Below are 56287 nucleotides of genomic sequence, written 5' to 3'. Positions count from 1 at the left end.
CCGACGAGGTCACGAAGAACAGGATGATCAGGATGATCGCGCCGACGATGACGACCGAACCGCCGGGCAGGCCGTCGATCAGGCCGAACAGCGACGCGTTGGTGTCGACCTCGCCGTCCACGATCAGACCGCCTTGGCCCCACAGCTCACGGTAGAGCGCGGTGCCACCGAAGATGGTGAACCACAGGATGGCGACCAACGTCGGCACGAGCAGCACACCGGCGACGAACTGGCGCACCGTGCGACCACGGGAGATCCGCGCGATGAACACACCGACGAAGGGTGCCCACGAGATCCACCAGGCCCAGTAGTACGTCGTCCAGTTGCCCTGCCACTCGGTGCCGTCGGCGCCTTCGTAGGCAGTGGTGTTGACGCTCATCTGCAGCAGGTTCTGCAGGTAGTCGCCCAGGGTGGCGACGACGTCGCGGAAGATGAACAGCGTCGGGCCGGCGATCAGCACGAAGAGCATCAACGCACCGGCGAGGCCGAGGTTGATGTTCGACAGGTACTTGATGCCCTTCTTCAGGCCCGTGACCACCGAGACGACCGCGGCCGTCGTGATCGCGCCGATCAGGATCACCAACGTCATGGCATCCGGCTCGCCGATGACGTCGATGAAGCTCAGACCCGCGGCGACCTGCATGACGCCGAGCCCCAGCGACGTCGCGACACCGAACAGGGTGCCGCAGATCGCCGCGACGTCGATGGCGTCGCCGATCCAGCCGTTGACCCTCTTGCCCAGCACGCCTTCGAGGGCCCACCGGATCGACACCGGACGCTTCTTCCGGTGGATGGCGTACGCGATGGCCACACCGACCACCACGTAGATCGCCCACGGGTGCAGACCCCAGTGCAGCACCGACTGCAAGATCGCGTCATGGGCACCCTCGACGGTGCCCCCCTCGATCCCGGTGGCCCGGTTCGGGACGCCGGCAAAGTGGTTGAGCGGCTCGGCCACACCCCAGAACACCAGGCCGATGCCCATGCCGGCCGCGAACAGCATCGCGAACCACGACGCCAGACCGAATTCCGGCCCTTCGTCGTCCGGGCCCAGTTTGATGTCACCGAAGTGGCTGACGCCGATCCAGATCGCGAAGATCACGAACACCGAGACCAGCAGCAGGTAGTACCAGCTGAAGGTGCCGATCACGGCTTCCTGGATGTCTCCGACAAACTCTCCGACCTGAGTGGGGAAGATGACGGCGACCAGGACAAAGGCAAGGACCAGGACAACCGACGGCCAGAAGACCCTCGGCGCCATGCCAAACTTGCCCGGTTTTCCGTGCTCCGACGATGCGGATGGCGCGGCCTCAGCTTCTGACGTTTCCGCCACGAGGCTCTCCTCCTTCATCGATTCTTTCAACCGCTGCACCCTAGTGGGCCGTTCGGGCGATTTTTTGGTAACCGACCGTTTTCTTGGCGGGATCGTGATGATTCAACTTTCACCCGGACGGCATGGCAACAGCCACGGGACGTTAGCGTGCGACGGTGTCATCGGGTTCACACGAACGCCTGAACCGCTGGCTGCGCAGGTGGTTTGCCCCCGCGTCGCCGGCGATTCCCGAAGCCCTGCCGGACGTCGACGAGCCGCGTCGCCGGCGGATGCTGGTCATCGAGCTCGTGATCGTGTTTACGGTCACACTCGGACTGTCCGGGGCGCGGGCCCTGCTCTCGCTCCTCGACGCACTCCTGCGCTCGGACACCCTCAGTGATCAACAAGTCGCGATCAACACCCCCCAGGCCACCGTCGAGGTAATCGACCTGCTGCGCCAACTCCTCGGCGCGGTGCAGCTCGTGGCATGGGGCGCACTCGGGCTCTACCTGCTCTGGCGCGGCGGGATGAAGCTGGCCGAGATCGGCCTCCCGCGCCGGCCGAGCCGACGCGACCTGCTGCTGTCGGTCGGCCTCACGGCCCTGATCGGCACCCCGGGACTGCTGTTCTACCTGGGCGCGTGGCAAGCCGGCCTGAACCTCGCCGTGCAGCCCTCGACCCTCGAGGACACCTGGTGGCGGCCGATCACGCTGACGCTGTCGGCGTTCGGCAACGGCTTCGCCGAAGAGGTACTCGTGGTTGGTTACTTGATCACCCGATTGAGACAGCTGGGCATCGGCGAGAATACGAGCTTGATCATCTCCGCCGTCCTGCGCGGGTCGTACCACCTCTACCAGGGCTTCGGCGGGTTCCTTGGCAACGTCGTCATGGGTCTGGTCTTCGGCCGCGTGTGGCAGCGGACGGGGCGGCTGTGGCCGCTGATCGCCGCGCACACACTGCTCGACGTCTTCGCATTCGTGGGCTATGCCGCGCTGCGCGATCACGTCTCGTGGCTGCCCTGACCCCGAGGACTTGCACGATGATCGAACATGTGTTCTAGTTGACTCAGTTCAGCCGGGACACGAGCAAGGCAGAACGAACGAGCACGACGACAGTACGACGCGGGTACGACGGTTCCGGGGAAGCTGCGCACGGAGGAGCTCCGGCGAAGGGAACTGCGCACCGGCGAGGGGAAGAAGCAGTGCACACGCAGGGGACGACACAACCGGGCGCGCCCACGGAGGGGATCGACATGGCTTGCAAGATCACGCACAGGTCGTTGCGCGACCAGCAGATCCGGTTCGCGAACAGGGACGCCGCCGAACGCTACGCCGAGATCATGGGCGGCGGCGTGGAGAACTGGGTGTTCACCACGGTGCCGTCGGTGGTCGCCGAGTACGGCTGGGGGCCGTACCCGGAACGCGCACCGCACGTGCTCCAGCACGGCAGCACCGCCCACGTGACCGGCCGGCGACGCAAGGTCGTCCTGGCCGGCTGAGCGAGTCGGCTGAGGAGTCGGACGGGGTCGGCTGAGATCGGCTGGGCCTCGAAACGGTCGGCAGGGTGCCGACGGGTCATTACGCTCACGGTCGTGACCAACACTGCGAACACGATCACCGACCCGGCGGCGGCCACGATCACGCCGGGCGTGGACAGCGAGGTCGGCCCGCTGCGGTCGGTCCTGCTGCACCGGCCGGGCGGCGAGCTCACGAGGCTCACCCCGCGCAACAACGACCAGCTGCTCTTCGACTCGATCCCCTGGGTGGGGCGGGCGCAGGAGGAGCACGACGCCTTCGCCGAGGTGCTCACCGGGCGCGGCGTCGAGGTGCTCCTGCTGGCCGACGTGCTCGGCGAGGCGCTGGCCGACCCGCGGGCGCACGCGGCCGGGGTGCACGCCGCGGTCGACGAACGCCGACTCGGCACCGAGCTCGCGGACGCGCTGCGTTCGCACCTGTCCGGGCTCGGCGCCGGCGCGCTGCGCGAGACGTTGATGTCCGGCATGACGTTCGAGGAGCTGCCCGCATCCGAGGGCGCCTCGCTCGTGCGCAAGATGCACCACGCGCACGACTTCGTCGTCGACCCGCTGCCGAACCTGCTGTTCACGCGCGACTCGTCGGCGTGGATCGGCGACCGGGTGGCGATCTCGTCGCTGGCCATGCCGGCGCGGCGCCGCGAGACGGAACTGCTGGACCTCGCCTACGCCTACCACCCGCGCTTCCGCGCGGCCTCCCGCGCGTACGGGGCGCACTCCGCGCCGGTCGAGGGCGGCGACGTGCTGCTGCTCGCCCCGGGCGTGCTGGCGATCGGCGTCGGCGAGCGCACCACCGCGGCCGGTGCCGAGTCGCTGGCCAGGTCCGTGTTCGCCGACGGCCTCGCCCACACGGTGCTCGCCGTCCCGATCGCGCAGACGCGCGCGACGATGCACCTCGACACGGTGTGCACGATGGTCGGACCGGACGCCGTGGTGATGTACCCGCTGGCCCGCGACTCGCTCGTCGCCTACACGATGCGCGCCGGCGACCCGACCCCCGGAAGTCCGGGCGACCTGCAGGTCACCGGGCCCGTCCCGTTCCTCGACGCGGCGGCCGAGGCGATGGGTATCGAGCGGCTGCACGTCATCGACACGGGCCTCGACCCCGTCACGGCCGAACGCGAGCAGTGGGACGACGGCAACAACACGCTCGCGCTCGCCCCGGGCGTGGTCGTCGGCTACGAGCGCAACGTCGAGACGAACGCCCGCCTCGAGGAGGCCGGCATCGAGGTGCTCGCGATCACCGGATCGGAGCTCGGTTCCGGCCGCGGTGGTCCGCGCTGCATGTCCTGCCCGATCGCGCGAGACCCGCTGCGACGACGGAGTGATTCGGACACACAGGGCCACAACTCGGTCATCGGTCACCTGAATAGGCGACGAACGATCCGGCGAGACATAATTAAGCCTCACCTAAGTGATTCCCCGGAGCTTAGGTGAGGCTTAATTTATTAAGCACAACCTTGGCTAAGGAATTGTAGAGAAATGCGGCCCGAATCACCAGCCCCGGCTGGAAAAACCCGCATCGGTGGGCGTACATTGGAGATATGCCCACGAAGACGAGCCCCCGTTCCAAGTTCTACGAATTGCTGCAGGGTCAGGTCCACAACGAGTTCAACGCCTCGCAGCAGTACACGGCCCTCGCGGTCTGGTTCGACAAGGAGGACCTGCCCGAGCTGGCGAAGTTCTTCTATGCCCAGGCCCTCGAGGAGCGCAACCACGCGATGGCGATCGTCCAGTACATGATGGACACCGACCACCACGTGACGATCCCGAGCACCGGCGAGGTGCGCAACGACTTCTCCTCCGCCAGGGAGCTGGCCGAGCTGGCCCTCGAGCAGGAGAAGGAGGTCACCAGCGACATCAAGACGCTGACGAAGGCCGCCCGCTCCGAGGACGACTTCCTCGGCGAGCAGTTCATGCAGTGGTTCCTCTCCGAGCAGGTCGAGGAGGTCGCGACGATGAGCACGCTGGTGAACGTGTTCGAGCGCGCCGACGGCAACCTGTTCGAGGTCGAGCGCTTCGTGCACAAGCACCTGCAGAGCGACGGCGGTGACGACGACATGCCCGAGGTCGCGGGCGGCAAGATCTGACGTGACACGGGCGTAGCAGCGTTCTGGAACCGAAAAGGGCCGGGATCTCCTCACGGGGAGATGCCGGCCCTTTTCGGTGTCGGAATGAAAGCCAGGAATGCCTAACCTCAGTGACCGGTTCGCCCGCCTTTCGGCGCCGGTGTCAACACGCCGCCGCGGTGTCCAGAACGGTCAGGCGCCACGCCCCGACCCGGTCCCCGTCGAGGGTGAACACATAACGCGAAGAACTGTCGGGATTCCGTTTGATGCGGGTGTTCTCGCCGCTGCTCTCGAGGCTCGAGCCGTACACCTGGTGCAACGATTCGCGCGGTGAGCCGACGGCGATCCCCTCCGGTGTCTGCGCCGATGCGGCCTGGAAGCGCACGATGCCGTGGCCGCCGCGGATCGCGACCCGCGAGATCGCCGGGTCGGACACCGCGAACGTCGAGCACTGGCCGGCCGCGGGTGGTCCGGAGCCCTCGTCGACGGTGCCCGTCTCGACGGCCTCGGCGTAGGTCATGCCCAGCGACAGCGGCGATTTGCCGACCGGTCCGAGGGCGGCGGGTCCGGGCAGGTCGAACGGCTCGGTCTCGAAGCTCTCGTCGGGGCTCGACGGCGCGGGCGAGTCGCCGGACGTCGGCGTCGACGGCGCGGTCGGCCGCGAACCGGGCGCGTCCGGGGCGTCGACGTCGGTGGGGTCGTCGCCGTCCGGGGACGGGGAATCCGCGTCGGACGGGGCGTCGGCGCCGTCGGACGGTGCGGACGTGGGGTCGGCGGGGCCGCTGCCGGTCGGTCCGGGGCCCGTGGGGGTGTCGCTGCGGTCGGCGGCGATGACCTCACGGTCACCCCGGCCGCCCTCCATGCCGCTGACGCCGGACAGCGCAACCCCGGCCGACAGCACTCCGACCACGGCCACGGCCCCGGCCGCCGCGGTGACCGCCGTCCTGCGGCGCCGGCGACGACGGGCGCCCGCGACGATGGTCGCGGTGTCCAGTACGGGGACCGCGGAGGTCGCGGCACCGAACTCGTGGCCGTGGAAGAGGCGGCGGAGTTCGTCGCCGACCACGGAGTCTTCAACCACGGAGTCGTCGCGACCCGCGGGCCCGCTGCCTGCAGGGTCACCGCTGCTGCCGTTGCTGCTGTTGCCGTTGCGGTTGCTGTCGGCACCGTTGTCGTTCATCGCACCGCCCTCCCCTCTGCTCCCGGGCCGCCGGTCTCGGAACCGCCGGTCAGTTTTCCGCGCAGGGTCGCGATCGCCTTGCTGGCCTGGCTCTTCACCGTCCCGGCCGATACCCCCAGCGATTCGGCGATCTCGGCCTCGGACAGCTCTTCGTAGTAACGCAGCACGATGACGGCGCGTTGCCTCGTCGGCAGATCTTTCAACGCCTGCCAGAGCGGTTCGTGCTCGAACGGGTCCGCGGGCGTGGTGGCGCCCGACTCGGGGACGTCGTCGACGAGGTGCTCACGACGTAGTTTCCGCCACCGGCTGATGTGGGTGTTGGCCATGGCCCTGCGCACGTACGCGGCGGGGTCGGCAGCCTTGCGCTGCACGGACGGCCAGCGTGACCCGACCTTCTCCAGCACGGTCTGCACCAGGTCGGCGGCGTCGTGCGGATTCCCGGTCAGCGCGTGCCCGTAGCGCAACAGGCCCGGCAGCTGCGCCTCGACGAACTCGCCGAAACCCCCGAGGTCGCCCCCCACGAACGCCCCCTTCGCTCCCTCGAGCCCCTGCGTGGGCCGGAGTGCTCCGCCGGGCGGAGCCCTGCTCTCCGCCCGCCCGAACCCGGTTCGACTCTAGCGAGCGGCGTCGGCCCGGTTCGGCACCCCGTCCACGGCTCGGCGCGGGAACTCGTGCAGCGGTTCGGGCAGGCGGAACGTGCCGTCGGGCCCGGGAGGGAAGGCGTGCGTGCCGACGACGGCCGAGACGGGAATCGGGCCGTACACGTGCGGGAACCACGGGGCGCCCGGCTCGGGCGGTTCGGCCGGTTCCCAGCGCACGGGCACGTCGAGCCGGGCCGGGTCGACGACCAGCAGCAGCAGGTCGTCGCGGCCGGCGAAGACGCGTTCGGCGGGGAACTGCACCGTGCCGGGATCGGAGCAGTGCACGAATCCGACGTCGTCGAGGGACGGGGGCGTGTACTCGCCGTCGGGAGGCACGGCCGCCCAGTCGGCCTCCGGGCAGATGTGCAGGATCATCAGCGCAGGGTGAACTGCCGGCCGATCAGACCGTCGCGGGCGCGGCGTTCGGTGGCGTCGAGCTGTGTGGCGTCGAGCGAGGCGAAGGCCTCCTCGAGCCGCTTCCCGAGCTGCTGGGCGGGTTCGGCCCATTCGCGGGCATGCGCCTCGGGGTCGAGGTCCCACACGGGGACGAGGATGCCGTGCGCGCGGAACGAACCGGCGAACTTCGTCTCGTCGCCGAGGGTCAACGTGCCGGCCGCCGACAGCCGCGCAAGCGCTTGCATCAGGCGGTTCTCCTCGGCGGGCCACACCCAGCGCAGGTGGGCCTTCTCGCCGGCGAGCACCCAGTAGGCGCCGGGGCTGAGGCGTTCGGTCGGCATGATCGCCTCGTTGGCGCGCTGCAGCGACATGGCGACCTCGCCGGTCGGCTCCTCACCCTCGGGCAGCCACCACGAGAAGTCCTCGTGCACCTCGACGTCGAGGGGCGTGTCGGCCTCGAGCAGGTCCTGGAGCCGCTCCCCCGGCTGCGACGGGCTGGTCGTGTCGGGCACGGACAGCACGGCGCCCGGTTCGGCGTCGAGCGCCCACAGCAGCGCCCGGCCCAGGTCGCGGCTGATGTCGCCGGAGCGGGTCTGCACCTGCAGGCCGATGTAGATCTCGCCGTCGCCGCGCACGAACGCGGCCGCGGCCATCGGCAGCACCGACGCGACGGTCACCTTCCGGTCGGCGTGCTCGCCCGCGAGCGGCAGCCGGGCCGTGCCGGACGGCACGAATTCGCGCATCGCGATGAGCTCCGGCTCCGCGGCGAGGCCCTCGAACGGACGCCCGACGAAGACGTCGCGGACCTTCTGCTTGCGCTCCTTCTTCCGCGCGGCCTTGCCCACAGCGCTGTCCTTCCGGTCGTGATTCGCCTGGCAGAAGACGCTACTCGACCCCGGCGCCGGTTACCGTCGGTGGGTGTTCGATCCCGCTGATCCCGTTTTCCTCGCCGATCCGTACCCCGCCTTCGCGCGCCTGCGCGCGCGTGGGGACGTCCACCACCACGACGACCTGGGGCTCGCGGTCGCCGTGTCGCACCGGGCCTCGTCGGCGGTGCTGCGGCACCGCTCGCTGGGCCGTATCTGGTCGGACGCCACCCCGCTCGAACAGTTCGCCTCGTTCAACATGCTGCACCGCAACTCGCTGCTCGAGAACGAACCGCCCGCGCACACGCGGCTGCGCAGGCTCGTGTCGTCGGCGTTCGCCCGCGGGCACGTCGAACGGCTCCGGCCGACGGTGCGGGCGTTGGCCGGGCGGATGGTCGAGTCGCTGTCCGCCGCGATCGCCGCCGACGGCGAGGCCGACCTGCTGGAGCACCTCGCCCAGCCGCTGCCGGTCGCGGTGATCGCCGAGCTGCTCGGCGTGCCGGAGGAGGCCGGTCCGCAGCTGGTCGAGTGGAGCAACGCGATCGTCAAGATGTACGAGTACGGGCTGCCGGACGAAAAACGGACCGAGGCCGAACAGGCCTCGGAACAGTTCGCCGGATACCTGCGTGAGCTGGTGGACCGGCGGGCCGCCGAACCGGGCGACGACCTGGTCAGCCACCTCGCGGGCAGCGATCTGACCGGCGACGAGGTGGTCGCCACGGCCGTGCTGCTGTTGATGGCAGGCCACGAGGCGACCGTCAACGTCATCGGCAACGGCGTGCGGGCCCTGCTCGACCACCGTGACCAGTGGGACCTGCTGATCGCCGACCCCGCACTGGCCGATTCGGCGACCGAGGAGCTCATCCGGTTCGACTCACCACTGCAGCTCTTCGAGCGCACCGCCACCGAGGACGTCGAGATCGCCGGCCACCCCGTGCCGAAGGGCGCGAAAATCGCCGCCCTGCTCGGCGCCGCCGCCCGCGACCCCGAGGTGTTCGACGACCCCGACGCGCTCGACATCACGCGGGACAAGAATCCGCACCTCGGGTTCGGCGGCGGCATCCACTACTGCCTCGGCGCCCCGTTGGCCCGCATCGAGATCGCCGCGGCCCTCGACGCGCTCGTCACGACCCTGCCCGACCTGCGCTGCGCCCGCGAACCACAGCGCCGCGACGAGTTCGTCATCCGCGGCCTCCGCACCTTCCCCGCCACCACCGCATAAACGCTCCCGAGGCCCCATAGTCGCGCCCACCCGTCTCCCACCGCCACCCAAACGGACACGCTCCGCGCGGCTGCACTCGATTCCACGCAGCCATGGGGCCGTCGGGTGCGTTGAACGCGACGAATGTTCCCTTCGCGTACGCGCGCGGGTCCTAGCGGGCGGAGGTGGTCGGGCGGGGGTGGCGTTCCGGTGGGGGTGCGCCGGTGACCTTGACGACGCGGCGCAGGTGGCCGGCGTCGACCGGGGACAGCAGCCGGGTGATGCGGCGGACGAGCAGGGCCGTGACGATCGCCAGTGCGACGGCGCTGGCGTCGGTGAGTGCGCTGAGCACGACCCCGTCGGCGTCGGCCTGCACGCCGTCGCGCAGTCGCCACACGATGGTGAGCGCGGCGAGCGCGACGTTCCCGGCGAGCGTGGCCCACCAGGCGAGCACGAGCCGCGACGGCCGCGGCCGCTGGTCGACGGGCCTGCGGAGCGCGGCGTGTTCGAGTTCGGCGACGATCGGCCCGGCCAGCACGACGTTCACCCCCGGCACGAGCGTGCCGACGAGCACCTGCCACGCGGGTCGCGGCACGTCCTGGTCGGCCTGTGCGGCGGCGACCGACCTGGCGACGAACAGCCACCACACGGTCATGCCGACGGCCAGCAACGCCAGCAGCGGGGTCATCAGCCCGAACGTCAACACGAACGCGTCCGACGCGCCGACCACGGTCGGGCTCAGCGCCGATGTCCGGCTCTGCAGCAGCAACACGTACCGCCACGCCTCGGACAGCGCCGTGATGCCGGCCAGCGCGGCGAGCGTGATCAGCAGCGCGCCGGCGTTGCGCGCGGTACTGCGGAGTCGTTGCGTCGGCCGCATCCCGCCGGTCGACGTGCCCGGCACGGCCGTCGACGTCCGCCACACCAGGCTCGGGAATCCCCAGCGCGGGATGAACGGGTAGCGCGGCGGGCCGGCGTACGGCCTGCGCCGGGCACGGGGACGCGGCCGGGTCGCACCCGGCGGGACCGTCGCGACCCACCGCATGTGCCGCGCCGGCGGTCTGCCCGGCTGCCGGTCGTCGTACCTGCCCGGATGCATCGCGGTTACAGCACCTCGGGGTCCGCGCCGTCGTGGTCGCAGGCGAGCGGTCGGCCGTGGGTCTGCCACGACTTCATGCCGCCGGCCACGTTCACGGCGTCGACGAGTCCTGCTGCGTTGAGCCACATCGTGGCCTGCGCCGACCGGCCGCCGGTGCGGCAGATGACGTACACGGGTCCGTCGTCGGGCAGTTCGGCGAGCCGCTCCATGCTCGCGGGCAGGTCACCGAGCGGGATGTGCACCGCGTCGGGTGCGTGCCCCGCAGCCCACTCGTCGGCCTCGCGAACGTCGAGCAGCACGGCGCCCTCGGTGGGCAGCTCGGACACGGACGTCGTCGGAATCTCGGCAGGGTTCACCACGTCGCCCATCGTCGCACGAGCGCCGTCACGTCACGGTAGGAGAAGCGAGGAGCGTCATTTCCGATGCCGGCCACGGCCGGGCTGCTGTCCTGAACCCGGCGCGCCCGGCGGACCCGAACCCGGCCCCGGCGCGCCCTGCGAACCCGGTGCCGTCGGATCGGTACGTTCGTCGGCCCGGCCGAACCGCTGGACGGCGCGGTCGCGCATGAAGCCCAACGGGTCGGGGGCGTGGAGACGGAGCATGACGGCGCCGACGTCGTCGGGGACACGGTCGGAGGTCGCGAGGCTGACCACGATCGTCAGCAGGAACGCCACCGGCACCGTGACGAGAGCGGGCTGTTTCAGCAGCCAGGGCGCCCAGTCGCCGGTGTGGACGCTGACGACGTTGGCCGCGACCGCGCCGAGCACCAGACCGCCGCCGGTGCACATGCCGACCATCGCGCCGAGCCACGTCAACCGGCGCCACCACACGCCGAGCACCAGCAACGGCGCGAACGTGGACGCGGCGAGCGCGAACGACATCCCGACGCCCAGGGCCAGGTCCTCGACCGGCAACAGCACGGCCAACAGCACGCCGACGACGGCGACGACGAAACTCGACAGCCGGTAGTCGCGCACCTTGCCCGACATCAGGTCGGTGGCCACAACACCGGACACGCTCGACACGAGGCCCGACGCCGTCGACAGGAAAGCCGCGAACGCGCCGGCCGCGAGCACGGCCGCCAGGATCTGCCCGCCGATGCCCGGCACCATCCCGGTCGGCAACGCGAGCACCGCGGCATCGGTGTTGCCGGTGACGAGCAGTTCGGGCACGAACATCCGCGACAGCATCCCCAGCATCACCGGGAACAGGTAGAACAGCCCGAGCAGCAACAGCACCTGCACGGTGGTGCGCCGCGCGGCCTTGCCGTCGGGGTTGGTGTAGAAGCGGGCGAGCACGTGCGGCAGGCCCATCGTGCCGAGGAACAGCGCCAGCAGCAGCGAGTACGTCGACAGCAGGCCTTCGAGGTCCGGGCTGGGCAACAGCCAGTCGGTGTTGGCCGATTTCGCCGGATCGACGGTCGGCACGGGCGCGCCCTCGGGGAACGTCAACGTGGCCGGCGCCTCCACCGGGTACTCCCTACCGGGCTGCCACGTCGTCCACGTGCCGTCGTCGACCTGGACGCGGGTCGATTCGGCGACCCCGAGCACGACGTCCGTCTCCACCGACACCTGGGTCTGCGCGGAGAACACCGGCGGGGCGGGTTCGCCCAGTCCGCCCGCCGGCCCGGACACGCCCGTCCCCGACAGCGACGAGCCGGCCGCGCCGCCGGTGACGAACACGGCGCACAGCACGAACGTCGGCGCGGCGATGGCGAACAGCTTGAACCAGTACTGGAACGCCTGGACGACGGTGATGGCGCGCATCCCGCCGCCGATGACGTTGTAGGCGATCACCACGGTGACCAGTACCGAACCGGCCCACGCGGGCGCTGGCATGACGTCGGCCATCGCCATCCCGGCGCCCTGCAGCTGCGGCAGCAGGTACAGCAGGCCGATGAACACGACGAACCACGTCGACACGGTGCGCAGCCCCGGCGACGAGAGGCGCGCCTCCATGAAGTCCGGCAGCGTGTACGCCCCCGACCGGCGCAGCGGACCCGCGACGAACAGCATCAACGCGAGGAACCCGGCCGTGAAGCCGATCGGATACCAGAGCGCGTCGGCGCCCTCCTTGAGCACGAGCCCGGCGACACCGAGGAACGACGCGGCGGAGATGTACTCGCCGGCGATGGCGGCGGCGTTGCGCCGTGACCGCACGGTGCGACGGGCGACGAGGAAGTCGTGGGTGCTGCGCGCGAACCGGGACGTGCGGTGCCCGAGGTAGAAGGTCACCACCACGACCAGCGCGACGCTGGCCAGGGCCCACGGGTTCACCTGCACGGACGCCTTCAGCCTTCCTCGGGGGAGCCTCCTGTCGGCTCGTCGGGCTCAGTTCTCGATCATGTTGACGAAGTCCCGCTCATGCCGTTCGGCCAGCCGGTTGTACCACAGTCCCACCAGGAATATGAGCGGGAAAGGTGCGACCCCGAACAGCAACCACGGCAACGGGATACCGGCCGGCCGCAGCTCCGCGACGGTCGGCGCGAAGAAGAACAGGGCGGGCAGCGCGCCGAGGACGACGACCACCAGCAGCGCCAACAGCACGCCCGTGCGCAGCTGCGCCTTGATCAGGTCCTTGATGAGCAGCTCGCCCCAGCTGGTCTGTTCCTCGAGCTCGACCCGCGCGCGCAGGGTGCTCGTCCCACGGCTGGGTTCGGCGAGCACGACACGTTGCCGCCGGATCCGCGGCGGGCGCGGTTCGGACGAACGCGGCTCCGGCGACCGCTGCACCATCGGGGGCCGCGGTGCGGGCCGGGCGGGTTTACCGAGGGTCGGGTCCGGTTCGCGGATGCCGTCCGGCCGGCCCCGGGGGTCGCCTCGTCCCGAGGAGCCGGGTTGGTCGGTGGAATCGCCCACCCCACGTCACCCCGCCCGCGACGAGCCGACCAGCTTGTCCTTGAGGGCTCTGGTGTGCCTGCGGGACACGGGCAGCACCTTCTCGTCGTCACCCAGCACGACCTGGTAGCCGCCCTGGGCCATGCGCAGTTCGGTGATGAGCGGCAACGCGACGAGGTACGAACGGTGGATGCGCACGAAACCGGCCGAACCCCACCGTTCCTCCAGCTGCGCCAGCGGGATGCGCACCAGGTGGCTGCCCTCGGTGGTGTACAGGCGCGCGTAGTCGCCCTGCGCCTCGACCCACCGCACCGACGAACGCGGGATCAGCTTCGTCGTGCCGCCCAGTTCGACGGGGATGACCTCCTCGTCGCCCTGTTCCGGTTCCTCGACGGGCGCCGCTTCGACCCCGCCGCCGCGTCCGGTGGTCTGCGAGTCGAGCTTGTCGAGCACGCGACCGATGGCCTTGTCGATGCGTTCCTGCCGTGCCGGTTTGAGCACGTAGTCGACCGCGCCCAGGTCGAACGCGTCGACGGCCTCGCTGGCGTGTCCGGTGACGAACACCAGCACCGGGGCCGGGTTGAGCGAGGCGAACACGCGCGACATCTCCATGCCGGACAGGCCGGGCATGTTGATGTCGGCGAACACCGCGTCGACGGGCGGCAGTCCGGCGGCCTTGCGCCGGTTGATGTCCTCGTCCGCGGACCCGAGCAGCCGCAGCGCCTCGGACGCGTCGACGGCGGGGATCACCCTGCCGATGACGTCGCTCGACTCGAGGCAGTGCCGAAGCTGGTCAAGACCGGGCAGCTCATCGTCAACCGCCAGGACGAGGAGCTTTCGGTTGTCATCGCGAGCACTCACAGTGACCGCAATCCTGCCGCGCCGACCGCCGGACTGTCTACACCGCGTTGGGCGAAAATCGGCCTCACAGCCCGAAACGTGACCACGCAGCGCGATGTTCGACCGCGCTGGCGACCGCCGACACGGCCCCGCCCAGGCCCAGCCGCGCGGCGAGGGGCTTCTTCGGCTCGGCGACGATCAGCTCGGCGTCGGGGAAGCGCTGCTCGACGACGTCACGCAGGTTGCCCAGCTGGTCGACCAGGCCGAGCTCGACGGCCCTGGCGCCCAGCCAGATGTCCCCGTTGAACAGCTCCTGCGACGTGTCCAGTTTGTCGCCGCGCCGCTCGCGCACCCAGTCGGTGAACAGTCCGTGCAGGTCGGCGTGCACACCCTTGAGCCATTCGACGTCCTCGCGCTTCTCCGGGCTGAACGGGTCGAGCCGCGCCTTGTTCTCCCCCGCCGTGTGCAGCCGCCGCTCGATGCCGAGCCGCGAGATCAGCCCCTCGAACCCGAAGCCGCCACTGATCACGCCGATCGAACCGACCTGCGACGTGCGGTGGGCGATGATCTCGTCGCCCGCGCAGGCCAGCCAGTAGCCGCCCGAGGCCGCGACGTCCTCGCAGAACGCGAGCACGGGCACGTTCTTCTCGTCGGCGAGCTGCCGGACGCGCTCGGCGATGAGCCCCGACTGGGTCGCGCCCCGCCCGGCGAGTTGATCTGCAACGCGACGGCCTTCAGCCGGTCGTGGCCGAACGCCCGCGTCAACGCCGACTCGACGGCCGCCAGGTTGAGCACCCCGCGCGCGATCGGCGAGGCGTGCGGCGTGATCACCCCGTGCAGTTTGACGACCGCGACGACGTCCTTGTCCTTGCGCTCGAAGCGCTCACCGACGACGGGAATCCGGCCCGCCAGACTGGTCCTTGCCATGCACCCCACCGTAACGGTGATCGGCATCGCCCCGCCGGGAGTCGCCACGACCGGCCTGTCCTGCCTGTGGGGCTCCGGACTGTCCTGCCTGCGGGGCGACCCGGCCCGCCGCGGCGGCCTGGGCCGCGTGCGCAGCCTGTTTCGCCTCGGACGCCTGCCTGGCGACGGGTTTGCGCGACGGGTTGGTCGAGTAGCCGTTGCGCACCGGCGGGCGTTGCTGTTCCTGCGGCGGCGGACCCGGCTGGGTCGGTCCGGTTTGGGACGGTCCGGACTGAGGCGGAACGGTCTGAGGCGGCCCGGGCTGGGGCGGTCCGGATTGGGACGGGGGCGGTGCGGCCGGTTGCGCGACCGGGGCCGAGGCTGCGGGGGCCGGTTCGGCGGCCACATCCGAGCCCGGCGGAGACCCCGACGAACCGGGGGCCTCGAGCGCGGGCGCAGCGGGGGTCGCCGTGTCGTCCGAGCCCTCGGCGGCGAACTTGAGCATGTCCGGCCGGACGCCGCGGACGAATTTCGGCACGCGCATCGACACCTTCATGCCGGCGCCGGGCGCGGTCTCGACGATCAGCGAGTAGCGGTTGCCGAAAACCTGGCTCATGCGGCGGTTGATGCCGGTCAGGCCGATGTGCGCGCTGGTGCGCGAGTCGCGCATGCCGTCGAGGAGCTTGGGGTCCATGCCGACGCCGTCGTCCTCGACGCTGATCTCCGCCTCGGTGCCGTAGTCCTGTGCGGTGACCGTGACGGTGCCGCCGCCGGGCTTGTTCGCGATGCCGTGCTTGACGGCGTTCTCGACGAGCGGCTGGATCAACAGGAACGGCACGACGACCGACTGGACCTCGGGGGCGATTTTCAGCCGCACGCCGAGCCGGCCGCCGTAGCGGGCGCTCTCGATGGTCAGGTAGCGGTCGATGTTGCGCAGCTCGTCGGACAGCGTCGTGAACGTGCCCTCGGTGCGGAAGCAGTAGCGCGTGAAGTCGGCGAAGTCCTGCAGCAGCTCGCGCGCCTCCTCCGGATCGGTGCGGATGAGCGACGAGATGGTGTTGAGCGCGTTGTAGACGAAGTGCGGCGAGATCTGCGCGCGCAACGCCTTGATCTCGGCCTGGTGCAGCTGGTGCTTGGTGTCCTCGAGCCGTGCGGCCTCGAGCTGGGTGCCGACGAACCGGGCGACGGCGTCGGCCATCTGCACGATCCGCTTGCCCTTGCTCTTGCCGACGACGATCAGCACCGCCTCGGTCTCGCCCTCCACGATGAGCGGGACGAGCACGGCGGTGCGCATCCGGCAGGTGCCGCGGTGGTTGCACGGCATCTTGTCGTGCGAGACGACCTCACGGCGATGCTTGCGCACGCACGTGCCGATGGTGTCGACGAGGTCGACGTAGTGGTCGTTGGCCTCGCCGTCCCACGACAGGAGCGTGCCCTCACCGTCGGTGATGCCCACGGCGATGCTCTTGAGCAGCTTCAACAGCCGGCTGGTCAGTTTGTCGGCCGCGGCCTGGTCGAGGCCCTCGCGCAGTTCGAGTGGCGCCTTCGACATGACGTAGACGGCCTCGAGAACCGCCTCGTCGATGGCGTTGGTCGGTTTGCGCCGTTTGAGCAGGACGACGACGAGCACGACGAGCAGCACCGCCACGAGTCCCCACGGGACGATCTGCATGGTCAGCTGCTCGGACACGGCGTCAATGCTGGAGGGTCGCGCCGGGCCTGGCAAGGCCCAGCGGCGTACTTCGGGTGTCCGGTTCGACACCGCGAGTCACCGTCGGGTGAGAATGCGGGTGCGCGGCCGGTCCGTTTTTCAGCCCTGCGAAATCCTCGTCTCCACCCCGGTCGCGACAGCTGCCGCGTACTGACATTCCGGCGCAGGGCCGTCGAAGAGCACCATGACCACTTCCTCCGGGTTCATCTCCATGATCACTATGCACCCGAGATCCTGGCCGCTCATGTCGAGTTCCGCCGCCGCACGACCGTGGATGGTGCCGAGCTGCAGACCGTGACGCTGGACGGTGTCGTGCACCGTGTCGCGGGAGAACTCGATGGAGACCTGCGAATCGGTGGACGGCTCGGTGCTCCAGCACGCACCGTTCCGCAGCTCGGGTTCCGAGAACTCGCCCCCGCGCGCCAGCACGTCCATCGGCATCAACGAACACGGGTCGATGTCGGTGGAATCGTCGACCTCCCGGAGATCGTCGGCGCTCGTGACGTCCGGGGGCGCGGGCGAGACCTCCGCGTGGGGTGCAGTGTCCGCGCCGGGCCCACTGTCCGTGGTTGTGGACGGGGGCGCGGTTGCGTCCCCTTGCTGGGGCATCGCCGTTCCCGCCACTCGGTCCCCGCATCCTGCGAGCACGACAACCGCCGCGGCGAACAACGCCACGACGAAACCCCCACGACGCCGCCGCGGTCCGGACATCAGCACCCACCCCTCGTCGCCGGTGCACGTTCTCATTTCACGAGGCGCGACAGCCTCCGGTCGGCGAGCGGTTTGCCGCCCGTCTGACAGGTGGGGCAGTACTGGAACGCCTTGTCGGCGAACGACACCTCGCGCACCGTGTCGCCGCAGACCGGGCACGGCAGTCCCGTGCGCGCGTGCACGCGCAGGCCCGAGCGCTTCTCGCCCTTGAGCCGGGCCGCGTCCTGGCCGACGGACCGCTCGACCGCGGACGTCAGCACGTCGCGGACGGCCTGGAACAACGCGTCGACGTCCTCGGAGGTGAACCGCGCCGGCGTCGCGTACGGGGACAGGCGCGCGGTGTGCATGATCTCGTCCGAGTAGGCGTTGCCGATGCCGGCGATCGTCTTCTGGTCGGTGAGCACCGTCCTGAGCCGACGGTTCTCGCTCGTGAGCAGGTCGCCCAACCGATCCCGGTCGACCTCGAGCGCGTCGGGGCCGAGGGCGGCGACGCCGGGCACGTCGGCGGGGTCGCTGACGATCCACGCGGCGAGTCCTTTTTTCGTACCCGCTTCGGTGAGGTCGAATCCGACGCCGCCGGACAGGTGCGTGCGCAACGCGAGCGGGCTCTTGCCGCCCGGCCGCGGCGGTGTCGGCGACAGCTCGTCCGACCAGCGCAGCCACCCCGCACGTGCCAGGTGCACGACCAGATGCAGCGCGCCGGCCTCGCCCGGGTCGTCCGTGCGGGCCGTGCCGCTGTCGTCCGTTCCGCCGTCGTCCGTTCCGCTGCCGGGGTTGCCGGTGTCGTCCGCGCGGCCGGAGCCGTGCGGGCTGCCGCCGGCGCAGACGACGTCGAGGTACTTGCCGTGTCGGGTCGCGTCGGTCACCGTGCGGCCGTGCAGCTCGGTCCAGGCGGGGGTGACGGTTTTCAGCACGCTCAGTGCCGCGATGTCGACCCGGGTCACCGTGCGGCCGACCGCGTGCTCACGCAGATGGTGAGCCAGCGCCTCGACCTCCGGTAACTCGGGCACGTCCGCTACTCCACCGGGTGCAGCGGACCTTCGAAGTCCGGCAGGTCGTGTCGCGCGATGGACTTGGCGATCTGCTTGAGCTCGCCGTTGACGTTGAACACGCCGCGCACGGTGCCCACCCACCGTTCGGACGGGTACATGCCGGCCGGGTCGCCGTCGGTCTCGGCGACGACGGTCCACGGCCTGCGCAGTACCCAGCGCAGCGGGAAGAACAACGCGATCAGCAGCACACCCAGGGGTACCCAGTCCGGGAAGACCCACCGTTCCGGCGCGGAGATGAACAGGATCAGCGCGAGGATGCCCGCGACGATGGCCATGACGACGCCCGGCGTGTAGTTCGCGGCCGCGTCGTGCTCGAAGTCCTTCGCGGTCGCCGGTTGGCGCCACTCCATCTGGGCGCGGATGATCCATTCCCGGCCGTCACTACCCCGGGCCAGCCGGTCCATCACAGTCCTCCACGGGCGCCGCAGTACCTGTCGGTAGCAGACGTTACCGGGATCGTTACTCTCCGCGGAAGTGGCGGGCATCCGCGGCTCGACCCACGGTGGGGTACTTCCGGTCCGCCGTGCCGGCTCCCGGACGCGGTCCACCGACCGCCGGAGCGGCCGGTTCACCGCCGCGGCTGTTTTCCGGACGCGGCCGGTTCACGCGCACGACGAACTCGCCGCCGCGGCCGATTTACGGACGCAGCTGATTCAGATCGATGCGCAGCAACCCGACGCGGCTGTCGTCGGGCTTACCGGCGCCATCCCTCGCCTCGGGTCCCGACTCGGGGCCGCCTCCCGACTCGGGGCTGCCTTCCGACTCGGGGCCGGATTTCGGCGCGGGGTGGATTGCGGCGCCGGGTCGGACTTCGCGCCGGGGCCGACTCCGGTTCGGGGGCCGGCTCGGCCGGGTTGGCCGATCGAGCCTGCGGCGCGGGAGCCGCCTCCGGTGCGGGCTCGGCCCCAACCTCGGGAGCCTGCTCGACGCCCTGTTCAGGGGCCTTGTCGGGCGCGGGTCGTTTTTCGGACCGCGGCTCGCCCTTGGCTTCGTGTGCGGCATCGGGAGCCGCCTCCGGTGCGGGAGCCGCCTCCGGTGCCGGCGCAGCCTCCGCCTCCGGTGCGGGTGCGGGTGCGGGTGCGGGTGCGGGTGCGGCGGACCGTGCCTGGCCGGGCGGGGTGCCGCCGGCCCCGGCGGCCGGCGGGCAATCAGGGGCGGCCACGTCGGGCTGTCCACACGCCTTGCCGTGGGGAGCCGCGTCGGCCGCCCCGTCTTCGGGCGCGGCTGCGCGGCCGGCCCGCCGCCACCCGGCGCACCCTTGCCGGGCGCGTTGCTGTCCGGTGCGGGACCACCCGATGCGGGACCACCCGGTGCCGGATTGCCGGGTGTCGGCTGGTCGGCCGGGTCGTCGGCGGGCAGGTCTGCGCGGGGCGCCGGCTGCGGGGCGTCCCCACGCTGGTCACCGCCGGTTTCCGGCGCGGGCTGGTGCGGTCGAGCCGGGGCCGCGGGGAGCTCGGTCCGTTTTTCGGCCGCGCCGTCGGCGGGGCCGTGGACCGGCTCGTCGGCGAGCTCGCCGCGCTGCTGCGGCGGCACAACGTACTCCGTGTCGCCCAGCGGCTCACCGGACGACGCACCGTGCGGATCGTCGGCCTCAGCGTCCGGCCCGGACCGGTGATCGGCGTCGCGCCCACCGTCGGACGCACGGTCGCCCCTCGGCACCGCGGGACCCTGCGAGTGGCCCCGCGGTTCGTCGACGATGTCGAGCTGCGCGCCAGGACCGCCGTGCAGCCCGACCACCTGCTGGTCGTCCCCGCCGGTCAGGTGACCGACCGCGACGAGCCCCGCCGCTCCCACGGCGACGGTCGACACCACCGCGAGCCCGACCTTGGCGTGCACACCCAGGGCCGCGGCGCCACCGGTCGACGCCGACGCGACAGCCGCACCACCGCCACCCGAGGACACAGCCCCCGTCACAGCACCGGACGAGACAGCGCCCGACGAGGCTGCACCAGAGGAAGCAGCGCCCGCGGACGCGCCCGAGGTGGCCGCACCGCCGGACGTCGCGAGAAGCCCGCCGGCGGGGACGAGGAGCACGAGGATCCCGGAGTGCGCGCGGAGCGCGGAACACACGTCCATCAGCTCGTCGTGGGTCGCGCGGCACGACGAGCACGCCGACAGGTGCGCGCGCACCTTCCGCGCCTCGGTCCCGGTGACGCTGCCCGCGGTGTAGCCGCCGAGCTTCTCGACGATCGTGCGGCAACCGTTCGCGCTGTGTCCGGTCGCGAGATGTGCCTGCAGGTAGGCGGCGCGCAGGCCGATCCGCGCGCGGCGGGCGAGTGCGGCGGTCGCGTTGGGGCTGAGTCCGAACTCGGGTGCCGCGTTGGCGGGCTGGACGCCCTCGACCTCGGTCTGCCACAGCACCGTGCGCCAGCGTTCGGGCAGGCTGGAAAACGCCCGGGTGATCAACGTGGCCTCTGCGGTGGAGCTCTGGGCGTCCGCGCGCGCGGCGCGGGTGGTCAGTTCGTCGTCGCTGACCGGCACGTCCCTTTTTGCGCCGTGCCATTCCCAGGTGACGCGACGGGCGACCGTCAGGAGGTAGGCGCGGACGTTGTCGCGTGGTCCGTTTCCGCGACGCACGGCCTGGAGCACGCGGAAGAACGTCTCCGCGGTGATGTCGTCGGCCTCGGAGGCGTCCCGCGCGATGCCGCGCGCGAGCCTCCGCACCGATGCGACGTGCAGAGCGAACAGGTCACCGAACGCCTCGTCCTCGCCCCGACGCAACCGTTCGAGGAGCTCGACCTCGTCGATCGCCGTTTCGGACGCGGCGGCGTTCCCGGGTGCAGGAACCCGTCCTACGCGCCGACGCCGGTCGAACTCCGGACCGTTCCCGGCACCGTGTCCGGGCCATCTGTCGTCCGCGGACGCCGTTCGCTCCATTCAGCCAGCCACCCCCTATGGCCTGCGCCTGGCCCCTCGCACCAGCCACAAGCACCAGTTGAATGTTGAACACCATACGGAGACTCCGCCGGTCCGTCACCCCTGTGCCGACTGCCTGACGCCAACGTGTAAACTTCCGTCCCGTACCGCACAACACAGCGGTCAGATCTATACGCGGACGTAGCGCAGCTGGTAGCGCATCACCTTGCCAAGGTGAGGGTCGCGGGTTCGAGTCCCGTCGTCCGCTCCACAGAAGAGGCCTCGCGCATACAGCGCGGGGCCTCTTCTCATATGCCCGGGTTCGGCCGCGGCCGCAACCTCCTCCGCGCGAAACCCGCCTCCTCCCCACATCCAGCCCGCGGTCGATTTTCGCCCCATCGTCCGCCACCCCTTTTCCAACCAACCAAACGCGCCCCACCAGCGATTTATCACGGCTGTGATAAATTCGCTGTATGGCCCATCTCGACGTCGCCGCCGTGAGTTACTCGCTTCCCGACGGCAGGCCGCTACTAAGCGACGCCGCACTGCACGTCGCCCGGGCGCACGGATCGCGCTGATCGGGGCGAACGGGGCGGGTAAGAGCACTCTGCTGAAGATCGTCACCGGTGAACTGGCTCCGGACGCAGGAACGGTCAACCGCGCGGGCCGTCTCGGCATGATGCGCCAGTTCGTCACCGGAACGACCGTGCAGGAGCTGCTGTTGTCCATCGCCCCGCCCGCGATCCGGCGGGCCGCTGAACGACTGGCCCAGGCCGAAACGCGCATGGCCGAGCGGGACACCACCGAGACCCAGCTCGCGTTCGCGTCCGCGCTCACCGCGTGGGGCGACGCGGGCGGTTACGACTATGAGGTGCTGTGGGACGTCTGCACGACGACGGCCCTCGGCCTCTCGTTCGACCGCGCCCGGGGCCGGGCGGTGGCCACACTCTCCGGCGGGGAGCAGAAGCGGCTCGCCCTGGAGGCGTTGCTCCGCGGACCCGACGACTTGCTGCTGCTCGACGAACCCGACAACTCCCTCGACGTACCGGGCAAGCGGTGGCTCGAGAAACGGCTGTCCGAAACCGACAAGGGGGTGCTGTTCGTCAGCCACGACCGCGAACTGCTGGCGCGCACGGCCACCGGCATCGTGACGCTCGAACTCGGCGCCGCGGGCAACACGACTTGGCTGCACACGGGCGGTTTCGCCGACTACTACCAGGCCCGGGCGAAGCGGTTCGAACGACTGGACGAGCTGCGGCGACGCTGGGACGAGGAGCGGGAGAAGCTGCGCTCCCTGGTGCGGATGTACAAACAGAAGGCCGCCTACAACTCGGACATGGCCTCCCGCTACCGGGCCGCACAGACTCGGCTGGAACAGTTCGAGCAGGACGGACCGCCCCAGCAGCAACCGCGCGAGCAACGGCTGGCGATGCGGCTGCGCGGCGGCCGGACCGGAAAACGGACCGTGGTCTGCGAACGACTGGAGCTGACCGGCCTGACGAGCCCGTTCGACATCGAGGTCCGGTACGGAGATCGGGTCGCTGTGCTCGGTTCGAACGGTTCCGGCAAGTCGCATTTCCTCCGGCTGCTCGCCGCAGGCGGCACCGAACCGGAGCCGGAGCAGGCACCGGTCGGTGACCTGACGATCGATCCGGTACGGCACAGCGGCTCGGCACGGCTGGGCTCGCGGGTGCGGCCCGGCTGGTTCGCCCAGAACCGCGGTCGGCCGGATCTCATGGGGCGAACGCTGCTCGACATCCTGCATCGCGGCGACGAACGTCGCCCGGGCAAACCACGCGAGGAAGCGTCCGGGGCGCTCGCCCGGTACGAACTGGCCAGGGCATCGGAGCAACGCTTCGAGGCGCTGTCGGGAGGCCAGCAGGCCCGGTTCCAGATCTTGCTGCTCGAACTGGGTGGGGCGACGATGCTGCTGCTGGACGAGCCGACCGACAACCTCGACCTCGTCTCGGCCGAAGCACTGCAGCAGGCCCTGGACGCGTTTGCGGGCACGGTGATCGCCGTGACCCACGACCGGTGGTTCGCCCGCGACTTCGATCGCTTCCTCGTCTTCGGCGCCGACGGGACGGTCGGCGAGAGCGCCACCGCCGTCTGGGACGAGACGGCAGCCGCACGGAAGGGGAACTGACGATGCCGCCGCGGATCGAGCCCGAACGCCGACGTCGACAGGTGATCGAGGCCGCGTTCCGCGTCGTCGTCACGGCCGGCGTGGAAGGACTGTCGCTGCGCAAGGTCGCCGACGAAGCGGGGCTCAACATCGGGTCGGTGCGCCACTACTTCGACGGGCACCTCGACCTGCTGGCTGCGGCAGCTAAGGAAGCCGGTGACCGGATGGCGCAGCGGCTCGCGCAACATCCGGTCGAGCGGATCCGGCAACTGCGCCGCTCCGAGGCGCTCGATGCGGTGCAGGCGCTGATCGAGGAGGTACTGCCGCTCGACGAGCAGCGGCGCGACGAGGCGATCGTCGTGGTCGAACTCGTCATGGCCTCCCGGACCAGGCCGGTCTTCCACCAGATGTCACAGCGCATGGGCATGGATCTCACCGAGGTGCTGCGGGCGGCCCTTGACGCGCTGGGGGTACGCGGATCGGACACGGCGAGCGCCCGGTTGGCGGCCCTGATCAGCGGTATGACCGTCGAGGCGGTGACCCCGCACGTCGAGTTCGGTCCGGATTTCATCCGCTCGACCCTCCGGGCACAACTGGCCGCCCTGACCGAGGCCGACGACGACATGGCCGGGGTTTCGACGGATCCCACGACGACGCCCACAGCATGAGAAAGAGGCCCCCGTGCGGTGCACGGAGGCCTCTTCCTTCGTTCCCCCTCGATTCCCCTCTGTCCCCCTGTCCCCCTCTGTCCTTCGATCCCCCTGGTCGCCCGTGGCCCGATTCCCCCTCGCAACCGGGCCACGGGACTCAACGGACCGACCGGCGCCGCGCTGTGCGCCGGGATCGCGCCGCACGTTCCGCTGTGACCATGTGTCCACCATGCCGCGCCCGCGGGGGTGCCGGCTTCGGGGAAATCCCGCGCTCGGGGGGAGTGAAAATACTCAGGTTTCGCGCGTGCCCGTTCGCGTGTGCGCGTGCGGGCGCGCGAGGCGGTGCGGCCCTACTGATCGCGCCACGCCATGGACGTCATGGTCGTGGCGACGTCGGCGACGCGGCGGGCCGTGTCGGTGACCAGGCTGCCGCGGGCGCTGGCGATCCACTCGCCGACCCCGGCCACGCCCACGTCGCGGTACTCGACGGCTTGGAGGAGCATCTCGAGCTTGTCGGCGTCACGGGCGCACCTCGCCTCGGGCGTCGCGGCGCCCTCGTACTCGTCGACCGCACCGCGCACGGTGTCGCGGGCGGCGTCCGGCAACACGGACGTCTGGTCGGCGGTGAGGCGCCGCGCGTCGGGTTTGTCGACATAGGGCCTCGCCGAGTGGGGCAGATCGGTCGTGCGCGTCTCCTGCGTGTCGTGCCACAACGCCAGGTACGCGGCGCGCTCGGGGTTCGCGCCCTCCTCGGCGGCCAGAATTCCGGCCAGCTGAGCGACCCGCATCGAGTGTTCGGCCACCGACTCCGGATCGCGCACGCCCGCCTGCCACCAGCCCGCACGTCGGATGCGTTTGAGCACCCCGAGCTCGTAGCCGAACGCCGCGATCGCCTCGCCGGTCATCGGACGTCCTCGCCGGTCGCCCGCTTCGGCCGGTAGATGCGGCCGAAACTGCGCGGGCTGTCGTCGTGGATCTCGACCAGTTCCCAGTCGATGCGCCGGCCCCCGGGCACGGCGAAGATGCGGGTGCCGTCGCCGAGGAACACCGGCGCGACGAACACCTGCAGCTCGTCGACGAGGTCGCGGGCGAGGGCCTGGCGGGCGATGTCGGCGCTGATGATCTGCACGTCGCGTTCGCCGGCGATCTGCTGTGCCCGTCGGATCGCCTCGGTGACGTCGCAGTCCATGGCCGTCACGGTCGGATCGTCGGCGAGTTCCTCCGGTCGATGCGTGAGGACGAATTCCGTACCGGACCACGCGCCGCCGTACGCCTCGGCCGTCAGCGCGTCCCGCTCGTCGCGCTGGGCGCGGGCGGCGTCGTAGCCGGCGCGGCCCGAGATGATCACCGCGACGTCGCCCGCCATGCGTTCGAGCGTCCCCTCGGCCAACGGCTCGGCGGCCGACATCCAGCTCATGTCGTGGTCGGGGCCGGTGATGAACCCGTCGATCGAGCAGGTGAATCCCCAGGCGACCTTGCCCATGTCAGCAGCTCCCGCGGTGAGTGGCCTCTACCCGACCGACCCTAGTGCCCGCGCGGCCGAATTTCGGACCACCGAGCCGGGACCGCCGATTTCGGACCACCGGAATACCACCGAACACCGGACAGAATTCCCGCGCCGCCCACCCCAAGCTCCGTCCCCGGGCTCACCCCGGCACCACCCCGGTCACGTCACCCAACCGCGAAGGAGAACACCATGACCGCCGCACCGGGCCTGGCTCGGATGATGAACGCGAAGCTGATCAAGGAGCGGGTTCAGGCCGTCGTCTGCGCGATCGTCGGCGTCGGCATGATCGTGCTGGGCGTGTTCGCGTTCGCCGACGACGAGGTGCGCTGCGGTTCGCGCGCCATGGAGGCCGGCGAGACGTGCACGGAGATGTGGAAGGGCGACGTCACCGCCGAACGGGACTACTCCTCCCAGGCCGACGACAACACGTTCACCGCGTGGCTGATCGCCGGCGGTGGGGTCGCGATGTTCGTCGGGTCCGGCTGGTGGGCGGTCCACGGGTTCGTCCGCAAGAAGCGCGTGACCCCGGAGGAGGCCGCGGCGGGCCTCACTCCGGGGACCGTGCAGCAGGCACGGAACGCACCACGTCCGGCGCTGTGACCGACGGCGCGCCGACCGACTCAACGGCCGACTCACCGGCTACCGACTCATCCGCTGCCGCTCACGCGTGGCACCGGCCTCATCGCGCGCCCGCGCCCGCGCGTTGCGTACGCGCGCGCACGAGCTTGACCGTGGGCGGGACGATCAGCGCGACGACGAGCAGGCCGTACAGCACCAACGCGATCGGGCTGGCGAACAGCAGTCCGATGTCGCCCTGGCCGATCGCCATCGCGCGGCGCAGTTCGGTCTCGGCCAGCGGGCCGAGGATGACGCCGATCAGCACTGGCGCGATGGGGAAGCCGTGGCGCCGTAGCAGGAACCCGAGCGCGCCGACGGCGTACAGCAGCACGACGTCGACGATCGAACTCTTGGCCGTGTACACGCCGAGCGTGGCGAACACGAGGATGCCGGCGTACAGGTAGTTGCGCGGGATGCGCAGCAGCCTGGCCCAGATGGGCGCGAACGGCAGGTTGATCAGCAGCAGGATCACGCTGCCGATGAACAGGCTCGCCAGCAGCGCCCAGATGAGGTCGGCCTCCTCGGTGAACAGCAACGGTCCGGGCTGCATGCCGTACTGCTGGAACGCGCCGAGCATGATCGCCGCGGTCGCCGACGTGGGCAGGCCGAGGCCGAGCAGCGGCACGAGAGAGGTGGCGGTCGTGGCGTTGTTCGCCGCCTCCGGTCCGGCGACACCTTCGATGGCGCCCTTGCCGAACTGGCTGTTGCCGCGACGCCTGGCCAGGCTGCGTTCGGCGCCGTAGGACAGGAAGGTCGGAATTTCGGACCCACCCGCCGGGATGATGCCGAACGGCATGCCGAGGGTCGTGCCGCGCAGCCACGGACGCCACGACCGGCCCCAGTCGCGCCGCGACATCCACGGCCGGCCCGGCTTGATCGTCTGCGTGGCCGGCGTCCTGCCCGCGGTCGACGCGACGTACAGCACCTCGCCGACGGCGAGCAGTCCGACGGTCACCACGACGATGCTGATGCCGTCGAGCAGCTGCGGCGATCCGAACGTGAACCGCACCGCGCCGGACTGTTCGTCGATGCCGACCAGCGCGATCGTCAGCCCCAGGCACAGCGACGTGAGTCCGCGGAGTTTGTTTCCGGACACGATCGCGGCCGTGGCCACGAACGCGAAGATCGCGAGCGCGAAGAAGTCCGCGGGGCCGAAGCTGACGGCCAGGTCGACCATCATCGGCGAGAAGAACACCACCAGCGTCACGGCGAGGATGCTGGCGACGAACGAGCCGATCACCGCTGCGGCGAGGGCCTGCGGCGCGCGGCCGTTCTTGGCCATCGGATAGCCCTCGAACGCCGTGACCATCGACGACGCCTGGCCGGGTGTGTTCAGCAGGATCGCCGTCGTCGCCCCGCCGAACTGACCACCGAAGTAGACGCCGGCGAACATGATGAACGCGGCGGTGGGCTCGAGTGTGAACGTCAGCGGCACGAGCAACGCGATCGCCATGGCCGTGCCGAGGCCGGGCAGCACGCCGACGGCCGTGCCCAGGACGACACCGATCAGACACCACAGCAGGTTCTCGGGCGTGAGCGCCTCGGCGAACCCGCTACCGAGCAGGGACAGGGTTTCCACTCAGACCACCGCCCCGAGGATGCCGGCCGGCAGCGCCATGCCCAGTCCGGCGGAGAACGCCAACTGGGCCACCGACGACATCACGAACGCCACGCCGAGGTCGCGCAACACGTTGCGACCACCGAGCGCATAGGAGATGCCGAAAAACAGCCCCGCGCCGGCAATCAACCAGCCCAGCGGCTGGAGCAGTGCCATGTGCAGCACCAACGTCAGGGCGACGAGGCCGAACGGCTTCCAGTCGATGGCCGGCGGCGCGTCCGAGTCGGTTGCCGGAGTGGAGTCGTCGGTCGACTCGTCGACGCCGGTGTCGGCTCGCTCGTCGGAACCGTCGGCCGCACTCGCGGTGTCCGTATCCGCGGTGGCGGGGGCGGGTGTCCCGCGCAGGTTCTGGACGACGAGCAGGGCGCTCAACACGGCCAGCAACGCGCCCACGAGATACGGGAAGAATTGCGGTCCGAGGAACGCACCGTTGTCCGGAACGTCCATGGCGGCCGTGCGCGTGAGCACGACGACGCCGATCACGGCCACGGTCGCCGCGACGACCAGTTCGCCGCGTGGTTTCCGGCCTCTCGCCGGCGGCCGTCGAGTCGTAGTGGTCGTCATGCCAGCCCCAGCTCCTCGCTGATCTCGGTGATCCGGGCCGTTTCGCGTTCCACGAAGCGTTCGAACGGCTCGCCGGTGAGGAACGTGTCCTGCCACTCCTGCGTCTCGAGCGTGTCCTGCCACTGCCGGGTGCCGTGGACCTGTTCGAGGACCTCCTCGAGGTCGGCGCGCTGGTTGTCGGACAGTCCGGGTGGGGCGACGACGCCACGCCAGTTGGCCAGTTCGACGTCGACGCCCTGCTGACGGAAGGTCGGGATGTCGATGCCGTCGACGGGCTCTGCCGCCGACAGACCGAGGGCGCGCACCTCGCCGCTCTCGATCTGGGCGGAGAACTCGTCGTATCCGGATACGCCCGCGTCGAGGCTGCCGCTCAGCAACCCGGCCACGGCCTCACCGCCGCCGGCGTACGGGATGTAGTTGAGGTTGCTGGCGTCGGCGCCGGCCTCGTCCATGAGCATGCCCGCGATCAGGTGGTCCGTTCCGCCGACCGAACCGCCGCCGACGGCGACCGACCGCGGGTCGGCGCGCCACTGGTCGAGCAGGTCGTCCAACGTGCGGATGGGCGAGTCCGCCGGGACGACCACGACGCCGTAGTCGTCGGCGAGCCGCGCGATCGGGGTGACGTCGGTGAGGTCGTTGGGCGAGCCGGTCGCGGCGATCGTCCCCATCATGACCGTGCCGGTGATCATCATCGTGTCGCCGCGGCCGCCCTGGTTGGCCACGCGCGCGAGGCCGATCGTGCCGCCCGCGCCGGGAACGTTGAGCACCTCGGTGGTGTTCGCGAAACCCTCGCCGTCGATGACGGACTGGATCTCGCGGCCGACGCTGTCCCAACCGCCGCCCGGCGCCGCGGGCACGGTGATGTGCAGGCGGTCGCGCGGTCCCGAGCCGGCCTCGGCGCTGTTGAGGATGTCGACCACGGCGACGCCCACCAGGGCGAGAGTCGCGACCACGGCCACCCCACGGGCCACCGGCCGGAAAGCACCTGGACGCCGTGGCGGCGGGGTGGGTGGTCGCTCGGGGCTCGCGGAGTCCGGCGGGTCGCTCGCGCTCATGGTGCTCCTTCGCGTACGTCATCGGGCGCGGGTCACAAATTCGACCTGAAGGCAGGTTGGTCCGTCAGATGGTCAATTCAGACCGTGTTGCGGACCGTGCGCTACTATAGAGACCGACCACGTCCAGGACAACGGCCTTCTGCGGCCTTCTACGGGCTTCTGTGCGGTCTCGGTGCGCCCCGTCGGGCACGCCGTCAACCCGGCAGCAGACCCGGCCCCGTGCGGGAGTGATTGCGCGTGCCCACCACCGACGACGACCCCGACACGGCACCCACCGACACCACGGCGTCGCCCCCGGCGGCAGAGGCATCAGCACCGTCATCGGTCCGCAGCGTGGTGCGCGCACTCGACCTGCTGGCGCTGTTCACGGAGGACCGCGCCACGTGGACGGTGCGGGAACTGACCCGCGCCAGCGGCCTGGCCAAGACCACCGTGCTCCGACTCATCGACACACTGCAGCAGCGTGGTCTGCTCTGGCCGGACGGGCAAGGCCGAATTTCGGCCGGGCCCGGTCTGCTGCGTTGGGCAGGTCTCGCGCAGGCGACATGGCGGGTGCCGCCCGAAGTGCAACGGGTGATGCGCGAGCTGTCCGACACGTGCGGCGAGACCGTCAACCTGTACGTGCGCTCAGGGACGCACCGGATCTGCATCGAACAGCAGGAGGGCCGGCGCAATCTGCGGCACATCGTGCGGGTCGGCGACGAATTGCCGCTGTGGGGCGGCGCGGCCAGCAAGGTCCTGCTCGCCGATGCCGACGACGATCTGCTCGCCGCCGTCGCGGACTCCACCGCCGATACCGCCGATACCGCCGACAGCGCCGGTGGACCGGAACGTCCGGCGGTTGCCGGGCTGCGGGACGCGATCACCGAGGCCCGGCGCGCCGGCTACGCGGTCAGCCACGGCGAACGCGAGGTGGGCGCGTCCGGCGTCGCCGCGCCGATCACGCGCGCGGACGGAACGGTGCTCGCCGCGCTCGCGCTCGGCGGACCGACGCCGCGGTTCACCGACGACGCCGTCGCGGAGTTCGGTGTCGCGGTCCGTTCCGCGGCGGGTCGAATTTCGGACCTGGGTCTCGGAGGGGCGGTATGAGCGGCGGACTGTTGGACGGTGTCCGGGTGCTCGACCTGACGAACGTGCTGGCCGGGCCGTACGCCAGCTACCAGCTCGGCCTGTTCGGCGCGGACGTCGTCAAGATCGAAACCCCCGGCAGCGGCGACCTCGCACGACAGCTCGGCGCCGACGCGGAACTGAACGAGGCTCACCTGGGCACGTCGTTCCTCGCGCAGAACGGCGGCAAACGGTCACTGACGCTGAACCTCAAGACCGGCCGCGGCAAGGAGGTCTTCGCCGAGCTCGTGCGGGGCAGCGACGTCGTACTGGAGAACTTCCGGCCCGGCGTCCTGGCGCGACTCGGCTTCGACCACGATCGGCTGGCCGAGCTCAACCCGCGGCTCGTGTACTGCGCGATCTCGGGGTTCGGCCAGGACGGGCCGATGGCCGACCGGCCCGCCTACGACCAGATCATCCAGGGGTTGTCCGGGATGATGAGCGTGACCGGAACGTCGGACGCGGCGCCGCTGCGGGCCGGTTATCCGATCACCGACACGCTCGGCGGCATGGCGGCGGCGTTCGCGGTGTGCGCCGCGCTGTCCCGCGCCGAACGCACCGGCGAGGGTGCGCACCTGGACCTGTCCATGATGGACACGGCGATGACGGCGATGGGCTGGGCGATGTCGAACTACCTGATCGCCGGCGTCGAACCGCGCGCGATGGGCAACGAGAACGCCACCGCCGCGCCGTCGGGCACGTTCCGTACCGCCGACGGTCACCTCAACATCGCCGCCAACAAACAGGAGCAGTTCGAGACGCTGTGCGCGCAGATCGGCCGGCCCGAACTGGCGACCGACGCCCGGTTCGCCGCGCGCGAGGACCGCAAGGCCCGCCGGTCGCAACTGCGTGAGGAGCTCGAGGTCGGACTGCGCACCCAGCCGGCGGAGCACTGGGAGCGTGCCCTCTCAGCGGCCGGGGTACCGGCCGCCCGCGTGCTCGACGTGCCCGACGTGTTGGCGTTGGACCAGGTGCGGGCGCGCGAACTGGTGCACGAGCTGCCGTTCCCCGGCCGCGACGACGCCACGACGGTGCGGGTGCTCGGCAGCGGTGTGCGGGTGGGCGGAAAAACGGCCGCGCCGGGCGGACCACCCCCGTTGCTGGGTGAACACACCGACGAGCTGCTCGCCGACCTCGGCTACGACGCCGACCAGATCACCGAACTGCGCGAGGCGGGAGTCGTATGAGCGGGCGGGACGAAAAACGACCGCAGCCCGTGACCTCGGGGTCTTCGGGTCATTCGGGGGCCTCGGGGGCCGCCGAATCGGCGGAGTCCGCCGCGTACTGGGCGACAGGTCTGGTGCGAATCCAGCCGGGCGAGATCGCACTGCGCGGGTATCCGATCGAGGAGCTGATCGGCCGGTTCTCGTTCGTCGACGTGGCGTGGCTGATGGTGCGGGGCGAACTTCCGACCAAGGCCGAGTCGAGGCTGCTGGAGGCGGCGTTGACGGCGGCGGTGGATCACGGCCCGCAGGCGCCGTCGATCGCGGCGGCGCGCATGGCGGCCACGTGCGGGGTGGGTCTGAACAACGCGGTGGCCACCGGTGTGAACCTGTTGGGCGACGTGCACGGCGGCGCGGGACAGCAGTGCCTGGAGGTCCTCGACGACGTCCTCGCGCGTGCGCGCGAGGGGCGCCCGTTGTCGACGGCGGTCGAGGCCGTGCTCGCCGAACATCGCTACGTGCCGGGGTTCGGGCACCGGTTCCACCCGCGCGATCCGCGTCGCGACCCGCTGCTCGAGCTGGTCGAGCAGGCCCGCGACGACGGTGTCGTCGCCGGCGACCACTTGGCCGCGGCCGAGGAGATCGAACTCCACCTGGCCGAGAAATCAACCAAGCCGATCCCGATGAACATCGACGGCGCCACGGCCGTGATCTACGGCGAACTCGGCTTCACCCCGGAACTGGCGAGGGGCCTGTTCGTGCTGTCGAGGTCGGTCGGCATCCTCGCCCACGCCTGGGAGGAACAGCAGGCCGGCACCCGCATCAAGGGCCCGGTCCCCCGCTCGGTCCTGGCCGACTACACCGGCCCGGACCTCCGACACCCACCGGACTGATCGCCGGCAGGGTTGCCGCGCGGTGCCCACGCGATGGTGACCAGTCCCAGCAACGCCGTCAGGGCGAGGGTCGCGCCGAGTCCGGTCCGATCGGCGACGACGCCGGCGAGCGCCGGGCCGGCGATCGTGCCGATGCCGAGGAAGAAGACCGTCGCGCTGAAACCGGCCGTCGGTCTGGCCGGGAACACCTGGTAGCTCCACACGGCGAGCAGTGCGGACCCTGCCATGAATGCGGGTCCGTACAGCACCGCCGAGCCGACCACCGCCACCAGCGAACCCGGCACCACGGCCAGCAGCACGGTGGCGGTCGCGAGGCTGCCGAAAATCAGCCGGTGCGCCCACGGCAGTCCGAGTCGCGCGAAGGCCGCTCCGGTCCCCAGGGCCGCACAACCGGCCACACCCGTGAGCGTCCAGAACAGGGGTGCCACAGCAGCCCCGGACGGGCCCTCGCCGGTGATTCGTTCGACCGCGAACAGCCAGTACACCGAACCGACCAGGCCGTAGGACACCGCCGTCAGATACAGCGGGGCGGCGTGCCGGGGCAGCAGCCGACCCGCCAACGAGCGCACACCGACGCGCTCGGAATTCAGTGCGGTTGGTGTCGCGCCTCGCGGCACCGTGACGGCGGCATGCACCGTGGCCAGAAAAGCGACCACGGCGAAGATCCACCACGCACGCTGCCAACCGGCGCCGTGGAACACGATCGCGAGCGGTCCCGCGACGGCCACTCCGAACGCGGTCCCGCTCGGTACGGCGGCGAGTACGGTTTCCCGCCTGCGCGGCGGCAGGGCGAGCGTGACGGCGTCCGAGTACGGCGCCCAGATCCACCCGGGACTCGTGCCGGCCAGGACCAGTCCGGCGACGAGCATGATCTCGTTTTCGGCCGCAGCCACCAGCGCCATGCCGATCGTCGCCGAAAGCCCGCCGACGACCACGGGGAGCCGTGGACCGACCCGGCTCGCGAGGGTGCCGACCAGCAGCAGTGCGACCAGGTAGCCGACGTACGTGGCGCTGCCGAGAACCCCGATGACGGTCGTGGACAGTCCGAATTCGGCGCGCATCTCGGGAAGGAACAGCCCGTAGCCGTATCGGGCGAAGCCGAACGAGATGCCGACGGTCAGAACGCCGGACAGCGTCAGCGCGCGTGCGCGGGCGCGTTCCTCCCGCGTCGCCCTGGAGACGGGTGAGGTGTTGCCGGCGCTGCTGATGGAGTCGACCACGCCTCGATCGTCACCTCACGCCGCACGGCAGACGAGTGGCGTGAATGCCACTGTTCGATAAAATCACGCCATGGCAGCATCCGAGGACGGGCTCCATCACGTGGCGGTCCTGGCCTATGCGGACATGTCCGCGTTCGAGCTCGGCATCGTCACCGAGGTGTTCGGGGTGAAGTGGCCGGGAATTCCGCCGTATCGCGTGTCGATCTGCGCCGACGGCGACGGCACCGTCACCACGGTCGGTGGCGGAACGCTGACCACGCCCCACACCCTCGACACCATGGCCGAAGCCGACACGGTGATCGTGCCCAGCGTCGCCGACGTGCACGCCGATGCCGGCCCGGACGTGGTCGCGGCGCTCCGCCGGGCACGTGACCGTGGAGCGCGGATCGTCTCGGTGTGCACCGGTTCGTTCGCCCTGGCCTCGGCCGGGTTGCTCGAAGGCCGGCGGGCCACGACCCATTGGCTCCACACCGAGCTGCTCGCGCACCGATTCCCGCGGGTCCACGTCGACCCGGCGCCCCTGCTCGTGGAGGCGGACGGAATTTTCACCAGCGCGGGCAGCGCCGCCGGTATCGACCTCTGTCTCGAGCTCGTCCGCCGTGACCACGGCGCCGCGGTGGCCAACGCGTTGGCCCGACGTCTCGTCGTCGCACCGCACCGGGACGGCGGGCAGGCGCAGTACATCGAGTCGCCCGTCAGCACTGGGGACGATGGGGACGCCGTCGCCGCGTCGATGTCCTGGATGCTCGCCCACCTCGCCGAGCAACACACGGTCGCGTCGTTGGCGCGGCATTGCGGGGTTTCTCCGCGCACATACCTGCGCCGGTTCACCGCGGCGACCGGCACGTCACCGATCCGCTGGCTCAACGAACAGCGAGTGCACGCCAGCCTCGCCGCCTTGGAACGCGACGGCAGTTCGGTCGAGAAAATCGCGGCGGCGGTGGGCTTCGACCACGTGGTCACCTACCGGCACCACTTCCGGCGCATCATGCGGACCTCACCCACCGCGTACCGCCGGGCGTTCACAGCCGGCTCCGCCTGATCGTGCGCGAGTCGCTGATCGACTTCTGCGAAGCTCGTGGTGTCACCCGTCGTCGCTCCGGAGGCACCGCATGCCCAAGGCCGTCACGCTCGTTCGTTCGCCGTCGCTGTCCGAGGTCGCGGAGTACGCCTACGCGGCAACCGCTCCCGCCGACGCGCGGCTGGTCTTCCTGGCCGGATCGTGCCCGCTGAACCGGGACGGGTCGACGCACGGCGTCGGCGACATCGCGGCCCAGGCGGCCAAGTGCATCGAGAACATGCAGGTGGTGCTGGCCGACAACGGCGCGACGTTGACCGACGTGATCAGCACCCGCGTCCTGGTCGCCTCGTCGAACCAGGCCGATCTGGTGACCGCATGGGAGGTCGTGCGCGACGCGTTCGGCGAGCACGACGTGCCCAGCACCCTGATGGGCGTGACCGTGCTCGGCTACGACGACCAGCTCGTCGAGGTCGAGGCCACCGCCGCCGTGCTCGACTGAGCCGGCCGAGTCGGCCCGCCGTGCTCGTTGAGCCGACCGACTCGACCACCGAGTCCTACAGCGGGATGCTTGAGCCGCGGGGGTCCTTCAGATCCCGCAGGGCGTCGACGACCGTCGTGTAGACGGGGTCGGGTTCGGCAGGCGCCTCCCAGGACTCGGCGTCCCATTCCTGGTCGGGCGCTCCGTCGGGGGCCGGGGAGAACAGCCACCACAGGTTGCCCCACGGGTCCTGGAAGCGGGCGATGTCGGAGCCGCCGTAGAACGGCGACACCTCCGTGACCACCCGAGCGCCGCGAGCGGTCGCGCGGCGCAGCGTCTCGGCGGGGTCGACGACCCACACCTGCAGCAACGCCGGCAGGAACGGCCAGTCCGTTTTTCGGTCCACCACCATGACCAGCGAATCTCCGATGTTCACCTCGGCGTGGATGAGCGTCCCGTCGCCGGCGAACATGTCGGGCGAGCGGGCGTCGAGGTTCTCGACGGCGCCGAAGACGTCGGCGAGAAACGCCATGAACGCGTCGGCACCGTCCACGACGACGAACGCGTTGACGGTGTGTGCCCCTGCCGGCTGCGGCCCGGCCTGCGAAGTGTCCATGCCGGCAACCTAGGCCTCGACCCGGTCAGCAACGGTCCGCAATCCGACCCCGGGGCGCACAACGGCCCGGGTCGGAAATTCGTACGCAACCGGGGCCGGCCGGACAGTGCGGACCCCGCACCCACACGCGCGCACGCGCACCCACGCGCCCGCGCGCGTGCGACCCCGCCGACGCAACGGACGTCCTGACGGTGGTCACACATCCGGCCGTGATCATGGGACAAATGGCCGAGGGGTTCGACGGCGGTAGCCGGGCACGTGGGCGGACGCTGACCGCTCTGCTGACGACGACGTTGACGATGGTGCTGTTCGCCGGCGTCGCGTTGGCCGGTTGCAGCGCACCCACCGACGACCCGGAACCGGATCCGCCGCGCAAGCCGAACGTCGTGCTGGTGATGACCGACGACCAGTGGTTGGAGTCGATGCGGGTGATGCCCCGGACCCAACGACTGCTCGGCGACCGGGGCGTGACGTTCGACCAGCACTACACGTCGTTCCCCCTGTGCTGCCCGTCGCGGTCGACGTATCTGACCGGGCAGTTCGCGCACAACAACGGCGTGCGGCACAACTTTCCGCCGCAGGGCGGATACCTCAACCTCGACGACGACAACACGCTTCCCGTGTGGATGCAGCGGGCCGGGTACACCACGTCGCACATCGGCAAGTACCCGAACGGCTACGGCTACCGCGACGAGACCGTGGTGCCGCCGGGGTGGGACGAGTGGCGTGGCTCGGTCGACCCCAGCACCTACCGCATGTGGGGTTACCGGCTGAACGAGAACGGGAAACTGCGCACGTACGGAAATGCGCACGTCGAGGATCCGGACCTGTACCAGACCGACGTCTACCGGGACAAAGGCGCGGATTTCATCGACCGGCAGGCGCGGGCGGGCAATCCGTTCTTCCTGAGCATGTCGTTCCTGGCGCCGCATTCGGAGGACGTGGATGTCGGTCCGGGGCCGCGGCCGGCGCCGCGCCACGACGACGCGTTCGCCGGCGAGCCGTTACCGACCGGGCCGTCGTTCGACGAGCAGGACATGAGCGACAAACCCGCGTTCCTGCAGAGCCGTCCGCGGTTCGACGAGGACCACCGCCGGGTGATCACCGAGAGCCACCAGGAGCGGCTGGAGTCGCTGCTGGCCGTGGACGAGGCCGTGCAGAAGCTGGTCGACACGCTCCGTTCCGCAGGCCAGCTGGACGACACGTATCTGCTGTTCACGTCGGACAACGGGTTCTTTTTCGGCGAGCATCGCGTGCACACCGGCAAGTACCTGCCGCACGAGTCGTCGGCGCACGTGCCGATGCTGATCCGCGGACCCGACCTCGCGGCGGGCCGGCATTCGCGCGAGTTGACCAGCAACGTCGACCTGGCGGCGACGATCGCCGATATCGGCGGCGCCGAACCGGACCTGGCGTTGGACGGGCGTTCGCTGCTGCCGTTCGCCCGGGATCCGCATCAGTGCACGACCCGGCCGCTGTTGCACGAGGCCGCGACCGGCGCGCGGCCCGAGCCGATCGAAACACGTCCGGCGCGCGGACTCGACGACGCGGCCGGTCGCGCGGCCGCGCAGGGCAACCTCGACCAGGAGGGCCCGGCGTGGTCACGCGACAACCCCGGACGGGGCGAACAGGACCGAAACGGGAAGGGCGAGGGCGAGAAGGGTGAGGTCGACTCGGCGTCCTACGAGGCCATCCGCACCGAGCGGTACCTCTACGTCCGCTACGCGCGCGGCGAGCGGGAGCTCTACGACCTGCACACCGACCCGCACGAGCTGAATTCTCGACACAACGACCCGCGCTACGCCGCTCCGCAACGTTTCCTGGACCGACACCTGGACGAACTCCAGGGCTGCCGCGGCCAGGAATGCCGCGTGGGCATCCCAGCGGCGCCCTCCCCGGCCGCCTCACCGCAGTGACGACGGACGACTGTCGACACAACGACAGTTGCGTAGGGTGTTTGCGCAACCGCCTGGAGAGATGCTGAGCCGGTACGAACCTGAGCAGCAGACCAATCGCTGACGCCCGCACGATCTCCACCGTGACCATGACGGCAAACCAACGACCGGACAGGGACGTATGAGCCGCCAGCACCCTCAGCCGTCGGAATCGGCAGACGGCGACCGCATCGCCCACGCAGAACTGACCGTCTTCGCCGACGACAGCACCATCACCATCCGCGACTCCGCGGCGGCCGTCGACGGAACCACACCGCCCTGGTTCCAAGCACTGCTCCAGGACTTCGTCGCCGCGCAGGACGGCGCCATCGGCATCACCACGGCCCGGCCGGTCAACGTGCCCCTCACCGTCGAGGTCCGCACCCACGAGCCGTCCGACGACCTCCAACGCTGGGACCACGTCACCGAGACCGGGCTGCACACCCCCACCGGGCAGCTGATCACGTCACCGTTCCCGCGCCCACACAACGACCCGGGAACCGTCACCATCGCGCCCGGCCACTACGCCGCCCGCATCCACCACGGAGGGCTCGACACCATCAGCGCCGACGGCCTCGACGGCGACGACCACTACCACCTCGTCCTCTGGCCCGACACACCACGACCCACACGCGTCCTCAAGCGCTACCCCCACGCCATCGGCGGATAGCTACTCGCCCACCCCGAGCCCTACCGGGCGCACGCGCAAACAACGTTGGGGGGCCAGGAACAGGCGCCTGAGATCGACCAATTTTCAGTGCAGCGCGGTCGGCAGACCCGACAATTCACCCACGGCCAACTCATGCATCCCTGGGACTATCCAGCGTCTCGTCGAACACCGATCCCATAACGCTTCGCATCCGACCCATCACGCAAAGCCCCTCCGCCCAGCGGTCGCCTGGAGTCACCAGCAACCAGCACCATGCTTCGTCGTGGGGATCTACAACATTGGCAGGTCGCGACGGCGCCCCCGACGTACAAAGAACTCGACACCGTTCAGGGCCTGGGGGTTGGCGCTGACAACCCTCGCCGTCGTACTCGCAGCACAGCAGCTGTGGGCACAGATGGCGCTCTGCCTCAGCGCACTCATGTTCTACCTGGCCGTAGTGCGGCTGAACCGGTGCCGTGTGGAGACCCAACTGCACCAGCCCTGCAGATGGCGGGTCCGCGGCCTGCTCGGCACCTGCACGTACCACGTCGGATACAAGCGAGGGCTCCCCGTGCTGGTGCGGGGCGACAACTTTCTAGGGCTACCGACCTTCATGTGGCCCCGCGACGACTTCGCGCGATCAAAGCCGGAGCAACAGCCTCAACGAGGGCAGAAGACGATCGATAGCGCAGCATCAACGCGGTCGGCCTACGACTGGGCAATGATGGTTTTCGCAGGTCTCAGTCTCGCCGTAGGCATCGCAGCCCTGATTAATGATCTCCTGACAAGCTAGCTTGATGCCAGAACAGCTGGTGGATGTGGTACCGCGCTACTCGCCCAGCGCGAGGCCCACGGGACGACTGACCCCGGTGGTACGGGGAATCCCGATTCCTGCCGCCGTTGAGGTGTCGAACCTGGCTGCACCTTGATCAGGTCACAAATTGCGCACGGAAGTAATGCACCGCGCCGGACGGCGATGATATCGACATCGGGATTCCGACACGGCTGCGCCAAGGTCGGCGCCGCCGCACTTCATCTCCGGGGAGCCCATCCCAGCTGCTCTGACCGAGAGGAACGCGCATGCGCAAGGACCTGGTTGTCTGCGTTCTGGCCAGGACGGACGATGGTGAGTCCAGCGGGCGCAGAGACAGGGGCTGTTGACGATGATTTCCCCCGCGGTCGGCGGCCTTTTCATTCTCGCCACACTGGTCGTACTGATCATGGCACTGTTCAGGCGCAGTCCGGTCCGCCGCTTCTACGCGTCTCGCGCCATGCCTCGTCGTGCTGCTTGGCTGACCGTAGGTGCGTGGGTTGTGGTGTTCATCGTTCTCGTGTCGATGACTCCACCCCCACCTGAGACCGGCAACTCGCACCACGCGGCCGCCGACAGGCAGACCGCAGCCACGTCGACCCCGCGTCCGGCAACCAGCGAACCGACCACTGCAGCCGCAACAACGGCCAAGGCACATGCCTCCCCGCCCCGCGGCGTCCCCGATCAGGCACAACGTGCGCGCGTCAAGCGCATCATCGACGGCGACACGCTCGAATTGGCTGCCGTGGCGGCGGGCTCGGCATTGCACAGCACCGCTCAGGTAGACGTACGACTCCTGGAGATCGACACACCGGAAACCGTGCACCCGAGCGAGCCCGAGCAATGTTTCGGCGCCGAGGCGACCGCGCAGCTACGCCGCCTCGCCCCAGTGGACAGCACGGTATGGGTGCAACGGGACGCGGAATTACGCGATCGGCACGGACGCTACCTTCTGTACCTGTGGAACGACGACGGCAAGTTCGTCAACCACGAGCTCGTCGCAGGCGGTTTCGCGGACGCCACGCTCCACCAGCCCAACGACCGGCATTGGGACGCGATCAACGCCGCCGCCCAACAAGCTCGCGCCAGCAGCATCGGCCTCTGGGGCGAGTGTTCCCACTTCGGTGCCCGCAAGCACACACCCACTCCCCAACCGCAGGCACCTCCGACCCGCAAAGCGGAATCACAACCCGAGCCAGCGCCCGAACCACCGCCGCGCCCGAGCCTGCAGGCGTCAGCTACCCGTACCCGCCCGACCTCGACTGCTCCGACATCTCCGAGCGCAACTTCCGCGTCCAAGAAGGTGACCCGCACGGCTTCGACGGCAACGGCGACGGCATCGGCTGCGAAAGCTGATGTTGCGGTCGACCTCGCGGCGACGTGCCACGCGGACGACGGTGACCTTGTTCAAAACGTAGGAAGTAACCGCTAGTCGCTGACGGCCAGACGCCATCCGCGGGTAGCCGCACCCTCGCTGGTGACAACACTGTCCTCAACAGGCGCACCAGTGGCCGTTCGAACACCGCTCAGCCCACGTTGTACAACCGGCGCACGGCAGACTCGATGGCCACGGACGTCTCACCGGCGGCAGGCGCACGAAACGGGATCGCCCGTTCGTTGTCCGCGATCACGCGCCACAAGCTCGCCCACGAACCGACCGGGGGCGATGCGAGGAACCAGACATATCCGCGCGGCCGAGCCGGGATGCCCGCCTCGGCGAGGAAACCGTTCACGTCTTCCTCGATCAGATCCTGATCAGCCTCGGTACGCAACGCGTGCCCACTGCCGCTCACGTCGCCACGAGATACCTGGATGCGCACGGTGTGCCACTGCGGCTCGTCCCGAACCCGCACCACATGCCCAGGACCCGCCCACCAACACACAGTCATGTACCAGCCGGTGTCGCCGACCCGCCGAAACTCACGACCAGCATGCTCGAGCGTGACCGGGCCAGGATCGGCCGCCACTCCGCGCGCATCCGAGACGTCGACCAGCGCGTAATCGGCCCAGCCGCCGGTCACTACTCGCCGACACCCAGGCCCACCGGGCACGAGACCCCGGTGCCGCCCAAACCGCAATACCCGTTCGGCACCTTGTAGAGGTACTGCTGGTGGTAGTTTGCTGACATGGGCAGTAACTTTACCAGCCCTCGGCCGGTCGTCTCGTACGCGCGCATCAGCGACGACACGGAGGACGACGCGCACGGCGTGCGGAACCAGCACCGCACCAACCGGCGTACTGCCGAACGCCTCGGCTGGCAAGTCGTCAAGGAGATCACCGACAACGACATCAGCGCGAGTAAGGCGAACACCCGTCGCGAGGGCTTCCAGGAGATCGTCGTCGGCCTGCCTACCGGAATGCTTGGCGACGGCACCCGCTTCGAGGGTGTCGTCTCCTGAACGATGACCGCCTGGCGCGCCGCGCCGCCGACTACGAGAGCTTTGTCGAAGCACTCACCGAGAGTCCAGGACGTGTTTTCGCAGATGAGCACGGCGAGAAGGACCTCTACAGCGAGACCGTCGAGGGCATGGGGCTCGTGGGGGTCGTGTTCTCCAAGATTGAAGCGCGCAAGACACGCCGCCGGATGCAGCAATGGCACCGTGACCGGGCAGAGGACGGCAAGCCTCCCGGAGGTCGCCGAACGTTCGGCTGGAAAGAGGACCGCATGACGCGGGAGCCGACCGAGGCGAAGCTCCTGGCCGACGCTGTCGAGGAGTTCATCGCGGGCAGGTCGCTCAACTCGATCGTCCGCGATTGGCAGAGCATCGGCGTCAAGACCTCCACGGGGCGCGACTGGACCACAAGCTCACTGAAGCGCCTGCTCCAGAACCCACGGCTGTGCGGCTACCGGCGCATCGGTAACCAACTCGTTCACGACGACCACGGCGAGCCCGTCGTCGGAGCGTGGGAAGCGATCGTGACGCCCGAGCAGTGGCTTGCGGTCGACACCCTCTTCCGCGCCCGCGCCGGCCACCGTGTCGGCCGGGACGGAAAGCCTGCTGAAACGCTGCCTGTGGACCACCGCGAGCACCGTCACCTGCTCAGCGGCATCCTGCGGTGCGGCAAGACCAAACCCGACGGCACGGTCTGCAATGCCCAGCTCAGGGTCACCCGGCAACGGGACTGCGAGCAGCACATCTATGCCTGCACCACCAAAGGGCGAGGCGGCTGCGGTGGTCTCGGCCGGCGCGGCGACAAGGTCGACGAGTACATCACCGAGCTGGTCCTGGCCAAGCTGGAACAGCGCCAGGCAGTGGCGAAGGCCGCTGGGCCGTGGCCGAAGGAAGCGGAGCTCGAACGCATCGAAGGCAAGCTCACGACCCTCACCGAACAGTGGAAGAGCGACCAGATCACGGACGACTTCTTCTTCACCAACGTCCGCGACCTCGAGCAGCAACGCACCAGCTTGCGCAACGAACGAGCACGGCACGCTGCCGTCGCCGAACGTGCGGCCACGGATACCACCGACATCCGCCGACGCTGGCACACACCACCGGAGGACGGCGGTCTGGATATCTCGCAGAAGCGTGCCTACGTGCGCGAAGCCTTACATGCCGTGGTCGTCCTACCGGTCGGCAAAGGCAACGGCAGCCGGGGCAACTTCAACCCTGATCTCCTGGTGCCCGTCTGGCGCGAGGGGTAACCAGCGGACTCAGGTCTCGATGGCACGCTTACTCGGACCGCCTGCATAGCACCCCACCAGGCACGACCTGCAGCCTAGCCCAACGTGGTCCGAGGCATCGAAAAACCCGTAGATGCCACCATGGAGCACCGGGTCAGGTGCGAACGGTCGCCCTCGTCTGACGAACGGCGCCAGTGACGTCGGTCCAAGTCACCACGCAATCAACAGCTTTGGGTGAACCGGCTGCCAGCAGGAGCGGGAACCGTGCCTCCTGGCCCGGAGGGATCGTTCCAAGTGGACCGTCCTCGCGACTCACTTCGAAGAGTTCGCCCTCCTTCACCCCCTCGAAAGCGAAATCGACGTCCGAGGCAGGCCCACTTGAAGTGTTATGGAGCACCAGTGACCACTTCCTGCGGGGCTTCATACGCCCCTTACTGTCGGCCCGCTGGCTCTCGCTTACTTCCGCCCGCGGCCATACACCGTCCGAAGGGTCCATCCCGCCGAACTGCTCCTTCTTCGCCTCCTCGGCAACCTGCTGGAACCTTCCGGTAGCGCGACTGAGGAAGTTATTCAAGTGGCCGACGAGGTCCCCTACTTGCGCATAGTCAAAAACAAGCGCCTTCTTGCGCAGCTCCGCCAAATACTCCGTGAGGCGCTGCCGCTCTTCCAAAGCGGACCCACTTAGCGGCGCACGGGGGCCGGTATTCACGAGGACGGAGACAGGCTTCCCCGCCTCAGCGAGGACCTTGACCTCCTCGGCGGTGCCAGATTCGGCCTGACCCGTCGGTGTCCCCAAGCGGTCATAGAACAACGCGATCGCCAGGTCGGCCTCGTCAACAATCTGCTCGTTGAGGATAGCCTGTGGCCGGTCACCGAACTCCACAACGGCGTGCTCGGTCCACGAGACCGGTAGAGCCGTCAGCCCCACGACTCGACCGAACGATAAATTCCATTGGCTGATCGTTTTCCTGACCGTGGACAAGTCCTCGGCTGGAATATCCCCGGGAGCGGAGATGAGTACATGCAGCGCAAGGGTCGGGTATGCCATTAAAGCGGTATCCTTTTTCTACCGAATGGAAAGTACATTACAAGATTCTTCATCCCGCCCAACCTGGCAATTTCCCCGGTCACCCACCGCCGACTAGGCGCAGCACCGGACGTTGATCGACCTCGCCGAGCAAGTCGCGCACCTGATGCGGAGTGATCTTGAGGGAATCTGCCAAGATCGACGTTCCGGCGCCATGCTCTGCAGCCAGCTCAGCGGCCTTCTTCAGGAGAGTCGGCACCTCGCCCGGGTAAGCGCTAGTCGGGTCAGCGGCAGGGTCGTAGACCCCCGCGAGCCGCTGGTACGCCCGGCGAGCCGATGACTCGGTCGTACGGCCCCGCTCGACCATTCGACGGACGAGCGAGCTAGGCGAAACGCCCCACGTCCTACCCAGTCGGTCAAGGGCTGCAAGATCGAGCCGTTGCGGGAGCGCAGCATCCATCGATGCCGCAGGTGTCAGGAACGCTGCGGCGAACTCATCGGCCTCCCTCTCGACGGCGACACCGTGTTCGCCGGAGTCGGCATGCAGCAGCAAATGCCCAATCTCGTGCGCGATGGAGAACCGGTGCCGAAAGACGTTCTCGCTGCGGCGGGGCGTCGTCACAACGATAGGCCGATCCACGATGACGGTGCAAAAGGCATCGACCGCATCAATCTCCTCGCGTGGCCGCACAGCAACCACGATGCCGTGCGACTCCGCGGTGGCAACCAGGTGCTTAACGGGCCCTGGCGGCAAGCCCCAGTGCGTGCGCAGGAGCGCTGCAGCCTCCGACGGGGAGGAACCCTCAGGCACAGTGGGCAGATCCGCATGGGGTAGCCGCACGTGCCGTTCAAGTGCGAACGTCAGCTCCCACAGCAAGGTCGCAGTCGCCAACGCCTTCTGCCGGTCACTCACCCGAGCCGACCGCAGACTGCGAAAGTGCGCGTGCACCGTGTCGATGCGCGCAAGTGGACGGCCGACACTGAAAAACCCCGGCTTCACACCTAATGCCTTCGCTAGCCGGTCAAGCACGTCAGCGCGCGGTGAGTTGACACCAGCTTCGTATTGGCCAATCGCAGCAGCGGACACTCCAACCGCTGAGGCCAATTCAGTCTTGCTCATCCCGTGCCGAACACGCGCCTGAGTAAGACGGGCGGACTCGAAGCGGCCATGCGCCTGACCGGATCCAGGCAGGTCGAACAGCCCAAGAGTGTCGTCACGCATCCGGCTCCATGCCCTCCTGCCCATGCGGCTCGATCACGGGGCCGTCCGGCGCGCCACTATCGAAGGACTCGACATCGACCGCGCCGCCGACGGCGTTGCTCTCAGAGGCTGCCCAGATTGACTCCTCCCCGTGCAACCTAACCTCGCCCGACCCTTCGTCCAGCTCAGCCACAGCCCACTTGATCGACTGCAACTGACGCGGCGACGACTCGACCAGGACGAGCACCAGTGGCATGACGTCGGCGGACGCTTGGACCACGCGTCGGAGATCAGCCTCCCCGGTCGAGCTGGCCGTCGACCCACTCTCCGGTTCGACGTCGAATCCCGGCTCGAAGAGCGTCGGGTCGAGCAACGGAGCAGAGAATCCGTTCACCCGCGTCAGGCTTGACGCGAACGAGGTGGCCACGTCCGCGGCATCCGGGACACGCCACACATACACGAGGCAGTCGTTCACGACGGGGAGCTTGTAGCCAGCAGGGGGTAGCTTGTACGTCCGATAACCGCGCCCCCTCAATGCCACCTGGACATCATCCAAGAGGTCGCGCCACTGACTTCCGAATCCCATCGCGTACCGAGACCCAGACACCTGATGCGCCTCCGCGAACCGAGCGTGACAGGAGTGAACGGCCCCGACGACGAGTCCTCTGACCTGCTGGGCATGCGAGCCGAAAGCCTCGACCGGGGACGCTGGGATCACGACGAACCTCCTGCACCTACGTACGAAGCCGCAGAGTCGGATGCAAAGACTTTATTATCATACACGATTCGCGCACAGGAGCTTCAGTAGTCTGCACTTGGATAGTTCCGTCGTGGCCAACGAACCTTGACTCGTCCAGTCCACCCCGAGACCGTGGGCGCCCTCCGAGGCGAAGTTGGCACCCACCGGTGCTGCTCAGCTTCCTCGCTCTGCAGCATCGTCGTTTCCCTTCCCTGCGTGCGTGAATCGGACGCCGAGCAGCGTCGCTACTCTCTGCCACTTCTCTTCACTCCAGTTCGGCGCCTGCTGCGCCATGCGCTGACCCCACTCGCGCGCCGTCTCGGTGCTCGTGGTGGCCGATCGACCATCTCCGTGTTCACCGGATGCACGTCGGCTAGTGACCATCGCGACCTCGATCGCGAGGAACGGAGTCCTCGCCGGGGAGGGAGTCGGGACGCGTCCTCTCCTCAGCCTCTTCGTCGGGGGTTTCACCAGCTTCTACAGCTGGCCGCAACCTCCTCCCCGAGTGCTGTTCTCGCAGGTCAATTGGGGGACCTTGCGCGGGGACACGGGCGGGGAGAACTCCCCGCCTCCCCGAGCTGTCCCCGCCCGCTTCCCCGGATCGTTCGTCGCTTCGAGCCGCCAATGCAGCCGCGACGGCGTCGGCACGAACGACCTTCACCCCATGCGACTTGACCGGCTCCGCACCTGCCTCCGACAGGACTGCGGACAGGTCGCTGAACGTCCAACCGTCGTACTCGGCCGGGTTGAGCGCAGCCAGCCGGACGAGCACTGTCTGTGTACGAACGCGGGCCTCTCCGTCCAGTACCTGCGCGATGTCGGCCAGGTGGTCAACGGGCTCCGGCTCATCCTCATCGGCATTCGCGACGATGACAGGTCGGCCCCGTTCTGCGACGAGCTCCATCGACCGGGCAACGATCGGTGTCACGGCGTCCACGCCGTCCTCGAAGGGACGTAGAACGTACGCACCAACTCCCACGCCTCGTCGCTGACACCGACCGCGACGCACGTGCCCCGATCGGTCTTCATCCGCAGCTCCGTCGCCCGGATACCTGCGCGGTACTTGCCCGCTCCGAGCAATCCGTCGTTGGCGATGTGGTCGGCGACGGCGAAGGCAACGCCGCACGAGACGTTGCGGGTGACCTCCTTCGGGATGCTGTCCTTCGTCGGTGACTGGGTGGCGAGCAGCAGGATGATTCCGTACTTGCGGCCACGCTTGATCAACCGGACGGCCAGTTCCTCCGCCTGTTTGCCGTACTTCTTGTGCTGGAACAGCTCGTGACACTCGTCGATGGCCAGGACCAGTGGGTGCAGCCCGAGCGCCGCCCGGTCGGCCAGCTTGCGCGACACCTTCGGAGGCTGCCCCGGCTGCGAACCCAACGTCCGGCCGCGACGCTCCATTTCCTCGGCGAGGTCGCTGAGCGCCTGAACCGCATCGGCTGCCACCGAGTCGTCCATACCCATCCGGTAGCGCGACAGCCGAGGCCGCAACGGTTCGAAATCCGGGCTCTCACCCATCACGAACACCCAGAGCTCAGTTGTCGGATCAAGCGCCGCACCCAAGGTCAGCGTCCGGAGTGCCGAGGTCTTGCCCTGCCCTGGACGCCCGCCGATCAACCAATTGGCTTCGAACAGCGGCGCATTGATGATCACGCCCCGTTGAGTGAGCCCGAATGGCACGCCCTCGAAGGCGTCCACCACCCCTTCATGGAGCAACGGCCAGTCACCTGCACCGCCACCGAGACTTCCCTTGTCGGCGACCCAGAGGTCCAGCACGCCGTCCTCATCGGCCTTCGTCGGCCACGTCTCCAGCGCAGCGCGCCCGAGGTTGGCGGCCAGCGTGTCGCGGCGATCGGCCACCATCCCGGCCGTCACCCCGAGCGGCAGGCGCACCCGGGCGAACGTGCCATCGCCGTCCTTTCTCGGCGCGATCAGATAGACGAGCTGCCCGCCGTCCTTGAAGAACGCGTTCAGCGGTGCGACACCAAGATGGGCCAGTGCACGGGAGATCATGCGCTCATCGACCCACGAGTCCGCGTCCTCCCGGTCGGGCTGGGTGAGCCACCCAGCACCGGGCGTGCGGTCCCGGCCCTCCCATACCGCTGCGACCACCCATCCGACCGGGCCGAGCGTGAGCAGCCACGGCACTACGAGCCGGACCGCGGCACCGAGGAAGTCCCTGACCTCGTAAACGGTGACCAGCCAACGCGGCATGGCCGCCCGGTCGAACAGCATCTCCACCAGCGCCAGCACGGCCAGGAGACCAAGCGCGGCAGCGGTGCTGACGGCTGACCTCCGGAGGGCGATGCCGAGCTTCGCCCACCGTGCTTTGGCGTCCGCACGGATGGCCTCTTGCGCCTCCCTGCGAGCCTGCGGATCGCCCGCGAGCCGCGCGGCCCGCACATCCGACCGCAGGTCACCATGCGTCAGCCACGTCCAGGTCTTCCTGATCCAGCGGCCGTGACCGCGCACCAGGAACCACAGCACCCTGCCCACGTCGCGCGGCAGCTTGCGCAACCGATAAGCCAGTACCGGCCGCCACCGAGCCGCACGCTTCGACTCCCGTGCACGGCGCAGCACATAGCCCGTGCACTCGACCGCCACCCGCCGGATCACCGGTTGCCGGGGCCGGGGTCGGGGCCGGGGCCGGTCGACGTTCTGCCCTTGCTCGTGCGGCACCAACTCTGCGTCATGAGTCGGCGGCACCAACTCGCCGCCGTGTTCACGCGGCGTGCTCATCGGCGACCACCCCGCCGCACGTCCACCGTGGTCACCGTCAAGGACCGCGTGAGGACGTAGGACGACAACAGCGCCGGCACAACCAGCACCGCTGCCCGCAGAGCCCAGTGGACCCCCGGGTAGGTGAAGGCGAGCCATTGCACACCCGCGATCAATCCGGCACCGACGACCACTCGTCCCGTCAGCGACAGCAGCCGGGCGCTCGACCTCGCTGCTGCAGAAGCGGCCTTCGCGCGTTTCACCGACGCCCTCCAGGTCCACAGGACCACCAACACGACTCCCATAGCCGCGAGCAGCTGCACCGGCGTGAGATGAATGCCGTTCATCAGACGCCACTTCCCCGGCGCCACAGCCACAGCTGATGGGCAACTTCGTGACCGTCGCGGTCAAGCAGTCCCCACACGTCGAGCTTCACGCCCTCTGTCGTGCGGAACTCCCATTCCAGGCACTCACGCCGCACCGGACAGCCGGAGCAGAGAGGCGCGGCCATCAGCCGGTCGGCATGAACGTCGCCAGTCCACACAGGCCCGTCGGCGGCCACGTCGATCCATCCGCAAACCCCGTGGCGGCCGATCGCCCGTGTCAGCGTTTCGATCGGCACGTGCGCCAGGTCGTCAAGACTGGCCACGACCTCCGCAAGAAACTCCTCGCCGTAGTTCATCGCAGCCCCCTCTCGCCAGGCAGGGGCAGCAGGCGCGCCAATGCATACGCCGGCACAACGAGCCGGGAGCGGCGGCGAACAGTCGGTAAGACTCCGACCCTGATCAGCCGGTGAACCTCGGAGCACGGGGCACCCAGGATCCACGCGGCTTCACGAATTGAGAACACACCGGAAAACCCGGCGTCCATAAGTTTTGTATCCACTGGAACGTAATCCTTTTACTCGACTCCGGCCCACCGGACTGCGGGCCTGCATTGAGTAAAGGACGAGACAAGCTTTGAACTTACCCGGCTAATGAATAGATTCTATGCGCATTTCGAATATCGCAGAACTGAAGCGCCACGCATATAGAATATGCGTGGCGCTCATGAATTACTGGAACTATGGACAGTTACTCGGTGAGCACTTTCAGGGTCTCGGCAAACGACACCACAAGACTGTCTAGCGCCGCCGCACCTTTCTCTGCACTCGCGAGGGACGGACGGCCGATGATGCCCCGGTCCGTGTAACCACGCATACCCGTGACCAGGAGATGCGGCCTGCTGGGCGCTTCGTGATCACCGTTCCGGTACTCCTGCCCCACGAGTTCGGGGTGCTCGCTCAGCAGGATGGACGTCTCCCACTCGCCGCCATGCATGTCCTCAACCGCTCCGGTCTCCATGCCGGCGTGCCGACGCGCGTCATTGACGGCTTGACCGCCTGGAAAGAGGGCGACCCTCCGCTCCGACACGTTCGCTTCCTGCACGACGTTGGACAGCACGTAGTTGCCGCCATGGCCGTTCACGAGCACGAGGTGCCGGACAGCCGAGCGGTCGAGGGATTCCTGCACGTCACCGATGACGTTGGCCAGCGTTCGTGAGCTCAAACTGACGGTCCCTGCGAAGCCTTCGTGCTCGTGCGAGCAGGAAAACGTGAGCGGGGGCAGCTTGAAGACATTGTACTCGGTTGCGAGCCGATTGACGATCGCGCACGCGATTACGGTGTCGGTCGCCAGAGGAAGGTGGTTTCCATGCTGTTCGAAGCTCCCGACGGGAAGAATGGCGACGGAAGCACCGCGGTCGGCGACGTCGTACGTCGTCGCGGTCGTGAACAGCATCGATTCCCCTTCATGTCCGCAGGACCTGCACTTGCCTCTCGAACCGCCGAGCCTGCTCGTTTGCACCAGCCGCGGCGAGCATACGCGGGATTTTCGCTAGTTGATCTTCCGTGCGCGAGGACTTCGTTTCCCGGGTGATGCCCAGTGCTCGGTCGGCAACTATCAATGCGTTGTCGACCTGACCGTCGGTCGCATGGGCAACGGCGAGCCGCGCGAGGCACAGGCCCAAGTCGCGGCGGTACTCCGGCTGCCATCGCGCCAAGCTGTCCTGCAGCGTGCTGATCGCTTCGGCGGCCTGCCCGAGCTCGACCCAGCAGTTCGCTGCTTCCATCTCGACGTACTCGGGCGTGCAGTACTGGGTCAGATCCAGCTCGGAGTCGGCCACGCGCCGCTGAGCAAGGAGGTGCGCCTCGTCGATTGCCTCCGCGCATTTCTTCGCCTCGCCCAACTGCGCCAGCGCGTGTGCGCGCTGGCGCAAGGCGACCGCCCGGTAACCCGACGGAAGCCGGGAGCTCTGTCCGAGTGCCGAGTCGGCGAGCTTCAGAGCCAGGTCCGAACGCCTCGCATCGGTGGCGATGTTGCTGCGCCGCATGAGCACGTAGGAAGCCAACGTCTCGTCGGCGGCTTCCTGTGCGTAATCCAGTGCAGTGCTGGACATCTGCATCGCGTGATCGAGTTGCCCGGTGTCCTGGTACGCCCACCCGGCGAACTCCGCGTATCGCGCGCCGACGTACAGCAGTTGCTGGCGGTCCTTGCCCCTGGCGCTCGCCAGCAGCTCTTCCACGTATCGCAGCTGCAACGGAACGAGGCTCAGCACGGACTGCGGCCCCGCCAGGTTGTCGGTGCTCGAGTACTGGTCCAGCGTGCGCAAGAGCATGTCGGCGAGAGCGGAGTCGGTATGCATGCTCGTCGCAGCAACGAGTGGGCCGTCGGGCAGGGCGAACACATCCGCCGAACGCTGCGCCGGCACCGGATCGCTCTCGGGCAGGCTGAACCACAGCAGCTCGGCCGGCATCTTCAGCGCCTGTGCGAAGTGCACGAGCTTGTCCAGCGCATCGACCTTGTTGCGGCCCGACTCGATTCGGCTCAGCTGCGACTGAGTCACCGTGCCCAGCCACCGGCTGACGGTTTCCTGCGACAACGCCCGGTGGCCGTGCGCAGGGTGGTACCGATAGGCCCGCAAGACCGTGCCCATGTCACGGGTCGCGAAGGCGTCTCGCATCTGGTCCGTGTGCCAGAAGTCCTGTCCGAGCTCGGGCGCCTGGTCCGAGCCGATGCCGCTGGCCTGTCGGCAGGGCGCGCACACGCTCACACGGCTCTCGCGCGCGAGTCGGCTACCGCAGCGCATGCAGTACCGGCCCATCGCACCCACCCCCTCCCAGCGGTGGCCTGTGCTGATCCCGCGCCCCGAGTGTAACCCCGGCCACCATCCGTATGCGCTTCGCGCATAAGAGCCATGCGCGATGAGGGCATCTCCGGCCTTGCCACGTCCATAACGTTCCCCTCGTTCGGCCAATCGAGAAGGGACACGGCGGATGACCAGCGAGGATGTCGTCGATATTCACCGCCGCGCGCTGTCCGACTACCGGATCGCGCTCGGGCTCGAGTTCCGGGACCGCCGTCAGCGTGCCAGCTACTCGTTCGACCAACTGGCGGAGCGGTGCCGCATCCCAGCGGAGACCTTGCGCGCGTACGAGAGGGGTGCGGCACTCCCGCAACTCGTACGGGTCGAGAGCGTCGCGAAAGCGTATGGAGAGGGCCTGTTCGGCCCGCTATCCGGCGCCGCTCGGTACGTCTTCCGAGCTTCCGGTCTCCCAGCCCCTGCGCCTACGGCCGCGGACGCCACTACGCACGCACTTCACTCGCTGCTGTTCTACAGCGGCGTCACGCCTGGCCAGCTCGGCGAACTGGACCTCTCCCCCGCCTCGGGCCGCGCATCCAACCCGGACGACTAGCGCGCCCCTCCGACTACCGGCAACGGAATGACACCCATGGCAACGTCAACCACTTCCCGAAAGCTCTTCACGACCTGGTTTCGGTGCGCCGTCGACGGCAACGACCACGCCGTCGAGGACGAGTCCTTCGCTGCGGGCCGTGCTCGTGGAGCAGGCGAGTACCGGGCCGTGTGCGGCCACACCGTCACGGCATCGGCAGCGATCCTGCCGAACGGTCCGCGCTGTTCGAGGTGCCATGCCGTGCTCGACGGCCAGCACGACCGCAACACTCCTCGGGTCGACCAGCACTCCGGCCGGCCCGGGATTGTGCGCCGGTTGCTTGCCCGTGCCATCCCCACTCCGGCCGACGCCCCATGCCGCCCGCGGCCGGAATCCGACTCCGGTGGGAGCGAGCTGCCCACCCCCTCCGCGCTCGCTCCCACCGGATTCCACGGAACGGAGGCAGGCCAATGGCCGACGGCGTGATGCTCGCGCGGCCGATTCCCGGCCTGGTGAACGAGTCCCAGCGAGTCAGTCACGTGTTCCCGATCCCCGCCACGCCCGCACCCCCGCGCCGGATCACCGCCCTGTGCGGCGCGTCGTTCGGCCCAGGCCAACTGGAACGGCTCGACAACCCCTCGGGCATGCCCTGCGAGCGCTGCGTGAGCAGGTCACCCCAGGGAGCCCGGGACCCAGGCGTGCCGACAGCCCGGCTGGAGGCGATCGAACGCACCCTCCACCAGATGCAGGTCCAGATCAACGGCATCAAGACAGCCCTCGCCGCAACCCTCGGCGAACACCACGACCACAGCGTCCACGACGGAACCCGGAGAAAGGACAGCGATGGCCTCCCATGAAGAAACCCTGGCAGCGCTGCACATGGCCTCGGGCCGGTGCCACGAGATCCAAGGCGGCATCCTCGCCCAAACGCACGAGGTGGACAGCATCGTGCAGCAACTCCTGGCCGCGCTCGGCAACACCGAGGCAGGCACCATGCTCCACGGCCAAGCAGCTCAGGCCACAGACGCCCTCGGAACGGCCATGGCAGCGATGGCGCAGCTCAAGGAGGGCGTCGACGCCACGTTGCAACGATTTCAAGGCTGAAACCCAAGCGCGACCAGGGCCGGCCAGCACACCGCCGCCGGCCGCGGCGGGGATCCGCAACCCGCACGGCGACCGATACCCCGCCGAAGCCGCTCCCACGCCCGACAAACTCCCGCCCCGGGTCGTCAAAGGGTCACCGGACTCACGGCTCGTGGCCTACCCCGAACTCGGCGGCCGCAAGCTCGGGCACATCACGCCCAACCGCGACGACCCATGGACCACCGAAGCGCACAAGGAACTGGTCAAACGCGGATTCCGAGCCGTCATCGCCCGCCGCATGGCCCACCACGTCGAAATGAAAACAGCCGCGATGATGATCCGACTCGGCGAACGCCACGGCACACTGACCCTCAACCACGCGCCATGCGGATCCGAACCCGGCGAGACCGGCGGCTGCCACGACTACCTCGCCCGTATCCTGCCGCCGGGGTTCTCACTGACCGTCCACGGCACCGACGCCAACGGCAACCCGTTCACCCGCACCTACAAGGGGACCACACCGTGACCAACCTCCTCGACCGCATCGGCTTCCACGTCGACGACATCACCGACGTAACCGCGTTCATCGACGACGTCCGCGACTTCGCCGCCCGCGGCGTGCAGGTCCCGCACATGTGGGCCGTCGCCGCAGGACCTGAAGACCCCACCAACGACGACCACATCGAACTCGAATTCGGCATCAGCACCCAACCCGGCACAGGCGCCCTGACCTTCGGCGCCGGCGACACCATCTACGTCCCCGCACACGGCACCAACGACGACGACGTCGACTACCAACTAGGCGGCGCCCACCCCGGCAGCTTCCCACCAAAAGCCGAAGTACCCCTCGACGACATGCTGAGTGCGCTGGAGCAGTTCATCCGAAACGGTCGACGTCCGACCAACGTCACTTGGTATCCCGCGGGTTGAACCGCGTGGGGAGCTCCGCGCCCCACATCAAGCGGTACCTCGTGATCTTCTAACGGCCAGTTTGGGCCGCAAGCATCTAGGTGTGTAGAGCCTCTGGTCGACAGCCCGAAGTCCCACACACTGATGCGCCCCGGGTTTGGTGCAGGTCTCGTTGTCTGTCACCCAGCCCGGGTGGGCTCGAAGGGTTGATCGTAGCTTGAGTTGCGGTGGGCGGCTTCGACGCCCGCCGGGGTGCGTTGGCCGAGCTCGCCGTGGACGCGGCGGTGATTGTACCAGTCGACGTATTCGGCCACGGCGATCTCGACATCCCGAATCGATTGCCATCCGCGGCCACGAACGATCGGGTTATGGATCGACTCGCCCTTGAACAGCGAATTGAATGCCTCAGCCATCGCATTATCGTAGGAGTCCCCACGTGAACCTACCGAGGCGACCACTTCCGCTTCGGCTAAACGCTCGGTATAGCGAATCGCTCGATATTGAACTCCACGGTCGGAATGATGTACAAGTCCGGATACGTCTTGCCCTGATCGCTTTCTTGCCCAGATCCCCACCTCCAGGGCGTCAAGAGCGAGATTTGTGTGCAACGAGGTCGAGACCTGCCAGCCCACGACCATTCTTGAGAACACATCGATGACGAAGGCGGCATACACCCATCCCGAAAAAGTCCGGATATAGGTGATATCGGCAACCCAGATGCGGTTCGGCTGATCGGCGGTGAAGCGGCGGTCGACCAGGTCTGCCGGTGACGGCGAGGCCGCAGCGGTGGTGGTCCTGGGTCGCCTGCCCCGCCGTAGCCCCTGCAGGCCCTTCTGGCGCATCAGCCGCTCGACCGTGCAGCGAGCCACGCCGATCCCCTCACGGTTGAGTTGGGCATAGACTTTCCGCGCCCCGTAGACGCCGTAGTTCTCGCAGAACACACGCTAAATCTCGGTGAGCAACTCCGCATCGCGCAGGAGTCGTTTCGACGGGGCTCGTTTCTTCGCTGCCCAATACGTTCTCGGGGCGATCTGCACACCCGCGTCCTTCAAGGCTGCGCAGATCGGCTCGACCCCGAGTTTCTTTCCCTCAACAACACGCTCGCGTTGGCCATCGATATAGTCGATGACCACCGCGAGCGGAACCTCCCGCCGATCGGCGGAACCCTCAGAGGCTACCTGGTCTTGCGGTCGAGCTCCGCGGCGGCAAAAAACGCCGAGGCCGTTTTCAGGATCTCGTTCACCCGCCGCAACTCACGCACCTCGCGTTCCAACTCAGCGATCCGCGCAGCATCGTCGCTGGTGCGGCCGGGTGCCGTACCAGCGTCGATCTCGGCGCGCTTGACCCACGTCCGCAACGCCTCCGGGTGCACGTCCAACTGGCCCGCGACCCGGCGGATGACTGCCATCCGCTGCCCCTCCGTCGCGATCCCATCCAACGCCATCCGCGTCGCCCTCTGACGCAGCTCGTCGCTGTACTTCTTCGGTGCCGGCATGCTCCGCATCCTTCCTGGAATCAGAGCCTGCACCAAACCCGGGGCGCATCAGAGGGCACCACGAGCAGGCTGACCAGGCGGGAGTCCACACCGATCACCGTGACCGTGTTCGGGTCCATGGAAAGGAAACCTCCGAAACGCACGATCCGATCCTCGACGAGTGCCTTACGCGGGACCGTCCCCCACGTGCCGAGGTGGAACGAGACCCGACTGACGATGCCAACCCACGATTCGAGCGCCGACACCAGTTCCGCGACCTCGGCCGCGAGATCACCCGAACGCGGCCACCACTCGCCGTCCACGTATCCCGGTATCGAACCGGCCGGCTTCATCGCCATCCGCGCGCTTCGCGCCTGGATACCTGTCGTTGTCGGGGTGGGACGTAGCGGGTCCGAGATCATCTCGGCGCTCCTGCCTCCGGCAGCCCATCAGGAGCCGGGGATTATGGGCTGCTGAACGGTTCTGTGACAGTGGTTTAGGCCGCCGGGGTGGCGGTGTGGCTCATGATGGTTTCGTATTCGATGGGGGTCAAGCGGCCCAGACG

General features: G+C 69.0%; 56 protein-coding genes, 1 tRNA gene and 5 pseudogenes (1 of these 62 cut by a window edge). 25 read left to right on the top strand and 37 right to left on the bottom strand.

The annotated features are described in order from the left end of the window. A protein-coding gene (locus BJF85_RS23925) for a BCCT family transporter (protein ID WP_369822287.1) crosses the window boundary here: on the bottom strand, positions 1-1333 show its 5' portion. It extends 386 nt beyond the left edge of the window; only the first 1333 of its 1719 coding nucleotides appear in the window; it begins with the start codon at positions 1331-1333; the stop codon falls past the left edge of the window. A 269-nt stretch (positions 1334-1602) separates the two neighbouring features. On the opposite strand from BJF85_RS23925, the gene BJF85_RS23920 reads away from it, so the two are divergent. The 4 genes from BJF85_RS23920 to BJF85_RS23905 all read left to right on the top strand — a co-directional run bounded on the left by BJF85_RS23920 (position 1603) and on the right by BJF85_RS23905 (position 4933). Then, on the top strand, positions 1603-2334 hold the full coding sequence (locus BJF85_RS23920; RefSeq protein ID WP_139320840.1) for a CPBP family intramembrane glutamic endopeptidase: 732 nt from the start codon (positions 1603-1605) through the stop codon (positions 2332-2334). Between the two features lie 230 nt (positions 2335-2564). After that, the gene (locus BJF85_RS23915; RefSeq protein ID WP_075850200.1) at positions 2565-2810 is read left to right on the top strand and encodes a hypothetical protein; all 246 of its coding nucleotides are present in this window, start codon (positions 2565-2567) and stop codon (positions 2808-2810) included. A 150-nt stretch (positions 2811-2960) separates the two neighbouring features. Next, on the top strand, positions 2961-4280 hold the full coding sequence (locus BJF85_RS23910) for an arginine deiminase (RefSeq protein ID WP_083666679.1): 1320 nt from the start codon (positions 2961-2963) through the stop codon (positions 4278-4280). A 107-nt stretch (positions 4281-4387) separates the two neighbouring features. Then, entirely contained in the window at positions 4388-4933 is a 546-nt protein-coding gene (locus tag BJF85_RS23905; protein WP_075850199.1) for a ferritin, read from the top strand. A gap of 142 nt (positions 4934-5075) precedes the next feature. Here the strand turns inward: BJF85_RS23905 and BJF85_RS23900 are convergent, their stop codons facing one another. From BJF85_RS23900 to BJF85_RS23885, 4 genes are all read right to left on the bottom strand, one after another. Next, complete coding sequence (locus tag BJF85_RS23900) at positions 5076-6092, bottom strand: hypothetical protein (RefSeq protein WP_075850198.1); 1017 nt, start codon at positions 6090-6092, stop codon at positions 5076-5078. Further along, positions 6089-6613, bottom strand: coding sequence for a SigE family RNA polymerase sigma factor (locus BJF85_RS23895; protein ID WP_075850197.1), 525 nt, complete (start codon positions 6611-6613; stop codon positions 6089-6091). The genes BJF85_RS23900 and BJF85_RS23895 overlap by 4 nt, the downstream gene beginning before the upstream one ends. A 93-nt stretch (positions 6614-6706) precedes the next feature. Continuing rightward, positions 6707-7108: a DUF952 domain-containing protein gene (locus BJF85_RS23890; protein WP_075850196.1), complete on the bottom strand. Its 402-nt coding sequence runs from the start codon at positions 7106-7108 to the stop codon at positions 6707-6709. After that, a complete protein-coding gene (locus BJF85_RS23885) occupies positions 7108-7974 on the bottom strand; it encodes a DUF5926 family protein (RefSeq protein ID WP_075850195.1) in 867 nt (288 codons plus the stop codon). The genes BJF85_RS23890 and BJF85_RS23885 overlap by 1 nt, the downstream gene beginning before the upstream one ends. 73 nt (positions 7975-8047) lie before the next feature. Between BJF85_RS23885 and BJF85_RS23880 the strand changes: the two genes are divergently transcribed. After that, positions 8048-9217, top strand: a complete 1170-nt coding sequence (locus BJF85_RS23880) for a cytochrome P450 (protein WP_075850194.1) — start codon at positions 8048-8050, stop codon at positions 9215-9217. A gap of 151 nt (positions 9218-9368) precedes the next feature. On the opposite strand, the gene BJF85_RS23875 is transcribed toward BJF85_RS23880, so the two are convergent. From BJF85_RS23875 to BJF85_RS31760, 11 genes and pseudogenes are all read right to left on the bottom strand, one after another. Continuing rightward, entirely contained in the window at positions 9369-10295 is a 927-nt protein-coding gene (locus BJF85_RS23875) for a DUF4328 domain-containing protein (RefSeq protein WP_255375896.1), read from the bottom strand. Between the two features lie 5 nt (positions 10296-10300). Further along, positions 10301-10663, bottom strand: coding sequence for a rhodanese-like domain-containing protein (locus tag BJF85_RS23870; RefSeq protein ID WP_075850193.1), 363 nt, complete (start codon positions 10661-10663; stop codon positions 10301-10303). Positions 10664-10708: 45 nt separating this feature from the next. After that, positions 10709-12577 carry a cation acetate symporter gene (locus BJF85_RS23865; RefSeq protein WP_075850192.1) on the bottom strand — a complete coding sequence of 623 codons (1869 nt, stop codon included), beginning with the start codon at positions 12575-12577 and terminating at the stop codon, positions 10709-10711. A 48-nt stretch (positions 12578-12625) separates the two neighbouring features. Then, entirely contained in the window at positions 12626-13153 is a 528-nt protein-coding gene (locus BJF85_RS23860) for a hypothetical protein (RefSeq protein ID WP_075850191.1), read from the bottom strand. 6 nt (positions 13154-13159) lie between these two features. Further along, positions 13160-14005, bottom strand: a complete 846-nt coding sequence (locus tag BJF85_RS23855; RefSeq protein ID WP_139320831.1) for a LytTR family DNA-binding domain-containing protein — start codon at positions 14003-14005, stop codon at positions 13160-13162. 52 nt (positions 14006-14057) lie between these two features. After that, positions 14058-14899: pseudogene (locus tag BJF85_RS23850) on the bottom strand (S49 family peptidase). Between the two features lie 391 nt (positions 14900-15290). Further along, positions 15291-16577, bottom strand: a pseudogene (locus BJF85_RS23845) (sensor histidine kinase); the annotation flags it as partial. A 111-nt stretch (positions 16578-16688) separates the two neighbouring features. Then, positions 16689-17300, bottom strand: coding sequence for a DUF3558 family protein (locus BJF85_RS23840; protein ID WP_158057133.1), 612 nt, complete (start codon positions 17298-17300; stop codon positions 16689-16691). Positions 17301-17332: 32 nt separating this feature from the next. Next, entirely contained in the window at positions 17333-18310 is a 978-nt protein-coding gene (locus BJF85_RS23835) for a DNA-formamidopyrimidine glycosylase family protein (protein WP_075850188.1), read from the bottom strand. Between the two features lie 5 nt (positions 18311-18315). Further along, positions 18316-18756: a DUF983 domain-containing protein gene (locus BJF85_RS23830; protein ID WP_075850187.1), complete on the bottom strand. Its 441-nt coding sequence runs from the start codon at positions 18754-18756 to the stop codon at positions 18316-18318. A 1612-nt stretch (positions 18757-20368) separates the two neighbouring features. Beyond that, positions 20369-21100: pseudogene (locus BJF85_RS31760) on the bottom strand (sigma-70 family RNA polymerase sigma factor); the annotation flags it as partial. Positions 21101-21403: 303 nt separating this feature from the next. Between BJF85_RS31760 and BJF85_RS23820 the strand changes: the two are divergent. From BJF85_RS23820 to BJF85_RS23810, 3 genes are all read left to right on the top strand, one after another. Beyond that, positions 21404-21479 (top strand) — tRNA-Gly (locus BJF85_RS23820). 186 nt (positions 21480-21665) lie between these two features. Beyond that, the gene (locus BJF85_RS23815) at positions 21666-23354 is read left to right on the top strand and encodes an ATP-binding cassette domain-containing protein (RefSeq protein WP_369822286.1); all 1689 of its coding nucleotides are present in this window, start codon (positions 21666-21668) and stop codon (positions 23352-23354) included. A gap of 2 nt (positions 23355-23356) precedes the next feature. Then, positions 23357-24001: a TetR/AcrR family transcriptional regulator gene (locus BJF85_RS23810; protein WP_075850185.1), complete on the top strand. Its 645-nt coding sequence runs from the start codon at positions 23357-23359 to the stop codon at positions 23999-24001. A gap of 332 nt (positions 24002-24333) precedes the next feature. On the opposite strand, the gene BJF85_RS23805 is transcribed toward BJF85_RS23810, so the two are convergent. Both BJF85_RS23805 and BJF85_RS23800 read right to left on the bottom strand, forming a co-directional pair. Beyond that, positions 24334-24888 (bottom strand): HD family hydrolase, encoded by a 555-nt coding sequence (locus BJF85_RS23805; RefSeq protein ID WP_075850184.1) that lies wholly within the window; start codon positions 24886-24888, stop codon positions 24334-24336. Further along, a complete protein-coding gene (locus BJF85_RS23800) occupies positions 24885-25466 on the bottom strand; it encodes a dihydrofolate reductase family protein (RefSeq protein ID WP_075850183.1) in 582 nt (193 codons plus the stop codon). The genes BJF85_RS23805 and BJF85_RS23800 overlap by 4 nt, the downstream gene beginning before the upstream one ends. A gap of 213 nt (positions 25467-25679) precedes the next feature. On the opposite strand from BJF85_RS23800, the gene BJF85_RS23795 reads away from it, so the two are divergent. Continuing rightward, entirely contained in the window at positions 25680-26090 is a 411-nt protein-coding gene (locus BJF85_RS23795; RefSeq protein ID WP_075850182.1) for a hypothetical protein, read from the top strand. A gap of 79 nt (positions 26091-26169) precedes the next feature. Here BJF85_RS23795 and BJF85_RS23790 read toward each other — a convergent pair whose 3' ends face one another. The 3 genes from BJF85_RS23790 to BJF85_RS23780 are packed head-to-tail and all read right to left on the bottom strand — an operon-like array spanning position 26170 to position 29345. After that, positions 26170-27687 (bottom strand): tripartite tricarboxylate transporter permease, encoded by a 1518-nt coding sequence (locus BJF85_RS23790; RefSeq protein ID WP_075850181.1) that lies wholly within the window; start codon positions 27685-27687, stop codon positions 26170-26172. Further along, complete coding sequence (locus BJF85_RS23785; RefSeq protein ID WP_083666664.1) at positions 27688-28290, bottom strand: tripartite tricarboxylate transporter TctB family protein; 603 nt, start codon at positions 28288-28290, stop codon at positions 27688-27690. Next, positions 28287-29345, bottom strand: coding sequence for a tripartite tricarboxylate transporter substrate binding protein (locus tag BJF85_RS23780; RefSeq protein WP_083666663.1), 1059 nt, complete (start codon positions 29343-29345; stop codon positions 28287-28289). The genes BJF85_RS23785 and BJF85_RS23780 overlap by 4 nt, the downstream gene beginning before the upstream one ends. A gap of 237 nt (positions 29346-29582) precedes the next feature. On the opposite strand from BJF85_RS23780, the gene BJF85_RS23775 reads away from it, so the two are divergent. From BJF85_RS23775 to BJF85_RS23765, 3 genes are all read left to right on the top strand, one after another. Further along, positions 29583-30434, top strand: coding sequence for an IclR family transcriptional regulator (locus tag BJF85_RS23775; protein ID WP_083666662.1), 852 nt, complete (start codon positions 29583-29585; stop codon positions 30432-30434). After that, on the top strand, positions 30431-31639 hold the full coding sequence (locus tag BJF85_RS23770) for a CaiB/BaiF CoA-transferase family protein (RefSeq protein ID WP_075850179.1): 1209 nt from the start codon (positions 30431-30433) through the stop codon (positions 31637-31639). The genes BJF85_RS23775 and BJF85_RS23770 overlap by 4 nt, the downstream gene beginning before the upstream one ends. 113 nt (positions 31640-31752) lie before the next feature. Next, positions 31753-32508, top strand: coding sequence for a citryl-CoA lyase (locus BJF85_RS23765; protein ID WP_369822285.1), 756 nt, complete (start codon positions 31753-31755; stop codon positions 32506-32508). Here the strand turns inward: BJF85_RS23765 and BJF85_RS23760 are convergent. After that, positions 32472-33728 (bottom strand): YbfB/YjiJ family MFS transporter, encoded by a 1257-nt coding sequence (locus BJF85_RS23760; RefSeq protein ID WP_139320829.1) that lies wholly within the window; start codon positions 33726-33728, stop codon positions 32472-32474. The two genes, BJF85_RS23765 and BJF85_RS23760, sit on opposite strands and share 37 nt — an antisense overlap. Positions 33729-33798: 70 nt before the next feature. On the opposite strand from BJF85_RS23760, the gene BJF85_RS23755 reads away from it, so the two are divergent. Both BJF85_RS23755 and BJF85_RS23750 read left to right on the top strand, forming a co-directional pair. Beyond that, a complete protein-coding gene (locus BJF85_RS23755; RefSeq protein ID WP_075850177.1) occupies positions 33799-34770 on the top strand; it encodes a helix-turn-helix domain-containing protein in 972 nt (323 codons plus the stop codon). Positions 34771-34840: 70 nt separating this feature from the next. Beyond that, a complete protein-coding gene (locus tag BJF85_RS23750) occupies positions 34841-35248 on the top strand; it encodes a RidA family protein (RefSeq protein WP_075850176.1) in 408 nt (135 codons plus the stop codon). Between the two features lie 55 nt (positions 35249-35303). Here BJF85_RS23750 and BJF85_RS23745 read toward each other — a convergent pair whose 3' ends face one another. Continuing rightward, positions 35304-35843, bottom strand: coding sequence for a glyoxalase/bleomycin resistance/extradiol dioxygenase family protein (locus BJF85_RS23745; protein ID WP_075850175.1), 540 nt, complete (start codon positions 35841-35843; stop codon positions 35304-35306). A 191-nt stretch (positions 35844-36034) separates the two neighbouring features. Here BJF85_RS23745 and BJF85_RS23740 point away from each other — a divergent pair, with 191 nt between their 5' ends. The 3 genes from BJF85_RS23740 to BJF85_RS26875 all read left to right on the top strand — a co-directional run bounded on the left by BJF85_RS23740 (position 36035) and on the right by BJF85_RS26875 (position 40669). Then, positions 36035-37759 carry a sulfatase gene (locus BJF85_RS23740; RefSeq protein ID WP_075850174.1) on the top strand — a complete coding sequence of 575 codons (1725 nt, stop codon included), beginning with the start codon at positions 36035-36037 and terminating at the stop codon, positions 37757-37759. Between the two features lie 160 nt (positions 37760-37919). Next, complete coding sequence (locus BJF85_RS23735; RefSeq protein WP_075850173.1) at positions 37920-38447, top strand: hypothetical protein; 528 nt, start codon at positions 37920-37922, stop codon at positions 38445-38447. A gap of 1142 nt (positions 38448-39589) precedes the next feature. Continuing rightward, positions 39590-40669 carry a thermonuclease family protein gene (locus BJF85_RS26875; protein WP_158057131.1) on the top strand — a complete coding sequence of 360 codons (1080 nt, stop codon included), beginning with the start codon at positions 39590-39592 and terminating at the stop codon, positions 40667-40669. 94 nt (positions 40670-40763) lie between these two features. On the opposite strand, the gene BJF85_RS29265 is transcribed toward BJF85_RS26875, so the two are convergent. Further along, a complete protein-coding gene (locus BJF85_RS29265; RefSeq protein WP_255375908.1) occupies positions 40764-41204 on the bottom strand; it encodes a DUF5956 family protein in 441 nt (146 codons plus the stop codon). A 53-nt stretch (positions 41205-41257) separates the two neighbouring features. Further along, positions 41258-41356, bottom strand: a pseudogene (locus BJF85_RS27760) (peptide-methionine (S)-S-oxide reductase); the annotation flags it as partial. A gap of 7 nt (positions 41357-41363) precedes the next feature. Between BJF85_RS27760 and BJF85_RS23710 the strand changes: the two are divergent. After that, complete coding sequence (locus tag BJF85_RS23710) at positions 41364-41636, top strand: recombinase family protein (RefSeq protein WP_075850170.1); 273 nt, start codon at positions 41364-41366, stop codon at positions 41634-41636. Positions 41637-41782: 146 nt separating this feature from the next. Then, positions 41783-42880, top strand: a complete 1098-nt coding sequence (locus BJF85_RS23705; RefSeq protein WP_158057127.1) for a recombinase family protein — start codon at positions 41783-41785, stop codon at positions 42878-42880. Between the two features lie 133 nt (positions 42881-43013). Here the strand turns inward: BJF85_RS23705 and BJF85_RS23700 are convergent, their stop codons facing one another. The 10 genes from BJF85_RS23700 to BJF85_RS23655 form a co-directional block, all read right to left on the bottom strand. Next, positions 43014-43907: a hypothetical protein gene (locus BJF85_RS23700; protein WP_139320828.1), complete on the bottom strand. Its 894-nt coding sequence runs from the start codon at positions 43905-43907 to the stop codon at positions 43014-43016. A 79-nt stretch (positions 43908-43986) separates the two neighbouring features. Then, positions 43987-45108 (bottom strand): XRE family transcriptional regulator, encoded by a 1122-nt coding sequence (locus BJF85_RS23695; RefSeq protein ID WP_075850167.1) that lies wholly within the window; start codon positions 45106-45108, stop codon positions 43987-43989. Next, positions 45101-45805, bottom strand: a complete 705-nt coding sequence (locus tag BJF85_RS23690) for a hypothetical protein (protein WP_075850166.1) — start codon at positions 45803-45805, stop codon at positions 45101-45103. The genes BJF85_RS23695 and BJF85_RS23690 overlap by 8 nt, the downstream gene beginning before the upstream one ends. A 394-nt stretch (positions 45806-46199) precedes the next feature. Next, entirely contained in the window at positions 46200-46763 is a 564-nt protein-coding gene (locus tag BJF85_RS28565) for a hypothetical protein (protein WP_187346964.1), read from the bottom strand. Further along, entirely contained in the window at positions 46751-48565 is a 1815-nt protein-coding gene (locus tag BJF85_RS23680) for an FtsK/SpoIIIE domain-containing protein (RefSeq protein WP_187346963.1), read from the bottom strand. Before BJF85_RS23680 ends, BJF85_RS28565 begins: the two co-directional genes overlap by 13 nt. After that, the gene (locus BJF85_RS23675) at positions 48562-48891 is read right to left on the bottom strand and encodes a hypothetical protein (protein WP_075850288.1); all 330 of its coding nucleotides are present in this window, start codon (positions 48889-48891) and stop codon (positions 48562-48564) included. Before BJF85_RS23675 ends, BJF85_RS23680 begins: the two co-directional genes overlap by 4 nt. Next, the gene (locus BJF85_RS23670) at positions 48891-49226 is read right to left on the bottom strand and encodes a WhiB family transcriptional regulator (protein ID WP_075850163.1); all 336 of its coding nucleotides are present in this window, start codon (positions 49224-49226) and stop codon (positions 48891-48893) included. The genes BJF85_RS23675 and BJF85_RS23670 overlap by 1 nt, the downstream gene beginning before the upstream one ends. Continuing rightward, positions 49223-49429 carry a helix-turn-helix domain-containing protein gene (locus BJF85_RS31755; RefSeq protein WP_369822284.1) on the bottom strand — a complete coding sequence of 69 codons (207 nt, stop codon included), beginning with the start codon at positions 49427-49429 and terminating at the stop codon, positions 49223-49225. Before BJF85_RS31755 ends, BJF85_RS23670 begins: the two co-directional genes overlap by 4 nt. A gap of 188 nt (positions 49430-49617) precedes the next feature. Beyond that, complete coding sequence (locus BJF85_RS23660) at positions 49618-50322, bottom strand: creatininase family protein (protein ID WP_075850161.1); 705 nt, start codon at positions 50320-50322, stop codon at positions 49618-49620. A 10-nt stretch (positions 50323-50332) separates the two neighbouring features. Continuing rightward, on the bottom strand, positions 50333-51685 hold the full coding sequence (locus BJF85_RS23655; protein ID WP_139320827.1) for a helix-turn-helix domain-containing protein: 1353 nt from the start codon (positions 51683-51685) through the stop codon (positions 50333-50335). Between the two features lie 172 nt (positions 51686-51857). Between BJF85_RS23655 and BJF85_RS23650 the strand changes: the two genes are divergently transcribed. The 6 genes from BJF85_RS23650 to BJF85_RS23630 all read left to right on the top strand — a co-directional run bounded on the left by BJF85_RS23650 (position 51858) and on the right by BJF85_RS23630 (position 54269). Next, positions 51858-52277, top strand: coding sequence for a helix-turn-helix transcriptional regulator (locus BJF85_RS23650; RefSeq protein ID WP_075850160.1), 420 nt, complete (start codon positions 51858-51860; stop codon positions 52275-52277). A 36-nt stretch (positions 52278-52313) separates the two neighbouring features. Next, complete coding sequence (locus BJF85_RS28270) at positions 52314-52742, top strand: hypothetical protein (protein WP_158057125.1); 429 nt, start codon at positions 52314-52316, stop codon at positions 52740-52742. Beyond that, positions 52727-53113 carry a hypothetical protein gene (locus BJF85_RS31750; RefSeq protein WP_075850159.1) on the top strand — a complete coding sequence of 129 codons (387 nt, stop codon included), beginning with the start codon at positions 52727-52729 and terminating at the stop codon, positions 53111-53113. Before BJF85_RS28270 ends, BJF85_RS31750 begins: the two co-directional genes overlap by 16 nt. Continuing rightward, on the top strand, positions 53100-53360 hold the full coding sequence (locus BJF85_RS28265; RefSeq protein WP_075850158.1) for a hypothetical protein: 261 nt from the start codon (positions 53100-53102) through the stop codon (positions 53358-53360). The genes BJF85_RS31750 and BJF85_RS28265 overlap by 14 nt, the downstream gene beginning before the upstream one ends. A gap of 151 nt (positions 53361-53511) precedes the next feature. After that, a complete protein-coding gene (locus BJF85_RS28260) occupies positions 53512-53865 on the top strand; it encodes a DddA-like double-stranded DNA deaminase toxin (RefSeq protein ID WP_075850157.1) in 354 nt (117 codons plus the stop codon). Further along, complete coding sequence (locus tag BJF85_RS23630) at positions 53862-54269, top strand: Imm1 family immunity protein (protein ID WP_075850156.1); 408 nt, start codon at positions 53862-53864, stop codon at positions 54267-54269. The genes BJF85_RS28260 and BJF85_RS23630 overlap by 4 nt, the downstream gene beginning before the upstream one ends. Positions 54270-54427: 158 nt before the next feature. On the opposite strand, the pseudogene BJF85_RS31745 reads toward BJF85_RS23630, so the two are convergent. Together BJF85_RS31745 and BJF85_RS23615 are read right to left on the bottom strand one after the other, a co-directional pair. Then, a pseudogene (locus tag BJF85_RS31745) lies at positions 54428-55743 on the bottom strand (IS3 family transposase). A gap of 20 nt (positions 55744-55763) precedes the next feature. Next, positions 55764-56081 (bottom strand): DUF5994 family protein, encoded by a 318-nt coding sequence (locus BJF85_RS23615; protein WP_075850154.1) that lies wholly within the window; start codon positions 56079-56081, stop codon positions 55764-55766. Positions 56082-56287 lie beyond the last annotated feature (206 nt).

Origin of the sequence: Saccharomonospora sp. CUA-673 (assembly GCF_001942305.1) — a bacterium.
Lineage (GTDB): Bacteria > Actinomycetota > Actinomycetes > Mycobacteriales > Pseudonocardiaceae > Prauserella.
The sequence above is the reverse complement of the archived record's forward strand: the minus strand, read 5'-3'. Positions and strand labels throughout refer to the sequence as shown.

What these genes read in the sequence shown, in the direction of transcription:
- BJF85_RS23675 (WP_075850288.1), bottom strand. Translation starts at nt 48,891, where the DNA reads ATGAACGGCATTCATCTCACGCCGGTGCAGCTGCTCGCGGCTATGGGA.
- BJF85_RS23745 (WP_075850175.1), bottom strand. Translation starts at nt 35,843, where the DNA reads ATGGACACTTCGCAGGCCGGGCCGCAGCCGGCAGGGGCACACACCGTC.
- BJF85_RS23890 (WP_075850196.1), bottom strand. Translation starts at nt 7,108, where the DNA reads ATGATCCTGCACATCTGCCCGGAGGCCGACTGGGCGGCCGTGCCTCCC.
- BJF85_RS23700 (WP_139320828.1), bottom strand. Translation starts at nt 43,907, where the DNA reads ATGGCATACCCGACCCTTGCGCTGCATGTACTCATCTCCGCTCCCGGG.
- BJF85_RS23810 (WP_075850185.1), top strand. Translation starts at nt 23,357, where the DNA reads ATGCCGCCGCGGATCGAGCCCGAACGCCGACGTCGACAGGTGATCGAG.
- BJF85_RS23840 (WP_158057133.1), bottom strand. Translation starts at nt 17,300, where the DNA reads ATGTCCGGACCGCGGCGGCGTCGTGGGGGTTTCGTCGTGGCGTTGTTC.
- BJF85_RS23920 (WP_139320840.1), top strand. Translation starts at nt 1,603, where the DNA reads ATGCTGGTCATCGAGCTCGTGATCGTGTTTACGGTCACACTCGGACTG.
- BJF85_RS31750 (WP_075850159.1), top strand. Translation starts at nt 52,727, where the DNA reads ATGGCCGACGGCGTGATGCTCGCGCGGCCGATTCCCGGCCTGGTGAAC.
- BJF85_RS23905 (WP_075850199.1), top strand. Translation starts at nt 4,388, where the DNA reads ATGCCCACGAAGACGAGCCCCCGTTCCAAGTTCTACGAATTGCTGCAG.
- BJF85_RS23805 (WP_075850184.1), bottom strand. Translation starts at nt 24,888, where the DNA reads ATGACCGGCGAGGCGATCGCGGCGTTCGGCTACGAGCTCGGGGTGCTC.
- BJF85_RS23780 (WP_083666663.1), bottom strand. Translation starts at nt 29,345, where the DNA reads ATGAGCGCGAGCGACCCGCCGGACTCCGCGAGCCCCGAGCGACCACCC.
- BJF85_RS23755 (WP_075850177.1), top strand. Translation starts at nt 33,799, where the DNA reads ATGGCAGCATCCGAGGACGGGCTCCATCACGTGGCGGTCCTGGCCTAT.
- BJF85_RS23875 (WP_255375896.1), bottom strand. Translation starts at nt 10,295, where the DNA reads ATGCATCCGGGCAGGTACGACGACCGGCAGCCGGGCAGACCGCCGGCG.
- BJF85_RS23660 (WP_075850161.1), bottom strand. Translation starts at nt 50,322, where the DNA reads ATGCTGTTCACGACCGCGACGACGTACGACGTCGCCGACCGCGGTGCT.
- BJF85_RS23770 (WP_075850179.1), top strand. Translation starts at nt 30,431, where the DNA reads ATGAGCGGCGGACTGTTGGACGGTGTCCGGGTGCTCGACCTGACGAAC.
- BJF85_RS23785 (WP_083666664.1), bottom strand. Translation starts at nt 28,290, where the DNA reads ATGACGACCACTACGACTCGACGGCCGCCGGCGAGAGGCCGGAAACCA.
- BJF85_RS23795 (WP_075850182.1), top strand. Translation starts at nt 25,680, where the DNA reads ATGACCGCCGCACCGGGCCTGGCTCGGATGATGAACGCGAAGCTGATC.
- BJF85_RS23830 (WP_075850187.1), bottom strand. Translation starts at nt 18,756, where the DNA reads ATGGACCGGCTGGCCCGGGGTAGTGACGGCCGGGAATGGATCATCCGC.
- BJF85_RS23695 (WP_075850167.1), bottom strand. Translation starts at nt 45,108, where the DNA reads ATGCGTGACGACACTCTTGGGCTGTTCGACCTGCCTGGATCCGGTCAG.
- BJF85_RS28265 (WP_075850158.1), top strand. Translation starts at nt 53,100, where the DNA reads ATGGCCTCCCATGAAGAAACCCTGGCAGCGCTGCACATGGCCTCGGGC.
- BJF85_RS23870 (WP_075850193.1), bottom strand. Translation starts at nt 10,663, where the DNA reads ATGGGCGACGTGGTGAACCCTGCCGAGATTCCGACGACGTCCGTGTCC.
- BJF85_RS23900 (WP_075850198.1), bottom strand. Translation starts at nt 6,092, where the DNA reads ATGAACGACAACGGTGCCGACAGCAACCGCAACGGCAACAGCAGCAAC.
- BJF85_RS23650 (WP_075850160.1), top strand. Translation starts at nt 51,858, where the DNA reads ATGACCAGCGAGGATGTCGTCGATATTCACCGCCGCGCGCTGTCCGAC.
- BJF85_RS23800 (WP_075850183.1), bottom strand. Translation starts at nt 25,466, where the DNA reads ATGGGCAAGGTCGCCTGGGGATTCACCTGCTCGATCGACGGGTTCATC.
- BJF85_RS23615 (WP_075850154.1), bottom strand. Translation starts at nt 56,081, where the DNA reads ATGGCGATGAAGCCGGCCGGTTCGATACCGGGATACGTGGACGGCGAG.
- BJF85_RS23655 (WP_139320827.1), bottom strand. Translation starts at nt 51,685, where the DNA reads ATGGGCCGGTACTGCATGCGCTGCGGTAGCCGACTCGCGCGCGAGAGC.
- BJF85_RS23680 (WP_187346963.1), bottom strand. Translation starts at nt 48,565, where the DNA reads ATGAGCACGCCGCGTGAACACGGCGGCGAGTTGGTGCCGCCGACTCAT.
- BJF85_RS23750 (WP_075850176.1), top strand. Translation starts at nt 34,841, where the DNA reads ATGCCCAAGGCCGTCACGCTCGTTCGTTCGCCGTCGCTGTCCGAGGTC.
- BJF85_RS23710 (WP_075850170.1), top strand. Translation starts at nt 41,364, where the DNA reads ATGGGCAGTAACTTTACCAGCCCTCGGCCGGTCGTCTCGTACGCGCGC.
- BJF85_RS23670 (WP_075850163.1), bottom strand. Translation starts at nt 49,226, where the DNA reads ATGAACTACGGCGAGGAGTTTCTTGCGGAGGTCGTGGCCAGTCTTGAC.
- BJF85_RS23915 (WP_075850200.1), top strand. Translation starts at nt 2,565, where the DNA reads ATGGCTTGCAAGATCACGCACAGGTCGTTGCGCGACCAGCAGATCCGG.
- BJF85_RS26875 (WP_158057131.1), top strand. Translation starts at nt 39,590, where the DNA reads ATGATTTCCCCCGCGGTCGGCGGCCTTTTCATTCTCGCCACACTGGTC.
- BJF85_RS28270 (WP_158057125.1), top strand. Translation starts at nt 52,314, where the DNA reads ATGGCAACGTCAACCACTTCCCGAAAGCTCTTCACGACCTGGTTTCGG.
- BJF85_RS23735 (WP_075850173.1), top strand. Translation starts at nt 37,920, where the DNA reads ATGAGCCGCCAGCACCCTCAGCCGTCGGAATCGGCAGACGGCGACCGC.